Source organism: Pseudoflavonifractor sp. MCC625, assembly GCF_018784545.1.
GTDB lineage: Bacteria > Bacillota > Clostridia > Oscillospirales > Oscillospiraceae > Pseudoflavonifractor_A > Pseudoflavonifractor_A gallinarum.
The window spans coordinates 172,590-228,433 of the sequence record NZ_WQOJ01000048.1 but is presented as its reverse complement, the minus strand read 5'-3'; the positions used below and the strand labels follow the sequence as shown (position 1 = coordinate 228,433).

General features: G+C 62.0%; 57 protein-coding genes (2 of these 57 cut by a window edge). 30 read left to right on the top strand and 27 right to left on the bottom strand.

Annotated features, from left to right (window positions below; all coding sequences use genetic code 11):
• The 3 genes from GPK94_RS15455 to GPK94_RS15445 all read right to left on the bottom strand — a co-directional run.
• Nucleotides 1-466, bottom strand: partial view of a sigma-70 family RNA polymerase sigma factor gene (locus GPK94_RS15455; protein WP_180956824.1) — the 5' portion only. 32 nt of this gene lie to the left of the window's left edge; the window shows 466 of its 498 coding nt (coding positions 1-466); its start codon is at nt 464-466; its stop codon lies off the left edge, out of view.
• A gap of 534 nt (nt 467-1,000) precedes the next feature.
• On the bottom strand, nt 1,001-2,809 hold the full coding sequence (lepA, locus tag GPK94_RS15450) for a translation elongation factor 4 (protein WP_101692579.1): 1,809 nt from the start codon (nt 2,807-2,809) through the stop codon (nt 1,001-1,003).
• A 147-nt stretch (nt 2,810-2,956) separates the two neighbouring features.
• Nucleotides 2,957-3,658 carry a helix-turn-helix transcriptional regulator gene (locus tag GPK94_RS15445; protein ID WP_101692578.1) on the bottom strand — a complete coding sequence of 234 codons (702 nt, stop codon included), beginning with the start codon at nt 3,656-3,658 and terminating at the stop codon, nt 2,957-2,959.
• Between the two features lie 249 nt (nt 3,659-3,907).
• On the opposite strand from GPK94_RS15445, the gene pta reads away from it, so the two are divergent.
• The 6 genes from pta (at nt 3,908) to GPK94_RS15415 (ending at nt 9,714) form a co-directional block, all read left to right on the top strand.
• Complete coding sequence (pta, locus tag GPK94_RS15440) at nt 3,908-4,885, top strand: phosphate acetyltransferase (RefSeq protein WP_186963204.1); 978 nt, start codon at nt 3,908-3,910, stop codon at nt 4,883-4,885.
• A gap of 179 nt (nt 4,886-5,064) precedes the next feature.
• Nucleotides 5,065-6,393, top strand: a complete 1,329-nt coding sequence (locus GPK94_RS15435) for an aminotransferase class V-fold PLP-dependent enzyme (RefSeq protein WP_215656214.1) — start codon at nt 5,065-5,067, stop codon at nt 6,391-6,393.
• Nucleotides 6,394-6,443: 50 nt separating this feature from the next.
• On the top strand, nt 6,444-6,767 hold the full coding sequence (locus GPK94_RS15430) for a cyclic-di-AMP receptor (protein ID WP_101692575.1): 324 nt from the start codon (nt 6,444-6,446) through the stop codon (nt 6,765-6,767).
• 2 nt (nt 6,768-6,769) lie between these two features.
• Nucleotides 6,770-7,777 (top strand): DNA polymerase III subunit, encoded by a 1,008-nt coding sequence (locus GPK94_RS15425; protein ID WP_215656213.1) that lies wholly within the window; start codon nt 6,770-6,772, stop codon nt 7,775-7,777.
• Between the two features lie 14 nt (nt 7,778-7,791).
• Nucleotides 7,792-9,084, top strand: a complete 1,293-nt coding sequence (gene ricT, locus GPK94_RS16445; RefSeq protein WP_215656212.1) for a stage 0 sporulation family protein — start codon at nt 7,792-7,794, stop codon at nt 9,082-9,084.
• A gap of 72 nt (nt 9,085-9,156) precedes the next feature.
• Nucleotides 9,157-9,714, top strand: a complete 558-nt coding sequence (locus tag GPK94_RS15415; protein ID WP_101692573.1) for a sugar O-acetyltransferase — start codon at nt 9,157-9,159, stop codon at nt 9,712-9,714.
• A 519-nt stretch (nt 9,715-10,233) separates the two neighbouring features.
• Here GPK94_RS15415 and rnhA read toward each other — a convergent pair.
• From rnhA to dnaA, 10 genes are all read right to left on the bottom strand, one after another.
• The gene (rnhA, locus tag GPK94_RS15410; RefSeq protein ID WP_215656211.1) at nt 10,234-10,671 is read right to left on the bottom strand and encodes a ribonuclease HI; all 438 of its coding nucleotides are present in this window, start codon (nt 10,669-10,671) and stop codon (nt 10,234-10,236) included.
• A gap of 11 nt (nt 10,672-10,682) precedes the next feature.
• Nucleotides 10,683-11,081, bottom strand: a complete 399-nt coding sequence (locus tag GPK94_RS15405) for an SHOCT domain-containing protein (protein WP_193535687.1) — start codon at nt 11,079-11,081, stop codon at nt 10,683-10,685.
• Nucleotides 11,082-11,087: 6 nt separating this feature from the next.
• The gene (gene gyrA / locus GPK94_RS15400; RefSeq protein ID WP_215656256.1) at nt 11,088-13,607 is read right to left on the bottom strand and encodes a DNA gyrase subunit A; all 2,520 of its coding nucleotides are present in this window, start codon (nt 13,605-13,607) and stop codon (nt 11,088-11,090) included.
• A gap of 100 nt (nt 13,608-13,707) precedes the next feature.
• Complete coding sequence (gene gyrB / locus GPK94_RS15395; RefSeq protein WP_101692570.1) at nt 13,708-15,651, bottom strand: DNA topoisomerase (ATP-hydrolyzing) subunit B; 1,944 nt, start codon at nt 15,649-15,651, stop codon at nt 13,708-13,710.
• A 123-nt stretch (nt 15,652-15,774) separates the two neighbouring features.
• Entirely contained in the window at nt 15,775-16,041 is a 267-nt protein-coding gene (locus GPK94_RS15390; protein ID WP_101692569.1) for an extracellular matrix/biofilm biosynthesis regulator RemA family protein, read from the bottom strand.
• A 4-nt stretch (nt 16,042-16,045) separates the two neighbouring features.
• Entirely contained in the window at nt 16,046-16,369 is a 324-nt protein-coding gene (locus GPK94_RS15385; protein WP_101692568.1) for a Tat pathway signal protein, read from the bottom strand.
• Between the two features lie 26 nt (nt 16,370-16,395).
• Nucleotides 16,396-17,502, bottom strand: a complete 1,107-nt coding sequence (gene recF / locus GPK94_RS15380; protein WP_101692567.1) for a DNA replication/repair protein RecF — start codon at nt 17,500-17,502, stop codon at nt 16,396-16,398.
• Nucleotides 17,499-17,711 carry an RNA-binding S4 domain-containing protein gene (locus tag GPK94_RS15375; RefSeq protein ID WP_101692566.1) on the bottom strand — a complete coding sequence of 71 codons (213 nt, stop codon included), beginning with the start codon at nt 17,709-17,711 and terminating at the stop codon, nt 17,499-17,501. The genes recF and GPK94_RS15375 overlap by 4 nt, the downstream gene beginning before the upstream one ends.
• 58 nt (nt 17,712-17,769) lie before the next feature.
• Nucleotides 17,770-18,882 (bottom strand): DNA polymerase III subunit beta, encoded by a 1,113-nt coding sequence (dnaN, locus tag GPK94_RS15370; RefSeq protein ID WP_215656210.1) that lies wholly within the window; start codon nt 18,880-18,882, stop codon nt 17,770-17,772.
• Between the two features lie 321 nt (nt 18,883-19,203).
• Nucleotides 19,204-20,532, bottom strand: a complete 1,329-nt coding sequence (gene dnaA / locus GPK94_RS15365; RefSeq protein ID WP_101692564.1) for a chromosomal replication initiator protein DnaA — start codon at nt 20,530-20,532, stop codon at nt 19,204-19,206.
• A 394-nt stretch (nt 20,533-20,926) separates the two neighbouring features.
• On the opposite strand from dnaA, the gene rpmH reads away from it, so the two are divergent.
• The 6 genes from rpmH to GPK94_RS15335 all read left to right on the top strand — a co-directional run bounded on the left by rpmH (nt 20,927) and on the right by GPK94_RS15335 (nt 24,642).
• On the top strand, nt 20,927-21,061 hold the full coding sequence (rpmH, locus tag GPK94_RS15360; protein ID WP_087261554.1) for a 50S ribosomal protein L34: 135 nt from the start codon (nt 20,927-20,929) through the stop codon (nt 21,059-21,061).
• 144 nt (nt 21,062-21,205) lie between these two features.
• Entirely contained in the window at nt 21,206-21,553 is a 348-nt protein-coding gene (rnpA, locus tag GPK94_RS15355; protein ID WP_101692563.1) for a ribonuclease P protein component, read from the top strand.
• Nucleotides 21,550-21,768 (top strand): membrane protein insertion efficiency factor YidD, encoded by a 219-nt coding sequence (gene yidD, locus GPK94_RS15350; protein ID WP_101692562.1) that lies wholly within the window; start codon nt 21,550-21,552, stop codon nt 21,766-21,768. Before rnpA ends, yidD begins: the two co-directional genes overlap by 4 nt.
• A 69-nt stretch (nt 21,769-21,837) precedes the next feature.
• Entirely contained in the window at nt 21,838-23,271 is a 1,434-nt protein-coding gene (locus tag GPK94_RS15345) for a YidC/Oxa1 family membrane protein insertase (RefSeq protein WP_195278779.1), read from the top strand.
• Between the two features lie 3 nt (nt 23,272-23,274).
• Complete coding sequence (gene jag / locus GPK94_RS15340) at nt 23,275-24,048, top strand: RNA-binding cell elongation regulator Jag/EloR (protein WP_215656209.1); 774 nt, start codon at nt 23,275-23,277, stop codon at nt 24,046-24,048.
• 252 nt (nt 24,049-24,300) lie between these two features.
• On the top strand, nt 24,301-24,642 hold the full coding sequence (locus tag GPK94_RS15335; RefSeq protein ID WP_215656208.1) for a hypothetical protein: 342 nt from the start codon (nt 24,301-24,303) through the stop codon (nt 24,640-24,642).
• 64 nt (nt 24,643-24,706) lie between these two features.
• On the opposite strand, the gene spoIIID is transcribed toward GPK94_RS15335, so the two are convergent.
• Both spoIIID and GPK94_RS15325 read right to left on the bottom strand, forming a co-directional pair.
• Complete coding sequence (gene spoIIID / locus GPK94_RS15330) at nt 24,707-24,964, bottom strand: sporulation transcriptional regulator SpoIIID (protein ID WP_101692558.1); 258 nt, start codon at nt 24,962-24,964, stop codon at nt 24,707-24,709.
• Between the two features lie 105 nt (nt 24,965-25,069).
• The gene (locus GPK94_RS15325) at nt 25,070-25,777 is read right to left on the bottom strand and encodes a 4Fe-4S binding protein (RefSeq protein WP_195278782.1); all 708 of its coding nucleotides are present in this window, start codon (nt 25,775-25,777) and stop codon (nt 25,070-25,072) included.
• Between the two features lie 112 nt (nt 25,778-25,889).
• Between GPK94_RS15325 and GPK94_RS15320 the strand changes: the two genes are divergently transcribed.
• Entirely contained in the window at nt 25,890-26,555 is a 666-nt protein-coding gene (locus tag GPK94_RS15320; RefSeq protein ID WP_186963195.1) for a Crp/Fnr family transcriptional regulator, read from the top strand.
• Between the two features lie 450 nt (nt 26,556-27,005).
• On the opposite strand, the gene ychF is transcribed toward GPK94_RS15320, so the two are convergent.
• From ychF to GPK94_RS15295, 5 genes are all read right to left on the bottom strand, one after another.
• The gene (gene ychF / locus GPK94_RS15315; RefSeq protein ID WP_101692555.1) at nt 27,006-28,097 is read right to left on the bottom strand and encodes a redox-regulated ATPase YchF; all 1,092 of its coding nucleotides are present in this window, start codon (nt 28,095-28,097) and stop codon (nt 27,006-27,008) included.
• Nucleotides 28,098-28,227: 130 nt separating this feature from the next.
• Nucleotides 28,228-28,539, bottom strand: coding sequence for a hypothetical protein (locus tag GPK94_RS15310; RefSeq protein WP_193535720.1), 312 nt, complete (start codon nt 28,537-28,539; stop codon nt 28,228-28,230).
• A 172-nt stretch (nt 28,540-28,711) separates the two neighbouring features.
• On the bottom strand, nt 28,712-30,886 hold the full coding sequence (locus GPK94_RS15305) for an ABC transporter ATP-binding protein (RefSeq protein WP_215656207.1): 2,175 nt from the start codon (nt 30,884-30,886) through the stop codon (nt 28,712-28,714).
• The gene (locus GPK94_RS15300) at nt 30,886-32,661 is read right to left on the bottom strand and encodes an ABC transporter ATP-binding protein (RefSeq protein ID WP_186963193.1); all 1,776 of its coding nucleotides are present in this window, start codon (nt 32,659-32,661) and stop codon (nt 30,886-30,888) included. Before GPK94_RS15300 ends, GPK94_RS15305 begins: the two co-directional genes overlap by 1 nt.
• A 21-nt stretch (nt 32,662-32,682) precedes the next feature.
• Nucleotides 32,683-33,153 (bottom strand): MarR family winged helix-turn-helix transcriptional regulator, encoded by a 471-nt coding sequence (locus GPK94_RS15295; RefSeq protein ID WP_145996852.1) that lies wholly within the window; start codon nt 33,151-33,153, stop codon nt 32,683-32,685.
• A 267-nt stretch (nt 33,154-33,420) separates the two neighbouring features.
• Here GPK94_RS15295 and lexA point away from each other — a divergent pair, with 267 nt between their 5' ends.
• From lexA to GPK94_RS15260, 7 genes are read left to right on the top strand one after another with little or no spacing between them, the layout of a single operon-like run.
• A complete protein-coding gene (gene lexA / locus GPK94_RS15290) occupies nt 33,421-34,038 on the top strand; it encodes a transcriptional repressor LexA (protein WP_101692521.1) in 618 nt (205 codons plus the stop codon).
• A 3-nt stretch (nt 34,039-34,041) separates the two neighbouring features.
• On the top strand, nt 34,042-34,500 hold the full coding sequence (locus GPK94_RS15285) for a methylated-DNA--[protein]-cysteine S-methyltransferase (protein WP_215656206.1): 459 nt from the start codon (nt 34,042-34,044) through the stop codon (nt 34,498-34,500).
• Nucleotides 34,497-34,733 carry a permease of phosphate ABC transporter gene (locus GPK94_RS15280; RefSeq protein WP_215656205.1) on the top strand — a complete coding sequence of 79 codons (237 nt, stop codon included), beginning with the start codon at nt 34,497-34,499 and terminating at the stop codon, nt 34,731-34,733. The genes GPK94_RS15285 and GPK94_RS15280 overlap by 4 nt, the downstream gene beginning before the upstream one ends.
• Nucleotides 34,734-34,736: 3 nt before the next feature.
• The gene (locus GPK94_RS15275; RefSeq protein ID WP_101692518.1) at nt 34,737-35,495 is read left to right on the top strand and encodes an exodeoxyribonuclease III; all 759 of its coding nucleotides are present in this window, start codon (nt 34,737-34,739) and stop codon (nt 35,493-35,495) included.
• Nucleotides 35,492-36,298 carry a YlmH/Sll1252 family protein gene (locus GPK94_RS15270; RefSeq protein WP_215656204.1) on the top strand — a complete coding sequence of 269 codons (807 nt, stop codon included), beginning with the start codon at nt 35,492-35,494 and terminating at the stop codon, nt 36,296-36,298. The genes GPK94_RS15275 and GPK94_RS15270 overlap by 4 nt, the downstream gene beginning before the upstream one ends.
• Nucleotides 36,299-36,340: 42 nt before the next feature.
• Nucleotides 36,341-36,550: a DUF896 domain-containing protein gene (locus GPK94_RS15265; protein ID WP_186963250.1), complete on the top strand. Its 210-nt coding sequence runs from the start codon at nt 36,341-36,343 to the stop codon at nt 36,548-36,550.
• 12 nt (nt 36,551-36,562) lie between these two features.
• Entirely contained in the window at nt 36,563-37,801 is a 1,239-nt protein-coding gene (locus GPK94_RS15260; protein WP_215656203.1) for a uroporphyrinogen decarboxylase family protein, read from the top strand.
• A gap of 62 nt (nt 37,802-37,863) precedes the next feature.
• Here GPK94_RS15260 and GPK94_RS15255 read toward each other — a convergent pair whose 3' ends face one another.
• The 4 genes from GPK94_RS15255 to GPK94_RS15240 form a co-directional block, all read right to left on the bottom strand.
• On the bottom strand, nt 37,864-38,370 hold the full coding sequence (locus GPK94_RS15255; RefSeq protein WP_101692515.1) for a CarD family transcriptional regulator: 507 nt from the start codon (nt 38,368-38,370) through the stop codon (nt 37,864-37,866).
• 307 nt (nt 38,371-38,677) lie between these two features.
• Nucleotides 38,678-40,045 (bottom strand): trypsin-like peptidase domain-containing protein, encoded by a 1,368-nt coding sequence (locus tag GPK94_RS15250; protein WP_101692514.1) that lies wholly within the window; start codon nt 40,043-40,045, stop codon nt 38,678-38,680.
• 79 nt (nt 40,046-40,124) lie between these two features.
• Complete coding sequence (gene ytvI, locus GPK94_RS15245) at nt 40,125-41,303, bottom strand: sporulation integral membrane protein YtvI (RefSeq protein WP_180956820.1); 1,179 nt, start codon at nt 41,301-41,303, stop codon at nt 40,125-40,127.
• 90 nt (nt 41,304-41,393) lie between these two features.
• On the bottom strand, nt 41,394-42,569 hold the full coding sequence (locus tag GPK94_RS15240) for a stage II sporulation protein P (protein ID WP_215656202.1): 1,176 nt from the start codon (nt 42,567-42,569) through the stop codon (nt 41,394-41,396).
• 285 nt (nt 42,570-42,854) lie between these two features.
• Here GPK94_RS15240 and GPK94_RS15235 point away from each other — a divergent pair, with 285 nt between their 5' ends.
• From GPK94_RS15235 to GPK94_RS15200, 8 genes are all read left to right on the top strand, one after another.
• Nucleotides 42,855-43,697, top strand: coding sequence for a DegV family protein (locus GPK94_RS15235; protein ID WP_215656201.1), 843 nt, complete (start codon nt 42,855-42,857; stop codon nt 43,695-43,697).
• A 143-nt stretch (nt 43,698-43,840) separates the two neighbouring features.
• Nucleotides 43,841-44,425, top strand: a complete 585-nt coding sequence (locus GPK94_RS15230) for an HD domain-containing protein (RefSeq protein ID WP_101692510.1) — start codon at nt 43,841-43,843, stop codon at nt 44,423-44,425.
• Nucleotides 44,426-44,430: 5 nt separating this feature from the next.
• Nucleotides 44,431-45,816 carry an MATE family efflux transporter gene (locus GPK94_RS15225; protein WP_215656200.1) on the top strand — a complete coding sequence of 462 codons (1,386 nt, stop codon included), beginning with the start codon at nt 44,431-44,433 and terminating at the stop codon, nt 45,814-45,816.
• A 19-nt stretch (nt 45,817-45,835) separates the two neighbouring features.
• Nucleotides 45,836-46,339: a shikimate kinase gene (locus tag GPK94_RS15220; protein WP_215656199.1), complete on the top strand. Its 504-nt coding sequence runs from the start codon at nt 45,836-45,838 to the stop codon at nt 46,337-46,339.
• A gap of 17 nt (nt 46,340-46,356) precedes the next feature.
• On the top strand, nt 46,357-47,109 hold the full coding sequence (locus GPK94_RS15215) for a GntR family transcriptional regulator (protein ID WP_215656198.1): 753 nt from the start codon (nt 46,357-46,359) through the stop codon (nt 47,107-47,109).
• A 209-nt stretch (nt 47,110-47,318) separates the two neighbouring features.
• A complete protein-coding gene (locus tag GPK94_RS15210; protein WP_215656197.1) occupies nt 47,319-48,281 on the top strand; it encodes a methenyltetrahydromethanopterin cyclohydrolase in 963 nt (320 codons plus the stop codon).
• A 15-nt stretch (nt 48,282-48,296) separates the two neighbouring features.
• Nucleotides 48,297-48,986 (top strand): methenyltetrahydromethanopterin cyclohydrolase, encoded by a 690-nt coding sequence (locus GPK94_RS15205; protein WP_215656196.1) that lies wholly within the window; start codon nt 48,297-48,299, stop codon nt 48,984-48,986.
• 175 nt (nt 48,987-49,161) lie between these two features.
• A complete protein-coding gene (locus tag GPK94_RS15200; protein WP_215656195.1) occupies nt 49,162-51,027 on the top strand; it encodes a DEAD/DEAH box helicase in 1,866 nt (621 codons plus the stop codon).
• 143 nt (nt 51,028-51,170) lie between these two features.
• Here GPK94_RS15200 and GPK94_RS15195 read toward each other — a convergent pair whose 3' ends face one another.
• Nucleotides 51,171-52,256, bottom strand: a complete 1,086-nt coding sequence (locus GPK94_RS15195; RefSeq protein WP_215656194.1) for an S-layer homology domain-containing protein — start codon at nt 52,254-52,256, stop codon at nt 51,171-51,173.
• A 137-nt stretch (nt 52,257-52,393) separates the two neighbouring features.
• On the opposite strand from GPK94_RS15195, the gene GPK94_RS15190 reads away from it, so the two are divergent.
• The gene (locus tag GPK94_RS15190) at nt 52,394-52,681 is read left to right on the top strand and encodes a DUF1294 domain-containing protein (protein WP_101692500.1); all 288 of its coding nucleotides are present in this window, start codon (nt 52,394-52,396) and stop codon (nt 52,679-52,681) included.
• 56 nt (nt 52,682-52,737) lie between these two features.
• Here GPK94_RS15190 and GPK94_RS15185 read toward each other — a convergent pair whose 3' ends face one another.
• Entirely contained in the window at nt 52,738-53,676 is a 939-nt protein-coding gene (locus GPK94_RS15185) for an AEC family transporter (protein ID WP_215656193.1), read from the bottom strand.
• Between the two features lie 156 nt (nt 53,677-53,832).
• On the opposite strand from GPK94_RS15185, the gene GPK94_RS15180 reads away from it, so the two are divergent.
• Nucleotides 53,833-55,599, top strand: coding sequence for an ABC transporter ATP-binding protein (locus GPK94_RS15180; RefSeq protein ID WP_101692498.1), 1,767 nt, complete (start codon nt 53,833-53,835; stop codon nt 55,597-55,599).
• 96 nt (nt 55,600-55,695) lie between these two features.
• Here GPK94_RS15180 and GPK94_RS15175 read toward each other — a convergent pair whose 3' ends face one another.
• On the bottom strand, nt 55,696-55,844 hold the 3' portion of the coding sequence (locus GPK94_RS15175) for a GNAT family N-acetyltransferase (RefSeq protein WP_215656192.1). It continues 475 nt past the right edge of the window; 149 of the gene's 624 nt are visible here — the last part of the coding sequence; the start codon falls outside the window, past its right edge — the gene reads right to left on this strand; the stop codon is at nt 55,696-55,698.

Genomic DNA, 55,844 nt, shown 5'->3' with positions numbered 1-55,844 from the left:
GCAGCCGGGAGCGGCCCCGGCTGAGCTGGGTGGATACGGTCGCCGGGTGTTCCCCCAGCATCTGTGCGATCTCCTTGGCGGTATAGCCCTCGTAGTAATAGAGATAAATGACGGCCCGGTATTTGGGCGGAAGGAGCTCCACCGCCGCCAAAAGGCTTCCCTCCTCGGCCTGGGGACAGGCCATCCCGTCGGCCTCCTGGAGATCGGCCCTGGTCCTGTGCCAGTGACTCTTCAGCATATCCTTACAGGCATTTGCCGCCGTGCGGATGATCCATGCCTTCTCATGCTCCGGCGAGTCAAAGGCCCGTGGCTTCTCCAGCAGCTTGAGAAAGACCGTCTGACAGATGTCTTTCGCGTCCTCCCGGCTCTTGAGATAGGTATAGCTCAGCCGCAAGACCAGATCGGAATAGGTCTCCACCAGCCGCTCCGCCTCCTGGCGGCTCAACGTCGGTCTCGTATGCCTCACATCCTTTTCTTCCGTTTCAAAAGCGCTTTCACCTGGAATACGATTCAGGACCGGGAAATCTTTCACGAGGGGGAATCTTTTCTTTTTATTGCCGCGCGGGCCGCCTGTTCGGCGGGAACCCCTCTTTCTTTTCGAAAAGAAAGAGGGGAGAACGAAAACGCCGGAGGGGGACCGAGGACGATTCCCCCTCCGTATCCGGGAAAGCCTTTTGCCGCTGACGGAAGGTTTTGGTCTGGCATTTTAGGTAACACTCAACTTCGACCCCCGTCGGGATAGATCTGCTCAAAACACCACCAGGCTCACCAGGTACCTCATAGGCAACCGCCATTGCCTTTGGCCCACCGGACTTTTGCAATCGCAGAGACTTGAGCCCAGCCCGTTGGGGCGTACTTGGAGAGGGTGCCGGGGGATACCTCCCCCGGCCCGTTCTTTCCCACCGCCGGGAAGGCGGCCCGCGCGGAAAGTGCAAAATACACCCCCACAGGGGATGGCATGAAAAAAGAGAGCCGCCCTGATGGGCGGCTCCCAATCTTCTTATTCCTCGTCCAGCTTGAGCACAGCCATAAAGGCCTCGGTGGGCAGCTGCACCGACCCCAGAGAGCGCATCTTCTTCTTGCCCTCTTTCTGCTTTTCCAGCAGCTTTTTCTTTCGGGTGATGTCGCCGCCGTAGCACTTGGCCAGCACGTCCTTGCGCATGGCCCGGACAGTCTCACGGGCGATGACCTTGCCGCCGATGGCAGCCTGGACCGGCACCTCAAAGAGCTGACGGGGGATGTTGTCCTTGAGCTTCTCGCAGATGCGGCGGGCACGCTTGTAGGCCTTCTCCTTATGCGCGATAAAGGAGAGGGCGTCCACCTGCTCGCCATTGAGGAGCATATCCACCTTGACCAGCTCGCTGGGCCGGTAGCCCTCTACCTCATAGTCCAGAGAGGCATAGCCCTTGGTGTTGGCCTTCAGGGCGTCAAAGAAATCATAGATGATCTCGTTGAGGGGCATGGAGTAGTGGAGCTCCACCAGATTGGTGTCCAGATACTGCATGTCCTTGAACTCCGCCCGGCGCTCCTGGCACATGGGCATGATATTTCCCACGTAGTCGGGGGGCGCGATGATGGAAACCTTGGCAAAGGGCTCCCGCGCCTCCTCAATGTGGGCGGGGTCCGGGTAGTTGTGGGGATTGTCCACCTGTACCACGGTGCCGTCGGTCTTAGTGATCTCGTAGATGACCGAGGGCAGGGTGGTCACCAGATCCAGGTCGAACTCCCGCTCCAGCCGCTCCTGGATGATCTCCATATGGAGCATGCCCAAAAAGCCGCAGCGGAAACCGAAGCCCAGGGCGGCGGAGGATTCCGGCTCAAAGGAGAGGGATGCGTCGTTGAGCTGGAGCTTTTCCAGCGCGTCCCGCAGATCGGGGTACTTGGAGCCGTCCTCGGTATACACGCCGCAGTACACCATGGCCTGGGCGGGCCGGTAGCCGGGCAGGGGCTCGGCGGCGGGATGCTCCACGCCGGTGATGGTGTCGCCCACCCGGGTGTCCTTCACGTTCTTGATGGAGGCGGTGAAATAGCCCACTTCGCCGGCCGACAGGCTGTCGGTGGGCTCCAGCCCCAGGGGACGCAGGCAGCCGCACTCGATGACCTCGTAGGAGGCACCAGAGGCCATCATCTTGACCTTCATCCCGGTGCGGATGGTGCCCTCCATGACCCGGAAATAGACGATGACTCCCCGATAGGCGTCATACTGGCTGTCAAAGATCAGGGCCTTGAGGGGGGCATCCGGATCGCCCTTGGGGGCGGGGATGTTGTGGACGATGTCCTCCAGCACTGCGTCAATGTTGAGTCCCACCTTGGCCGAGATCTCGGGTGCGTCCATGGCGGGCAGGCCGATGACGTCCTCGATCTCGTGCTTGACCTTCTGAGGGTCGGCGGCGGGCAGATCGATCTTGTTCACCACCGGGCGGATCTCCAGGTCGTGCTCCAGGGCCAGATAGGTGTTGGCCAGGGTCTGGGCCTCGATGCCCTGGGCGGCGTCCACCACCAGGATGGCGCCCTCACAGGCCGCCAGCGAGCGGGAGACCTCATAGTTGAAGTCCACGTGGCCGGGGGTATCGATGAGATTGAGCTCATACTCCTCCCCGTCCTGGGCCTTGTAATTGAGCTTGACCGCCCGGGCCTTGATGGTGATGCCACGCTCCCGCTCCAGATCCATGTTATCCAGCAGCTGGCTCTCCATCTCCCGCTGGGAGACGGCGTCACACTTCTCGATGAGCCGGTCGGAGAGGGTGGATTTCCCGTGGTCGATATGGGCGATGATACTGAAATTGCGGATCTTGCTCTGGTCGCGCATATACAGAAACCTCCGTCTAAATGTCCGCGCGGGGCCTGTGGGCTCCGGCGGCGTGTATCCCGCCACGGCCGGATATTCCGCCGTTTTGGAGAGAAAACACCGGCCTTCCGGACACGTTCCGGAGGCCGATGCGGTATTTTATGCCCCTTATTTTATCGTTTTCCGCTCCTGGACGCAAGCGGTAATCCGCCCGCCCGTATTGTGGATGATCTGGAGCAGAGACTGGTAGGTGCCCGGATAGTTCTCCATCAGGGCGTCGTGGTTCATGCTGGGGAACTCGCCCTTCTCCCTGCGGTGCTCCTCCAGGGACTCCACATAGGCACACTGGGCGTAGATGAGATCGCTCTGGGCCACGCCCGCGGTAAAGGACAGCGGAGGCACGGCAAAAAAGTCCTCATTCTGGGTGCCGGGGGCCCGGTAGAGATGGCGGAAGAGGGTATAAATGGCGGTGGAGAGATACTCCGCCGCGGCCTTGACCGCCCCCTTGCAGCCCGTCTTACCCAGCAGGTCAAAGAGGACGCTGATGGAGTTGACCAGTAGCTTCTTGTTCAGGGTGGCCACGATGCTCCCGTGGAGCACATTGTCCTTCTCGGTAGAATAGTCATACAGCTCGTCGGGCGAGACGATGGTGGCACCGTTTTTGGTCAGGGTGCGGCCCAGCAGAAAATCCGCCGACACGTTGTAGTAGTCACAGGCCCGCGTTACAAAGGCAAGTCCCGGCTCCCGCACGCCGTTCTCATAGTGGGACAGCAGGGCCTGGCTGATCCCCAGATCCTTGGCCGCGGCGCGCTGGGAGATCCCCTTCTCCTGACGCAGCAGGGAAAGGCAGCGGGAAAAATCCGAATGCATAGTCGATACCCCTCTCAAAATCGCAAAAAAGTAACCAAAAAAGAGGATCTTCCACTCCTGCACAGCAGGTTTTACCGGAGAAATCCAAAAAACAGCGTGTATAGTATAGCGTAGTAAATACAAAAAGTAAAGGGGTATTTTCTTGGATTTTTTCGTTTTTGTCCATTGTGAAGATTCCTGAAAATGGTGTATAATAGGTAACACCATATTTAAACCCCTATGAACCAACTTTATGGAGGCGTTACGACAATGTTTGGCAAGCTAATCGCAAAGCTGAAAGCAAACCCCAAGAAGATCGTCTTTACCGAGGGTACCGATCCCCGCATCCTGGAGGCCAGCGCCCGTCTGCTGGCCGGTACCTGGCTGACCCCCGTGCTGGTGGGCAACCCCGATGAGGTCCGCGCCGCCGCCGAGGAGGCCGGCTTCAACATCCGCGGCGCCGAGATCGTGGATCCCGAGACCTATCCCCGCATGGAGGAGATGGTCCAGAAGATGGTGGAGCTGCGCAAGGGCAAGATGACCGAGGAGCAGGTCCGCGGCTACCTGAAGAAGGGCAACTACTTCGGCACCATGCTGGTGAAGATGGGCGAGGCCGACGCTCTGCTGGGCGGCGCCACCTACTCCACCGCCGACACTGTGCGTCCCGCCCTGCAGCTCATCAAGACCAAGCCGGGCAACAAGATCGTCTCCTCCTGCTTCATCATGGTCCGTCCCTCCGCTACCGGCGGCAACGAGGTCCTGGTGATGGGCGACTGCGCCATCAACATCAAGCCCACCGAGGATGATCTGGTGGAGATCGCCCTGGAGGCCGCTCAGTGCGGCAAGATCTTCGGCGTGGATCCTCAGGTCGCCATGCTGTCCTACTCCACCCTGGGCTCCGGCGCCGGCGAGGACGTGGACAAGGTCCGCAACGCCACTGCCAAGATCCGCGCTGCCGCTCCCGATCTGCCCGTGGAAGGCGAGATCCAGTTCGACGCCGCCGTGTCCCCCAACGTGGCCCGCACCAAGTGCAAGGACTCCAAGGTGGCCGGTCACGCCAACACCTTCATCTTCCCCGACATCAACGCCGGCAACATCGGCTACAAGATTGCCCAGCGTCTGGGCAGCTTCGACGCCTACGGCCCCATCCTGCTGGGCCTGAATGCCCCCATCAACGACCTCTCCCGCGGCTGCAACGCCCAGGAGGTCTACTCCATGGCCATCATCACCGCCGCTCTGGCCGACTAATTTTTACCCTTTGGGAGCACTCCGTTTGGAGTGCTCCCTTTTTCTCTTTTCAATGGAACATTAGTTTTACACTTTTCCCCCAAGTTTTCCACATGCAAATGTGGAAAACTTTCTTTTCTTTTGGGAAGGGCTGTGCTATAACCATATCAAATGCCATTTTTCTCACAGGAGGTCCCCCCATGAACCAGACGCCCCTCTGCGATGCCCTGCGCCGCTTTGCCGGACAGCGCCCCCTGCGAATGCACATGCCCGGCCACAAGGGCCACTTTCTCCCCCTGCCGGAGCTCTCCCCCGCCGCGGCCCTGGATGTGACTGAGCTACCCCCCACCGGCAACCTCTTTGAGTCCGGCGGTCCCATCGAGGCCGCCGAGGACCTCTGGGCCCGCGCCTTTGGCAGCGCCCACTGTCTCTTTCTCACCGGCGGCTCCACACAGGGCGTCCTCTCCGCCTTTACCCTGGCCTGCCGCCCGGGGGACCAGGTCCTGGTGGACCGGGGCTGTCACCGCTCGGCCTTCAACGCCATGGCCCTGCTGGATCTCCACCCCCACTATCTCTTCCGCCCCTGGCTCCGGGAGGGCGAGGTCACCGGCCCCATCTCCCCCCGGGACCTGGAGGAGGCTCTGGAGGCCCACCCCGCTGTCCGGGCCGTGTGCGTCACCTCTCCCACCTACTACGGGGTGTGCTCCGATCTGCCCGCCCTGGCCCGGGTCTGCCATGCCCACGGTGCGCTGCTCCTGGTAGACGGGGCCCACGGGGCCCATCTGCCCTTTCTGGAGGACCGGAGCCTGGCCGCGGCCGACGTGGCGGTGGTCTCGGCCCATAAGACCCTGCCCGCCCCCGGGCAGTCCGCCCTTCTCTTCTCTTCCCGCTTCTCCCTGGACGAGCTGCGCCGGGCGGCCTCCCTCTACGGCAGCTCCTCCCCCTCCTACCCCATGATGGCCGCCCTGGACGCCGCCCGGGCCTGGATGGAGGAGGAGGGCCGCACCGCTCTCCGGCGCACCGCCGAGCAGGTAGCCCGCCTGCGCCGCCGCTTCCCCGCCCTCACCCCGGAGCAGGCCCCCTTGGACCCCACCCGGCTGGTCCTCCGCTGCGCCGACGGCTTTGCCGCCGAGAAGGCCCTGCAAGACCTGGGGGTCTACCCTGAGATGGCCGATGCCCGTCATGTGGTCTTCATCTGTACCGCCGCCGACACGGAGGCGGATTTTGCCCGGCTGGAGGAGGCCCTCTCCGCCGTGTGGGCCCATCAGCCTCCCCTCTCTGAACTCCCGCCCCTGCCCCCGGCCCCGGCGCCGGAGCAGGCCCTCTCCCCCCGGCAGGCCCGCTTCTCCTCCACCCGGTCCCTCCCGGTCGGCGCGGCCCTGGGTGAGATCGCCGCCTCCCAGGTGGCACCCTATCCCCCGGGCGTCCCCGTTCTCGCCCCGGGAGAGCGTGTAACGAAAAAAACTATCGCATATTTATCGCAAATAGGTTATAATATGGAGAAAGACATGGAAGTGGTTCTCCCCTGACGGTGTGTGGCCCGGGGCCCCCTGTCTTTTATTCCGAGGAGGGATTACTTATGAAACTGATCCTTGCAATCATCAACCATGACGACGCCAATGCGGTCACCCAGTCTCTGACCAAGCACGGGTTCTCTTCCACCAAGCTGGCCACCACCGGCGGCTTCCTGATGGCAGGCAACGTGACCATCCTGGTGGGCGTGGACGAGGAGAAGGTCCAGTCCGTCATTGACATCATCAAGGAGCAGTCCCATAGCCGCAAGCAGATGATCCCCACCACCTCTGAGATGAGCTACGGCTACTATCCCAGCATGCCGGTGGAGGTCGTGGTGGGCGGCGCCACCATCTTCGTGGTGGACATCGAGCGGTTCGAGCGCGTGTAAGGATGGATCTCCACGCGCTGGCGGGCAACGGTCCCCTCAAGCGGCAGCTGGACCTCCAGACTGCCCGGCGGGGCCTCTCCCACGCCTACATTCTCAGCGGTCCGGCGGGTTCGGGCAAGCGCACCCTGGCCGCTCTGCTCTCGGCCGCGCTGGTGTGCTCCGGTCCCGCGGAGCAGGCCCCCTGCCTGCACTGCTCGGGCTGCCGCAAGGCCATGGGCGGCATCCATCCGGACATTGTGCGCGCCGGGGCCGATGGCGACATCAACGTGGCCCAGATCCGCGCCCTGCGCACCGACGCCTATATCCGGCCCAATGAGGCCGCGCGCAAGGTCTATCTGCTGGAGCGCGCCCATACCATGAATCCCAGCGCCCAGAACGCCATGCTCAAGCTGCTGGAGGAGGGACCGCCCTACGCGGCTTTTCTGCTGCTCACCGAAAACGCGGCCGCCCTGCTCCCCACCGTGCGCTCCCGGTGTGAGACCCTGACCCTCTCCCCCGTCTCTCTGCCAGAGGCGGAGGCCTTTTTATATGCCCGCTATCCCCAGCGCAGCCGGGAGGAGCTCTCGGCCGCCGCCCGGCGGTGTGAGGGCCTGCTGGGACGGGCTGTGGCCGAGCTGGAGGGAACGGCCGCCGTGGACTCCCGCCTGCGGGACACTGCCCTGCTGCTGGCCCAGCGTCTCTCCGCCGGGGACGAGCTGGCCCTGGCCGAGCTGTGCATTTCCCTGGAAAAGTGGGAACGGGACGATCTGGCCGCCCTCATGGGGGAGACTGTGCTCCTCCTGCGGGACGCGCTGGTCCAGCGTGCCGGGGCCGGACAGGAGGAAGACCCCCAGCGCCGCGCCGCCGCGGCCTCCCTGGCGTCTGCCCTCTCCCCCCGGGCTATGCTGGAGGCCATTCGGGTCCTGGAGGAGCTGCGCACCGCCTGCGGCTTTTACGTCGGCGCAGGTCATCTGGCCGGGTGGCTCTGCGCCCGCCTGGCCTCCATCCAAACGGCGCAAATTACCAGATAGATGAGGTTCCAACTATGACGGAAATCATTGGCGTCCGCTTTAAAAGCGGGGGCAAACAATACTATTTCGATCCAAAGGGCACCCAGGTCCAGGCCGGACAGGGGGTCATCATCGAGACCTCCCGGGGCGTGGAATACGGCGAGTGCGTTCAGGCCAACACCATGGTGGAGGACTCCGCCGTGGTGCAGCCTCTGCGTCCCCTGGTCCGCATCGCCACCCCCAAGGATCTGGAGACTGTACGGCGCAACCATGAAAAGGAGGAGCGGGCCTTCCGCATCTGCCAGGAGAAGATTGCCGACCACGGGCTGGACATGAAGCTGGTGGACGTGGAATACAACTTTGACGGCAACAAGATCCTCTTTTTCTTCACCAGCGAGTGCCGGGTGGACTTCCGGGCCCTGGTAAAGGATCTGGCCAGCGTGTTCCACACCCGCATCGAGCTGCGCCAGATCGGCGTGCGGGACGAGGCCAAGATGCTGGGCGGTCTGGGCATCTGCGGGCGGCCCTTCTGCTGCTGCGGCTTCCTGGACGATTTTCAGCCCGTCTCCATCAAGATGGCCAAGACTCAGAGCCTCTCCCTCAACCCCACCAAGATCTCGGGCACCTGCGGCCGGCTCATGTGCTGCCTGAAGTACGAGCAGGACGCCTATGAGGACGCCGTCAAGCGCATGCCCAAGAACGAGTCCTTTGTGGAGACCCCCGACGGCGTGGGTACGGTCTCGCAGGTCAACCTCCTGCGGGAGACCGTGAAGGTCCGCCTAGATGACGAGCCGGAAAATCCCCGCTGCTATCACAACTGTGAGATCTGCGTGGTCCGCAACGGTAAGGGCAAGCGGCCCGAGGGCTATGTGGCCCCGCCCCCCGAGGAGTTGGCCAAGCTCCGCAAGGTGACCGCTCCCCCCGAGAGTGAGGAGGACCGTCTCTCTGCCGCCCTGGCCAATCTGACCCTGGCAGAGGAGCCCAAGCCCGCTGCCCCGGCTCCGGAAGAGGGCAGTGAGGGCGAGAAGCGTTCCCGCCGCCGCCGCTCCCGGAGCAAAAAGCCCGCACAGGCGGCCAAGCCCCAGGGCGAAGAAGCGCCTGCCAAGGAGGCCCGCGGGGACAAGCCCCGAACGGAGCGGCCCGCCCGGCCCCCCAAGCCAAAGAGTGAGCGGCCCGCACCGGCCAAGGAGGCCAAGGAGCACGCCGAGTCTGTACCCGCTCAGGAGGGCGGTGAGGGACAGGAGAGCATCAAGAAGCCCCGCCGCCGGTACCGCCGTCCCCGTGGAAACCGCCCCAAGGGTGAGGGCGGCGCCCCCAAAGCCGAATGATCCTTCCCGCTGCGCTCCGCCCTCCCGGTGGAGCGCAGCGTTTCTCTTAACTTCAACGGAGGAGGAACTCCCATGACGGAACAGGAAAAAATGGCCTCCGGCCTGCTCTACGATGCTACAGACCCCGCTCTCGAAGCACAGCGCAGCCGCTGTAAGGAGCTGTGCCACCAGGCAAACCAGATCCCCCCGCTCCAGCAGCAGGCCAGAAATGCCCTCCTGCGCACCATTCTGGGCCGCACCGGCACACACTTTACCATCGAACCCTCCTTCTGGTGTGACTACGGCTATCACATCACCCTGGGGGAGCACTTCTATGCCAACCACAATCTGGTCATTCTGGACTGCGCCCCGGTGACCTTTGGGGATAACGTCTTCATCGCCCCCAACTGCGGCTTCTATACCGCCGGACATCCCATGGACCCCGCCACCCGAAACGCCGGCCTGGAGTGGGCCAAGCCCATCACCGTGGGCGATAACGTGTGGATCGGCGGTGGAGTCACCGTGCTCCCCGGCGTCACCATCGGCAGCAACAGCGTCATCGGCGCTGGAAGCGTGGTGGTCCATGACATCCCGGAGGGTGTCGTGGCCGTGGGCAACCCCTGCCGCCCTATCAAACCGGTGGAAGGGTAAGATACCAAGAAAAAGAGAGAGGATCGTCCAAAAAGACGATCCTCTCTCTTTTTCTTCACTTTGGAGAGCGCACCCTCCCGGCGGGAGCACCGCTTTCTTTTCCGTAAGAAAGCGGCGGGAAGAACGGGCCGGGGGATAGTTCCCCCGGCGCCCCCTCAAAGTACGCCCCAACGGGCTGGGCTCAAGTCTCTGCGATTGCACAAGTCCGGTGAGCCAAAGGCAGAACCTTTCCGCCTGTCAGGTACTTGGTGAGCCTGGTGGTAACCTGACTGCTCTCTCCCGACGACAGTCGAAGTTGAGCGTTACCTAAAGTGCCAGACCAAAACCTCTCTTCAGCGGCGGAAAGCTTCCCCCGATATGGGTACGCACCTCTGCTGACGCTGGTCTCCCTTTTCCGCCGGGGATGCACTGAAGGGGAGGTCCGGAGGGGGGATCATTCCTGTTCCCCCTCCGGCGTTTTCTTTCCCCCCTCTTTCTTTTCGAAAAGAAAGAGGGGTTCCCGCCGAATAGGCGCGCCTCCTACCGGAACTTCCGGCTCTCGGCCACCGCCAGCTCATCGCAGCGGTTGTTGAAGGGATTTTCGGCATGGCCCTTCACCCAGTGGAGATGGACTGTATGATAGTCGCACAGGTCCAGCAGCACCGCCCACAGGTCGGAATTGAGGGCGGGCTTCTTGTCGGACTTTACCCATCCCCGGGCACGCCAGCCCTTGGCCCAGCCCTTTTCCAGGGCGTCCAGCACATATTTCGAGTCGGAATAGAGATCCACCTCACAGGGCTCTTTCAGCGCCTGGAGGGCCGTGATGACTCCGGTGAGCTCCATGCGGTTGTTGGTGGTCTGGGCCTCACCGCCGGAGAGCTCCTTCCTGTGGGGGCCATACTGGAGGATGGCCCCCCACCCGCCCGGTCCGGGATTTCCGGAACAGGCTCCGTCCGTATAGATGGTCACTCGCTTCATGAAAACTCCTCTTACAGATCCCGGAGGACCTCCTGCCGCTTCTGCTCATACTCCTCCGGGGTGATGAGCCCCTCGTCCCGGAGGGACTGGAGCTTGCGCAGGCGCTCCTCCGCCTGCTCCGGCTGTTCCGGGGCGGGCGGAGCGGAAGGCTCCACGGGGGCGGCCTGAGGTGCGGCGGGCTTTGCAGCGGCCGGAGCAGTGGGCGCATTCCGTCCCACCCGGCGGCTCTTGATGAGGGCCCGGTAGAGGTCCACCAGGGCAATGGCCCCGGCGGCCACCACCCACACCACGCCGAACATTCCCAGCTTAGGCACGCCGTAGATGGCGCCCAGTACGGCCAGCACCGCCATGATGAGCCCTTCCACCAGGGCCTGCTTGGCCCCCCGGCTCATGGTCTTCTTTTCACGCATATCCGATTACTCCTCCGTCTCCTGGGGAGCGGCCTCCGGAGCGCTCTCGCCCTCCTCACCGGCAGGCGGGAGAACGGTCTCCTCCTCCTCTTCCCGCTCGGTACGGGCGATGGAGATGACCTTCACGCCCTCGCTCAGATTCATGACCTTCACGCCCTGGGCGGTACGGGAATAGACGTTGATGCCCACGGCATGGGTGCGGATGATGGTGCCGTCGTCCGAGATGATGAGGATGTCGTCATTCTCGTTGACCACCTTCATGGCGGCGATGGGGCCGGTCTTGTCGGTGACCTGATAGCCCTTCAGGCCGTAGCCGCCGCGGTTCTGGGGTCCGTCGGCGCGGATATACTCGTCCATCTCGGTGCGCTTGCCGAAGCCGTTCTCGGTGATCATGAGCACCTGGTGATCCCGCTTGGCCCGGGCAGCCGCCACCACATAGTCTCCGTCCCGCAGCTTGATGCCGCGCACGCCGTAGGCGTCCCGGCCCATGCAGCGCACGTCGGTCTCCTTGAAGCAGATGGCCATACCCTCGTGGGTGACAATGAGCACTGCCTGCTCCCCGTCGGTCTCCCGCACGGCGATGAGCTCGTCTCCCTCGTCCAGGGTGATGCAGCGGATGCCCGCCTTGCGGGCGGTGTTGATGGAGGAGAGCTGAAGCCGCTTGACCGTACCGTTGCGGGTCACCATGACCAGATAGCGGTCCTCCGGGAACTCCCGCAGGTGAATCATGGCGGTGACCTTCTCGTCGCTCTCCACGGGCAGGACATTGACGATGTTGGTGCCCTTGGCGGTGCGGCCCGCCTCCGGGATCTGATAGCCCTTCTTCCGGTGGACCCGGCCCTTGTTGGTGAAGAAGAGGATGAAATCGTGGGTGGAGGCGGTGAACACGGTCTCCACCATGTCCTCCTCCTTGAGGGTCTGGGCCGAGATGCCCTTGCCCCCCCGGCGCTGCGCCCGGTAGGTGGAGGCGGGCAGACGCTTGATGTAACCGGCGGAGGTGAGGGTGAAGACGCACTCCTCCTCCTCGATCAGGTCCTCGATGTCGATGTCGTCCTCCACGAAGCCGATCTCGGTCTTGCGCTCGTCGCCATACTTGTTGCGGATCTCAGTGAGCTCCTCCTTGAGGACGCCCCGGAGCATCTGCTCGTTGGAGAGCAGGTCGTTGTAGTAGGCGATTTTCTTCATGAGCTCGGCGTACTCGTTCTCCAGCTTCTCCTTCTCCAGGCCCTGGAGCCGCTTGAGCTGCATGTCCAGGATGGCCTGGGACTGGACCTCATCCAGGCCAAAGCGCTCCATCAGGCGCTCTTTTGCGTTGTCATAGCTCTCCCGGATGATGCGGATGACCTCGTCGATGTTGTCCTGGGCAATGAGCAGACCCTTGAGGAGATGGGCCCGCTCCTCCGCCTTGCGGCGGTCAAAGATGGTGCGCCGGGTGATGACCTCCTCCTGGAAGGCGATGTACTCGTCCAGGATCTGGCGCAGGGTGAGGATCTTGGGCTGCTTCTGGTTGTTGACCAGAGCCAGCATGACGATGGCAAAGGTGGTCTGCATCTGGGTCTGGGCAAAGAGCCGGTTGAGCACCACCTGGGGATTGGCGTCCTTCTTGAGCTCGATGACGATGCGCATGCCCTTTTTGCCGTCCGACTCATCCCGCAGGCCGGAGATTCCCTCCAGGCGCTTGTCGTGGACCTGGTCGGCGATATTCTCCACCAGGCGGGATTTGTTCACCTGATAGGGCAGCTCAGTCACGATGATGCGGGTGCGGTTGTTGCCGAACTCCTCCATCTCGGTGCGGGCGCGCACCCGGATGTGACCCTTACCGGTGGCGTAGGCCGCCCGGATGCCGCTGCGGCCCATGATGATGCCCTTGGTGGGGAAGTCGGGGCCCTTGATGTGCTCCATAAGGTCGTCCAGCTCGGCTTCAGGGTTGTCCAGTACGCAGATAGTGGCGTCGATGACCTCACGCAGGTTGTGGGGCGGGATGTTGGTGGTCATGCCCACGGCGATGCCGGAGGAACCGTTCACCAGAAGGTTGGGGAAGCGGGAGGGGATGACCCGGGGCTCCTTCAGGGACTCATCAAAGTTGGGGTCCCAGTCCACGGTCTCCTTCTCGATGTCCCGCAGCATCTCATTTGCGATCTTTGCCATGCGGGCCTCGGTATAACGGTAGGCGGCCGGGGGATCGCCGTCCACCGAGCCGAAGTTTCCGTGGCCGTCCACCAGCGGATAGCGCATGGAGAAGTCCTGGGCCAGACGGACCAGGGCGTCATAGACGCTCTGGTCGCCGTGGGGGTGGTACTTACCCAGCACGTCACCCACGCAGGTGGCCGACTTCTTGAAGGCCTTGTCGCTGGTCAGGCCGCTCTCATACATGGAGTAGAGAATGCGCCGGTGGACGGGCTTGAGGCCGTCCCGCACGTCGGGCAGGGCCCGGCCCACGATGACCGACATGGCGTACTCGATGTACGCCTCCTGCATCTCATGCTCCAGATTGATCTCCACGATCTTCTGATCGGGAAAGGTGATATCTTTGGTCTGATAATCGTTATTGCTCGCCAAAAAGCTCAACTCCGTTCAAGAGATAGATGGTTCCGGCGGGGCTTTCCACCCCCCGCCGGGCTGGGCATCAGTAGTCCAGGTTCATGGCCTTGCTGGCATTGCGCTCGATATACTCCCGGCGGGGCTCCACCTTCTCGCCCATGAGGAGGGTGAAGATCTCGTCGGCCTTGACGGCGTCTGCCATAGTGATGCGCTTGAGGGTACGGGTCTGGGGGTTCATCGTGGTCTCCCACAGCTCATGGGGGTCCATCTCGCCCAGGCCCTTGAAGCGGCTGATCTCCACCTTCACGTTGGGATTGCCGCCCCGCATCTCAGCGGAGATGGCATCTCGCTCCTCATCGGAGAAGGCCACGCGGGTGGTCTTGCCCCGCACCAGCTTGTACAGGGGGGGCACAGCGGCGTACACATAGCCCTTGTCGATGAGGGGGCGCATGAAGCGGAAAAAGAAGGTCAGCAGCAGCGTGCGGATGTGGGCGCCGTCCACGTCGGCATCGGCCATGATGACCACCTTGTGGTAGCGGAGCTTCTCAGCGTCAAAGTCCTCCCCGATGCCGGCGCCCAGGGCGGTGATGACGGGGGTGAGCTTGTCGTTTCCGTAGACCTTGTCGGCCCGGGCCTTCTCCACGTTGAGCATCTTGCCCCACAGGGGAAGGATGGCCTGGAAGCGGGAGTCCCGGCCCTGCTTGGCGCTGCCGCCGGCCGAGTCACCCTCGACGATGTAGATCTCAGTGAGAGAGGCGTCCCGCTCATAGCAGTCGGCCAGCTTGCCGGGGAGGGTAGCCCCGTCCAGCGCGTTCTTCCGGCGGATGTTCTCCCGGGCGCGGCGGGCCGCCTCCCGGGCCCGGTTGGCGGTCATGGCCTTCTCCAGGATGATCTTGCCCACGGCGGGGTTCTCCTCCAGGTACTCGGCCAGACGGTCGGAGACGATGGAGTCCACCAGGGTACGGATCTCGCTGTTGCCCAGCTTAGCCTTGGTCTGGCCCTCAAACTGGGCGTTGGTGAGCTTGACCGAGATGACGCAGGTGATGCCCTCGCGGCAGTCCTCGCCGGAGACCTTGTCGTCGTTTTTCAGGATGCCTTTCTGCAGGCCATAGTTGTTGAGCACCCGGGTCAGAGCGGTCTTGAAGCCGGTCTCGTGCATGCCGCCCTCCGGGGTGTGGACGTTGTTGGCGAAGGAGACGATGTTCTCGTTGTAGCCGTCGTTGTACTGGAAGGCCACCTCGGCCATGGCGTCGTCCTTCTGGCCGGCAATGTAGATCACATCGCCGTGGAGGGGGGTCTTGTTCCGGTTGATGTAGGTTACAAACTCCCGGATACCGCCGGCGTAGTGCATGGTGTCTTCCTGCTCCTGCCCGGGACGCTCGTCCGCGGTGCGGATGCGCACGCCGGCGTTGAGGAAGGCCTCCTCCCGCATGCGGGTGTGGAGGATATCGTAGTCGTACACCGTGTCCTCGAACATCTCAGGGTCGGGCTTGAAGGTGACCACTGTGCCGTGGCGGTCGGTCTCCCCCACTACGGTCATGTCCTGGGTCACATGGCCCCGGGAGAACTTCATCTCATAGATCTTGCCGTCCTTGTGGACCTGGACCTCCAACCACTCCGAGAGGGCGTTGACCACGCTGGCACCCACGCCGTGCAGGCCGCCCGAGACCTTGTAGCCGCCGCCGCCGAACTTGCCGCCGGCGTGCAGGATGGTGAACACCACCTCCAGGGCGGGCTTGCCGGTCTGGGGCTGGACATCCACGGGGATACCGCGGCCGTTGTCGGTGACGCGGATCACGTCCCCCTCCTGGATGGTGACCGAGATATCGTCACAGTAGCCGGCCAGGGCCTCGTCGATGGCGTTGTCCACGATCTCGTACACCAGATGGTGCAGGCCGGAGGAGGAGGTGGAGCCGATATACATGCCCGGGCGCTTGCGCACCGCCTCCAGACCCTCCAGGACCTGGATCTCGGAGCCGGTGTACTCGTGGTCCACCTGGGTCGAATTCAGTTCCAGTTCTTCAGACATAATGTAAAACCTCCAGTTTGGGATGGGAAATAACAAAACACGGGAAGCGCTTCCGGGAGAGCTCCCCGGAATCGCGCTTCCGGATAAAAGGGGCGCGCCGCCCCGTTGGGGGCAGAACGGACCTCAGGTATCAAAGGTATTGCTCTCGGCCCGGCGCAGCAGTGTGGCCGGCGAGAGCTGGGAGATGTAGACGGTCCGCCTGCCGTCCCGTCCCACGCAGAGCACGAAGGACTTGGGCAGATCCTCGGACACGTTGACCACCCGTCCCTCCTTCTCGGCCCGGGTGAGGAAACTGCGGGTGCGGTGAGAAGCGGTGGTGTTGTCCAGATCAAAGATCCCCACCACGTCCCGGAAGGGGACCACCACGGACTGGCCCAGATGCAGATACACGGCGCTATTCCTCCTCTACAATTCGGGGACTCCAGCGGCGGCGGAAGATCCGCCAGCCCAGCGCCATGCCCAGCAGGGCAAAGAGGGCGGGCACGCCGGGAAACAGAATGATCTGGGTCAGAGGGGAGACCTGCTGGCTCTGCCAGAGGCGCCAGCGCCCTGCCCCGATGGCCCAGGCGATCCCCAGCAGCCCCAGGGGCGGAAGGAGGCGTAAGAGCCGCAGCAGACGCCATCCCCGTCCCGTCTCCCGCATGGTGAGGCGGCAGACGGTATATTCCAGCGCCGCCCCCAGCAGCAGGGGCAGCAGCGTAAAGAGCACTAGGATCATATTGCGTTCCTCTCTCCCGGCGGGGGCTAGTCGGCCAGCGCGCCGGCGCGGATGTGGAAGGTCCTCCCCTCCCCCAGGCCGTCCAGAGCCTCCTCCTCACAGCAGGTGATGAAGACCTGTCCGCCCCGGATGCGCCGGAGCACGAAGTCCCGCCGGCGCTGGTCCAGCTCGGAGAGCACATCGTCCAGCAGCAGCACTGGCCACTCCCCCATGTCCTCCTGGTGGAGCTCCCGCTCGGCCAGCTTGAGGGAGAGGGCCGCAGTGCGGGTCTGCCCCTGGGAGGCAAACTGCTTGGCACTGCGCCCGTCGATGGAGACCAGCAAGTCGTCCTTGTGGGGCCCGGAGAGACAGGTGCGGCTCTCCAGCTCGGCCCGGCGGTGGCTCTCCTGGTGCTCCAGCAGTCTGGGATAGATCTCCCGGGTGGGGATCAGGGGATCTTCCACCGTCTTGACCGTCTCATAGGAGAGGGTCATCTTCTCCCGCTCCCCCGAGAATTCCGCGTGGATGGGGGCGGCAAACTGGGCCAGCTTGCGGATAAAGTGGGCCCGGTAATGGATCAGGATCGCCCCGCAGCGGGCCATGCGGTCATTGAACTCGGGCAGCAGGTCCAGGAGGGAGGGCTTCTCCTCCCAGTCCCGGAGGATGCGCCGCTTGTGCTCGTGGAGACGGTTATACTCGGCCAGGGCGGCGGCATACCGGGGGCGCAGCTGGCAGAGAGACTGGTCCAGAAAACGCCTGCGCTCGGCGCTTCCGGCCCGGATGAGCATCAGGTCCTCCGGACAGAAGAGCACGGTGTGCAGCCGCTCGGATAGTTCCCCCGCCGTCTTGAGCCGCACGCCGTTGGAGGTCATCCGCCGGCGCCGGCCCCGGGTCAGCTGTACCTCCACCTTGAAGTCCCGCCCCCGGCTCTCCAGCTGGGCGCAGATGCGGGCGGAGGGAACGTCGAAGCCGATGAGCTCCCCCTCGCTCCTGGCCCGGTGAGAGGGCGCCCCGGAGAGGTAGCGCACCGCCTCCAGCAGATTGGTCTTGCCCTGGGCGTTCTCCCCGTAGATCACGTTGACGCCCGGGGCGAAGTCGGCGGAAAAGGAGCGGTAATTGCGAAACCCCTCCAGCTCCAGGGTGCGGACCATCATCGCACGGTCAGCCGGTCGTTCCGCAGCTCCACGGTGTCACCGGGGCGCAGCTTCTTGCCCCGCATGGTGCAGACCTCGCCGTTGACCCGCACCAGGCTGTCCTGGATCAGGTTCTTGGCCTCTCCCCCGGTGGACACGGCCCCGGCAAACTTGAGAAAGGCCTCCAGTTTGATGAATTCAGTGGTAATGGCTACTTCCTTTTCTTGCATGTGTGCTTCCTTTCTCCTGCACGGGACTGCATAATTATGCGCCCCGTGCGGCTCTCCCTTATTCCCCGGCCTTCAGGCGGACGGGCAGGACCATATACAGAAAGTTTTCTTCTCCCTCGGCGGGCAGGATCACGCAGGGGGACACGCTGGTGGTCAGCTCCAGCCGGACCCGGTCGGCGGGGGCCGCTTTCAGTGCGTCCATGAGATAGCGGTTGTTGAAGCCGATCTCCAGACCGCCGCCGTCCCCGTCGATGGGGCACTGGTCGGCTGCGTCTCCAATGGCCGTTTTTGTGCTGATTTTCAGCATATTTTGCTCAAAAACGCAGCGAAGCGGGCTTTTTAGTTTATCACTGATGATGAGGGAGACACGGTCGATGGAGGAGAGGAGGGCACGGGTGTCTCCCTCTACCTTGATGGAATTGTTGCGGGGGATGGCCTGGCGGTAGGCCAGGAATTCGCCCTCCAACCGGCGGGAGACCAGCATGGTCTCCCCCACTTTGAACATCACATGGCGGGCACCCTGGGTAATCGAGGCAGTTTCTTCCACATCGGAGCAGATTTTTTCCACCTCGGAGAGGGCGGCACCGGGCACAACAAAGGAAAATTCTTCCGCTCCTTCCTTTTTTTTGATACTCTCGTGCCGCAGGGCTAACCGGTAGCCGTCCACCGATACGATCGTGAGGCCGTCTTGGCTCACTTCAAAGAGGGAGCCGGTGTGGATGGGGCGGCTCTCGTTGTCGCTGACGGCGAAGAGGGTCTGGGAAATCATGGATTTTAGCTTATTTTGCCCAATTTCTAGGGAGTTTTGGTACTCAACAGTGGGAAGTTCTGGAAATTCCTCCGGGTCGGTGCCCAGAATGTTGAATTCGCTCATGCCGCATTTGATGTTGACCATATAGTGTTCGGCGGTAAATTCCACGATGTCGTCGGGGAGCTTACGAATGATCTCTCCAAAAAGACGCGCCCCCAGGACGAGGGTACCCTTGGCGCGGATTTCGGCGGGTACGGTGGTGCGGATACCGGTTTCCAGATTGTAGCCGGTGAGTCTGAGTTCCTGATCGGCTTCTAACAGGATACCTTCCAGAGCTGGAATGGAGCTCTTTGGAGACACAGCACGTGACGTTGTGCTGATGGCTGCCTGAAGAAGGGCTTTTTCGCAGGAGAATTTCATTGAGATGGGACCTCCGTTTCGGTGCTCCTGGCCTCCGATGGGGAGAAAAGGAGAGGGTAATAAGTTCGTAGTAATAGCAGTAGGGGAAAATTATGTGGAAAAGTGGATGTTTTGCTTGCGGCGCTAAGATTTGCCCGTCCACAGGGGGTGTGGATAAAAAAGGGTGCTTTCCACACCCTTTTCGGGCGGCCGCAGGTTTTCCACAGGGAATTGTCCACAAGCCCACAATTTGCGGTGGAGATGTGGAAAAGTGGAAAATTACCGCGGCGGCGGGCCGCCGCTCCCTCCACACAGTGGGTCTGCGGGGTGGAAAAGGCGGCTTTAATTGTCGTAGCGGGCGTTGATATTGGAGTTGAGATCTTTGATGATCTCGGCCACTTCGGGGTTGGTCTTCATGAGTTTTTCCACCCGGTCGATGGAGTGCATGACGGTGGTGTGGTCCCGGCCCTCAAATTCCTTACCGATCTCCTTGAGGGAGAGATTGGTCATGCGGCGGATCTGGTACATGGCGATCTGCCGGGCGAGAGCGGTATCCTTGGTGCGGCCCTGTCCCCGGAGGGCGTCGTTTTCGATGTTATAGAACTTACACACCTCTTCGATGATGACATCGGGAGAGGGGAGAAAATCGGCCTTGTCCTTGCACATGTCCCGGACGGCGCGGATGACGGTGTCCACGTCCACGCTCTCCCCCATCAGTTCCTGGAAGGCCAGGATCTTGTTGACGGTGCCCTCGATCTGGCGTACATTGGAGGTGATGTTGTCCGCGATATACTGAAGGACGGGCTCGGGCAGGTTCATGCCCCGGCGGATGGCCTTGTTTTTGATGATGGCCACCCGGGTCTCGTAGTCGGGGGGCTGGATGTCCACGGGCAGGCCCCACTCGAACCGGGTGCGCAGCCGGTCGTCCAGGCGCAGCATCTCCTTAGGGGGACGGTCTGCGGTAAAGACGATCTGGCGTCCGGCCTCATAGAGGGTGTTGAAGGTGTGGAACATCTCCTCCTGGGTGGACTCTCGTCCGGCGATGAACTGTACGTCGTCCATGAGGAAGACGTCGGCAGAGCGGTATTTCTCCCGGAATTCCTCGTTGCGGCCTTCCCGGATGGCCTGGACCAGCTCGTTGGTGAAGGTGTCCCCCTTCAGGTAGATGACCCGGAAGTCCGGGTGGTTCTGGTGGATCCGGTGGGCGATGGCGTAGAGCAGGTGGGTCTTGCCCAGGCCGGATTCCCCGTAGATGAAGAGGGGGTTATAGCTGTGGGCGGGGTTTTCGGCCACGGCCAGGGCAGCGGCGTGGGCGAATTTGTTGGAAGAGCCCACGACAAAGCGCTCAAAGGTATAGTCCTCGGTGCCGGGCATGAAGGAGCCGTCGTCCACCGGCTTGGCGGTCTCAGTGAACTCCTGCAGTTCCCCCTCGCCCAGGACCACCACGTCAAATTCGGAGGAAAAGAGCTCGTGGAGGGCCTTTTTGATGGAGGGAAGATAGCGGGAGAGGATGATGTCCCGCTTGAAATTGGAGGGTGTGTGGAGGACGAAGCGGTTGGCGTCCAGGGAGACGGCCTTGGCGTCGTCGAACCAGGTGTTGATGGTGGTGGCGGTCATGTCCGCCTCCATGAGGGAGAGTATTTTAGCCCAGACGTCCGCTGGAGAATTCATGAGTAAGACCACCCCTTGGGGGAGAAATGGGAGGGCCCGGAGGCCGGAAGGGTCCATTTCCCCAATTCTATATGTTGACATTTTATTATACCAGACAAACCGCAGCAAGGCAACGAGTTTTCCACATATACCTTTAAAATAATAAATAGGGTTGTGGAAAACTGGATCAGCGGGTACAAGATATAGCGTGGATGTGGAAAAGTGGAAAAAATGAAGCCCAAAAAGACAGAAAAATGGTGTTGACAGGGCATTTCTTCATACGCTATAATACAGATTGCACCATGTCCTTATCTGGTGTAAAGCATTTTTCCTTTTGACGACCGCGGCCGGAATCCGGCCGTTGTGGCGGGCAGGTGGAAAACCTGCCAGAATAAGTACAGGAGGTGTACCGGAAATGGTTCGTACCTATCAGCCCAAGAAGCGCCAGCGCTCCAAAGTGCACGGCTTCCGTAAGCGCATGGCCACCGCGAATGGCCGCAAGGTGCTGGCTCGTCGCCGCGCCAAGGGCCGCGCCCGTCTGTCCCACTAAGCTGGAACAGCTCGCGCTCCGGGAAACAAACGGCATAGCGTCATAACAAGGGGCGGGGGAGTTTCATCCCACCGCCCCTGCGTAGCATCATGGGGAAAAGAGGCTGGTCCTCCCTTCCCCGGGAAAGAAAAAAGGGGAAGCGCCGTGAAAGATACCGTCTCGCTCAAATTGAACCACGAATTCCGCCGGCTCTACAGTAAGGGAAAGTCGGCGGTCTCGCCCTGTGTGGCGGTATACTGCCGCCGGAACAAGCTGGGGAAGAACCGGCTGGGCCTGACCGTGGGGACCAAGGTGGGCAAGGCGGTGGTCCGCAACCGGACCCGCCGCCGCATCCGGGAGGCCTACCGGCTCCATGAGGGGCAGTTCCAGGTGGGCTATGACATCGTGGTGGTGGCGCGGGTGCGTGCCTCCTTCGCCCGTTATCGGGAGATCGAGCGGCAGCTTCTCAAGACCATGGACAAGCTGGGACTGGTCCGGAGGGAGAGCGTATGAAGGGTCTCCTTTTGGCCCTGATCCGCTTTTACCGCGCCAACATCTCCCCGCTGCGTCCCCCCTGCTGCCGGTTTATCCCCACCTGCTCGGCCTATGCCCTGGAGGCGGTGGAGAAGTATGGCGCGTGCAGGGGGGGCTGGCTTGCCCTGCGCCGGATTTTGAAATGTCATCCCTTTCACCGGCAGAAGAGCATCCAGTATGACCCCGTTCCCTGAGCCGTTTGTCTTCCAAATGTATCCCAGCGCCCCCATCCCGCGCGTGACTATCACTTTGGAGGCTGACACATGAAAATTCTCCTCTCCCCCTTTGTATGGGTGCTTAACACGTTTTATCAGATGACGGGCAGCTACGGCCTGGCCCTCATCCTCTTTGCGCTGGTGGTGAAGATCATCCTTTTCCCCTTCCAGCTCAAGGGCAAGAAGAGCATGATCCAGATGAACATGCTCTCCGGTCAGATGCAGAAGCTGCAAAAGCAGTACGGCAAGGACCGGGAACGCTACAACGCAGAGGTACAAAAGCTCTATGAGCGGGAAAAGGTCAACCCCATGGGCGGCTGCCTGTGGTCCTTTATCCCCCTGTTCATCCTGCTGCCCCTCTACTCCATCATCCGCGAGCCTCTGGTTTACCTGATGAACGTGGATGTGAACAACCTGAGCGCTATCGCCGATGTGCTCAACTGGGGCCAGGTGGCCTTTGACCAGAACTGGATCAAGACCGCCGGCGAGGCCTTCAATAACGGCGGTTATCATCAGCTGTACCTGTCCTCCCTCATTACCCCGGAAAACATGGCGGCGGTCCAGGCCGTGGCCGGGGAGGGCGCCAATATCTTCCCCATCAACTTTGACTTCCTGGGCATCTTCAACCTGGCTCTGGTGCCCCAGCTCAAGTTCTGGACCATCAGCGGGGGCTTTGCCCTGTTCCTGCTGCCCGTGATCTCCGCGGTGTCGGGCTTCATCTTCTCCCTGATCTCCCAGAAGACCAACGCGGTGAACAAGCAGTCGGCCGACGCCCAGAACAACCCCACCATGAAGACCATGCTCATCACCATGCCTCTGATCTCCCTGTGGATCGGCTTCTCCATGCCCGCGGCCCTGTGTCTCTACTGGATCATCCAGAACCTGCTCTCCATGGTGCAGGAGTTCATTTGCGGCAAGATGCTCAAGAAGGACTACGAGGAGGCCGCCGCCAAGGCAGCCGAGCGGGAGCGCCTGGAGAAGGAAGAGGAAAAGGAGCGCAAGCGCCTGGCCGCGGAGGAGCGGGCCCGCCGCATCGAGGAGGCCAAGCACGCCAAGGGCAAGAAGAAGAAGGAAATCCTGGAGTCCATGGAAAAGGACAACAAGGATACCGCCGTCATCTCGGTCAGCGGCATCGGACTGCGCTCCTATGCCCGTGGCCGGGCCTATGACCCCAACCGCTTCAGCCCCGACGGCCCCACCCCCTACCACGATCCCGACCGGGACTGGGACAACGCCAAGCAGGCCCAGGACACCCAGGAGGAGAAGAAGTCCCTCTTCGGCCGCAAAAAGAAGGCCGAGGAGCCGGTACAGACTCCCGTGGTGGAAGAAGAGAAACCTGTGACGCCTGTGGAGGAGCCCAAGATTTCCACACCGGAGACTCCCGCGGTGGAAAATGAGTCCGCAGACGATGTGGCCGAGGCGCCCTATGCCCCGGAGTCCGAGGAGGAGACTTCCCCGGAAGACGACAGCAAGGAGGGATAAGCCGTGCTGAAATGGATTGAGAGCACCGGCAAGACGGAGGAGGCCGCCGTAGAGGCGGCTCTGGCCAAGCTGGGCCTGGACCGGGACGATGTCTCGGTGGAGGTCCTGGAGCGGGCTAAGTCCGGTTTTCTGGGCATCGGCAGCTGCCCTGCCAAGGTGAAAGTGACCTATGAGGCCCCGGACGAGGTAGAGGAGGCCCCCGTGGTTTCCGCTCCTCCCGTGGAAGAGGTGGTCCCGGCCGCTGCCCCGGTACAGCCTGAGTCTGTGGTTGAGCCTGTCCCCGCTGCGGAGCCTGCTGCCGACCTGAGCGGCGATGAGGCGGCCGAGCGGATCCACAGCTTCCTCACCGGCCTGCTGGCCCATATGGGTGCGGAGGCCACGCCCCGCATCGAGCTGGACGAGCGCGGCAACTACCAGGTAGAGCTGGTGGGCCACAACCTGGGGGCCCTCATCGGCCGCCGGGGTGAGACCCTGGACGCCATCCAGCAGCTCACCGTCTATGCCGTCAACCGCGGCCTGAACAAGCGGGTGCGTATCCATCTGGATGCCGAGCACTATCGTGCCAAGCGGGAGGAATCTCTGGAGCGTCTGGCCAACAAGGTGGCCGGTAAGGTGGTCAAGTACCGCCGCAACGTCACGCTGGAGCCCATGAACGCCTATGAGCGCCATGTGATCCACACTGCGCTTCAGGACTACCCCGACATCACCACCTACTCGGTGGGCACTGAGCCCAACCGCCGTACCGTGGTGGCTTACAGCCGGGGCGAGCACCGGTAAGTAAATTTGCAGCAAGAGGCGGGACCCGTTTCGGGTCCCGCCTTTTCCACAGGTAAGCAGAAAAAAGTGGACAATACCTGGAAAATCCCTCTTGCAAGAATCGAACGTATGTTGTATAATCTTGTCGAACAAAAGTTCTTTTTACCAAAGGGGAACAAAGTGCCCCGCTGCCGCGTCCAAAAGGAAAAGGCCCCCGCCCGGGACAGACGGAGGACCGGGGCAGCGCGCAAGGGCCACGCAGGAGGGATCGGTATGGAGACAACCTATCTGAGTATGGATGCCCGCTATGTGACGGTCTTTCGCGGGGTAGAGGAGCAGGCCAGCGGCGGGGATCGGGTATGCTTTACCCGGCGGTCCCGCACCTCCTCCTGCGCCCCGTCTCCTGCCGGGAAGGTGGTGGACCTGGCGGCCTACCGCCGTCAGCTGGAGTGCGCATCAGAGCCCGAGGAGGCCCCTTCCCTGCCCACCCCCATGCGGGAGGAAATACCGGCCCGCAGCCGCCCGTGGAGTGAGCGGGTAGGCCTGGTGCTGGATCTGTGCGCCACCGGGGCCATCCTGTGTCTGACGGTGGGCGTGCTGCTGTGCTGCCTGTAAAAGAGAAGACCATACGGAATAAGAGAACGCCGCCGGCAGATGCCGGCGGCGTTCTTTCTGGTGTTCATACTTGGTGGGCGTGGCGGTACTTCTCCCGGGTGGCAATTCCTCCCCGGATGTGCCGCTGGGCCTTGTTCTCGTCCAGCACGCGCTTGACCTGGTGGTAGAGCGGCCGGTTAAACCCGGGCAGACGTTCGCTCAGGTCCTTGTGTACCGTGGATTTGCTGATGCCAAACTTCTGGGCGGCGGCACGGACAGTGGCCTTATGCTCGATGATGTACAAGGCCAGCTGTACGGCCCGCTCTTCCATGTTTCCCTTCACATAGCAACAACTCCTCTGCGCTTGCAGATGCACAGCTAACTATATGTGAAAGGAGCGGGGAGTATGTGGAAAACCAGGAAGCGTTTTTGGAAACGTGCGGAGAGATCAGGGCAGGATCTCGCCCTGAGTGGAGATGGTCACCACCTGCCAGGGGAGGAATTTGCCGCTGCGCTGGAGGGCCTGCTTGACCGCCAGCTCGATCCCGCCGCAGCAGGGGACCTCCATGCGCACCACGGTGACGCTCTGGATATCGTTGTTGGCCAGAATTTCGGTGAGCTTTTCGCTGTAATCCACGCTGTCCAGCTTGGGACAGCCCACCAGGGTGATTTTTCCACGGATGAAGTCCCGGTGGAAATTGGCGTAGGCGTAGGCAGTGCAGTCGGCGGCTACCAGGAGCTTGGCCCCGTCCAGCCAGGGGGCCCGGGTGGGGACCAGCTTGATCTGGACCGGCCACTGCATGAGCTCACTCTCCTGCTGGGCGGGAGCAGGCGCGGCCGTCCGAGCCGGACGGGAGAGGGACCGGGCGGCGCTGCCGGGACAGCCGCAGGGCAGGGGTGCAGACTGGGCGGCCTTGGCGGCCGCCTGCCGGGCCAGAACAGCGGCCTGGTCGTAGGGGGCGGCTTCCCGCTCCACAAAGGTGATGGCGTTGACGGGACAGGCGGGCAGGCAGTCCCCCAGACCGTCGCAGTAGTCGTCCCGCAGCAGGCGGGCCTTGCCGTTTACCATGCCGATGGCCCCCTCGTGGCAGGCCTTGGCGCAGGCTCCGCAGCCGTTGCAGGCCTCTTCGTCGATGTGAATGATCTTGCGGACCATAGTGATTTCCTCCCTCAGCAATGGGCGGCTTCGCCGCCTTTTTCTTGACTTTGTGCTCTGAGTATACTATGGTAAGAGAAAAAAAGCGGTTGGAAATCCAACGGAGGTAATCATGGAATCATTGGCAGCATCCCTTCTCCCCTGTCCCCTCTTCCGGGGCGTGTCCGCCGGGGAGCTCTCGGCTATGTGGAACTGTCTCCAGGCCCGGTCGGCACACTATGAAAAGGGGTGTATGATCTGGGAGGAGGGCCGCGCCGTACGGGAGGTGGGCGTGGTGCGCTCCGGAGCGGTACACATCCTGCGGGACGACTTCTGGGGCAACCGAAGCATCCAGGGCCAGGCCGGGCCCGGCGACCTTTTCGGAGAGGCTTACGCCTGCGGGGAGGAGCCCCTGGGGGTCAGCGTCCAGGCGGTGGAGGAGAGCGAGATCGTCTTCCTGGATGTGGAGCGGATTCTGACGGTGTGTCCTTCCTCCTGTCCCTTCCACGCCCGGCTGATTCACAATCTGGTGGGCGTGCTGGCCCAGAAAAACCGTCTGCTCAGCAGCAAGATCGATCAGGTCTCCCAGCGCACCACCCGCAGCAAGGTCCTCGCCTATTTGTCCTGGCAGGCCCAGCGGGCGGGAACGGCCCGCTTTGCCATTCCCTTTGACCGGCAGGGGCTGGCCGACTACCTGGCCGTGGACCGCAGTGCCCTCTCCGCTGAGCTGGGGAAAATGCGTCGGGAGGGGATCCTGGACTTTCACAAGAACCTCTTTGAGTTGAAGGAAGAGCCGTAATTACGCCTGCCCGGCAGGGGAAGCGCGCCTGTTCGGCGGGAACCCCTCTTTCTTTTCCAAAAGAAAGAGGGGGGAAAGAAAACGCGGAGGGGGAACGAGGACGCTTCCCCCTCCGGACCTCCCCCTCAGTGCACCCGCGACTTCGACTGCCGTCGGGAAAGAGCACCCAGTTTACTACGAGGCTCACCAGGTACCTCATAGGCAAACACTATTGCCTTTGACCCTCCGCACTTATGCAATTGCTGAGACTTGAGCCCAGCCCATCGGGGCGTACTTGAGGGGGGCCGGGGGAACCATCCCCCGGCCCGTTCTTTTCCACCGCTTTCTTACGGAAAAGAAAGTGGTGCCCCCGCCGGGCAGGCGATGCCCGCCGAACAGGCGGACTTCCCATTATAAAAACCCCCGGGGCACGGAAAATCTCCGTACCCCGGGGGTTACTTGTTTTTACACTTACACGTTGAAGCGGAAGAGAACGATGTCGCCGTCGTGCATGACATACTCCTTGCCCTCGGAGCGGACCAGGCCCTTCTCCTTAGCGGCGTTCATGGAGCCGTTGGCCTTCAGGTCCTCAAAGGCCACCACCTCGGCGCGGATGAAGCCACGTTCGAAATCGGTGTGGATCTTACCGGCGGCCTGGGGGGCCTTGGTGCCGTTGGTGATGGTCCAGGCGCGGCACTCGTCCTCACCGGCGGTGAGGAAGGAGATGAGGCCCAGCAGGGTGTAGCTGGCCTTGATGAGGCGGTCCAGACCGGACTCCTGGATGCCCAGATCCTCCAGGAACATGGCCTTCTCTTCCCCGTCCAGCTCGGCGATCTCGGCCTCCAGCTTGGCGCACACGGGGATAACCTGGGCCCCCTCCTTAGCGGCGATCTCCTCCACCTGCTTGTAGTAGGAGACGTTCTGGTAGTCGGCAAAGCCATCCTCATCCAGGTTGGCGGCGTAGATGATGGGCTTGAGAGAGAGCAGCTCGCTAGTGGCGATGATGGCCCGGTCCTCCTCGTCACACTGGAAGGAGCGGGCAGAGTTGCCGTCGTTCATCCAGTCCCGCAGGGCGGTGAAGAGCTCCACCTCGTGGAGGAACTTCTTATCGCTCTTGGCGGCCTTCTGGGCCTTGTCGATGCGCCGCTCCACCATCTCCACGTCGGCCATGATGAGCTCGATGTCGATGATGCCGATGTCGCGGACGGGATCGGTGGAACCCTCCACGTGGATGACGTTCTCGTCGTCAAAGCAGCGCACCACATGGACAATGGCGTTGGTCTCCCGGATGTTGGCCAGGAACTTGTTGCCCAGGCCCTCGCCCCGGGAGGCGCCCTTCACGAGGCCAGCGATGTCCACGAACTCGATGACGGCGGGGGTAGTCTTTTTGGGCTTGTAGAAGTCCGAGAGCCAGTCCAGCCGCGCGTCGGGCACGGCCACCACGCCCACGTTGGGGTCGATGGTGCAGAAGGGGTAGTTGGCGCTCTCCGCGCCGGCGTTGGTGATGGCGTTGAAGAGGGTCGATTTGCCCACGTTGGGGAGACCCACGATGCCGAGCTTCATATCAAAGACGTCCTTTCGGTGTGAAAATACGAAATTAGCCTATCTATTATACTGGATACCGGGGCAAAACACAAGGCTGCGTGCAAAAAAGCCCCCGGCTCTCTCAGAGAGCCGGGGGCCGCCAAACCCCTTACAGCAGGCACCACACCACCGTGTAAATCACAAAATACAGGATGGGCGGCAGGAGGATTAACAGAGAGGAGACAAAGGGCAGACTGGAAATATCCCGTTTAGGGGGTGGGGCTTCGGAAGCGACGGTGGGACTTCTGGTGTAATAGCTCAGGTTGCTCATGGTGCCATCCGTACCCACACAGCATAGGATCTCCACCAGCAGGATGATGGCCACAAAGATCTGCATGGGCCAGTGCTTCACGGTGCCGTAAATGGCGAAGAGTGCAAAGAGGACATAGTAGACGATATATCCGATGGTCCGCTTACTCACAGGGGCCACCTCCTTCAACCGACCTATACATACCACATAAATGGATGATATCTGCGGTGAAACATACCATCAATGCATGGGAAGCCCCTCCTTTTGTCAAATTTTATCATGGAGGCTTGCTCCTGTAAATAAAAATCCGGCCCCCGTACCGGGGGCCGGAAAAAAGATCGGCTCAGGAGAGCTGGAACTGTCCAGTGTAGAGCTGGTAGTAGCGTCCCTTCTGCTCCAGAAGCTCCTCGTGAGAGCCCTTCTCCTCGATCTCGCCGTGCTCGATGACCACGATGCAGTCGGAATTGCGCACGGTGGAGAGGCGGTGGGCAATGACGAAGACGGTGCGGCCCTCCATCAGGGCGTCCATACCCTGGGCGATGAGGGCCTCGGTCCGGGTATCGATGGAGGAGGTGGCCTCGTCCAGGATCATGACCGGGGGATCGGCCACCGCCGCCCGGGCAATGGCCAGCAGCTGCCGCTGGCCCTGGCTCAGGTTGCCGCCGTCGCCGGTGACGAAAGTGTTGTACCCGTCGGGCAGGCGGCGGATGAAGGAGTGGGCATTGGCAATCTTGGCGGCCTCAATGCACTCCTCATCGGTGGCGTCCAGCCGGCCATAGCGGATGTTGTCCATGATGGTGCCGGTGAAGAGGTGGGTATCCTGGAGCACCGCGCCCAGGGCGTGGCGGAGATCGTCCTTCCGGATGGACTGGACGTTGATGCCGTCAAAGGTGATCATGCCGCCCTCGATCTCATAGAAGCGGTTGATGAGGTTGGTGATGGTAGTCTTGCCCGCGCCGGTGGAGCCCACGAAGGCGATCTTCTGGCCCGGATTGGCGTAGACATTGATCTTTTTCAGGATGCGCTTTCCGGGCACATAGGAGAAATCCACATCGGTGAAGCGGACCGCGCCCTTGAGCTCGGTGAGGTAGTAGTCCTCGCCGGGCACATTGCGCACCGTGCCCCGGATGAGGTGGAGGGTGGTCTTACCGTTGGGATCGGCGTATTTCCAGGCCCAGCCGTGTGCAGAGAGCAGGGACAGGTCGGCGATGGGAGTCAGGGCCCCGTCGGCCTCCACCCGCACCCAGAGGCTCTCCTCCGAATCCTGATGGGGGGGCAGGAGCTTGAGCCCCTCCCCTGCCCGGACGGCCTGCCCCAGCTCGATGAGGTTCCCCTCTTCCCGGAGGACGGGAACCAGGGACATGGCGGCGGTGCGGGGCGTCTTCCAGGCCCAGGTGTGGGGACGGCCGGAGCCGGTGTGAGCAGAGAGAGTGCCGTTGGCGTCCTTCTCGGCCGGGACCAGGGTGACCACGCCCTGGTCCTCCTCGGGCTGGGCGTCCATGGCGTCAAAGATGCGCTCGGCGCCCGCCAGGGCGGAGAGAATGGTGGTCAGCTGCTGGGAGATCTGGCTCAGAGGCTGGCCCACCTGACGGCAGTAGCCCAGATACAGGGTAAAGGAGCCCAGCTTGAACCCGGCCAGCAGGGAGAGCACGCCGCCGAAAGCGGCGGTCAGGGCATAGCCCACGTTCATAATGTTCATGGAGATGGGCATGACTGCGGTGGAATAGAAGCTGGCGTTGGTAGCCGCATCCCGGTAGGTCTCATTGAGGCCCTGGAACTGCTCCTTGGCCTGCTCCTCATGGGTAAAGGCCTTGACCACCTTGAGGCCCTCGATCATCTCCTGGATGTTGCCGTTGACATCACCCAGGGCATCCTGCTGCTTCTTGTAATACCGGCGGCTGCGTCCGCCGAAGACCTTGAAGACCAGGAAGGTGGAGCCCAGAGTCAGAACAGATACCAGGAAGAGCAGAGGGCTCACCACCAGCATGACCACCACGATGCCCACGAACATGATAGCGCTGGAGACCAGGGAGACCAGGCTCTGCTCCAGAGCCATCTGGACATAGTCGGCGTCGTTGGTGAAGCGGCTCATGAGCTCGCCGTGGGTGTGCTTGTCGAAGTAGGACAGCGGAAGGGTCTGGAGGTGGTCAAAGAGGTCTTTGCGCAGGCGGTTGGTGCCCCGCTGGGCCAGCTGGACCATGATGGCCGACTGGGCGTAGACCGCCACCACGCCCACCAGATAGATGCCAACCAGCTTGAGGATATCCACAAGGAGGTCCATGGGGCCGGTATAGCCGCCGTAGGCGATGTTGTTGATGATGATGAGGTTGATGAAGGTGGAGCCGCCAATGTTGGTGCCTACCGAGAGCAGCAGGCACACCAGCACCAGAAAAAGAGGCCACTTCCGCTTGGTAAGGTAGCCCAGCAGGCGGGAGACCGTCCGCTTCAGGTCCTTGGGCTTTTCAAAGCCGCCGTGGGCTCCCGGGCCCCGCCGGGGCGCGCCGTGTGTATTGGCCATTACTCCTTCACTCCTTCCTGCTGAGACTGATAGATCTCCTGATAGATCTGGTTCGTGGCCATGAGCTCCTCATGGGTGCCGATGCCGTTGATCCGGCCGTCATCCAGGACCAGGATCCGGTCGGCATACTGCACCGAGGAGATGCGCTGGGCAATGATGATCACGGTGGTGCCCGCCAGGTTTTCCTTAAAGGAGGCACGGATGAGACCCTCGGTGGCCGAGTCCACGGCGGAGGTGGAGTCGTCCAGGATCAGGATGGAGGGATGGCGCAGCATGGCCCGGGCAATACACAGCCGCTGCTTCTGACCGCCCGAGACGTTGGTGCCGCCCTGGTCCAGCATGGTGTCAAAGCCGTCGGGCAGGTTCATGACAAAGTCGTAGGCCTGGGCGTTCTTGGCGGCCTGGATCATCTCCTCCTCGGTGGCGTCGGGACGGCCCCACAGGAGGTTCTCCCGGATGGTACCCGAGAAGAGCACGTTTTTCTGGAGCACCATGCCGATGCGGGCGCGCAGCTCATCCAGGGGATATTCACGTACATCCACGCCGTCCACCAGCACCGCGCCCTCGGTCACATCGTAGAACCGGGGGATCAGGTTGACCAGAGAGGACTTGCCGGTACCGGTGCCGCCCACGATGGCCAGGAACTCACCCGGCTTTACCTGGAAGTTCAGGTCCTCCAGTACGTCGTCGCCCGAGCCCTGAGCCTGATACTTGAAGGAGACGTTGCGGAACTCCACCTCGCCCCGGGGAGCCTCCAGATAGAGGTCCCGCTCTTCCGCCTTGGGCACATAGCCCGCAGGCAGAGGCCGCCGGGCGCCGTCCCGGATGGAGGGGCGGGTCTCCAGCACCTCGTCGATGCGCCGGGCGCAGGCGATGGCGCGGGAGAGCTGGAGCAGACTCATGGAGAGCATCATGACGCTCATCAGGATCTGGAAGATGTAGGTGATAAAGGAGCTCAGATCGCCGATGAGCATGGTGCCGCCCATGACCTGGCCGCCGCCGATGTAGAGCACGGCGGTGGTGGCCGCGTTCATGCTCAGAGTCATGATGGGCAGGATGAGGACCACGGTCATATCCACTTTCATGGTGGCGGCCGTCAGCTCGTCATTGGATTTCTTGAACTTGGCCTTCTCATGGACCTGCCGCACGAAGGCCTTCACCACCCGGATGGCCACCAGGTTCTCCTGGGTGGTGTTGTTGAGGGCGTCGATGCGCCGCTGCATGCGGTCAAAGAGCTTGCTGCACGTGCGCATGAGCAGGCCGATGGCCAGCGCCATCAGCGGAATGATGACCGCCATGACCAGGGTAAGCTGGGCATTGATGGTGATAGCCACCGCGAGAGCGGCCACCAGCATCACCACGGCCCGCACCAGCATCCGCAGGGCCATAGCCACCATCATCTGAATGGCGTTGACGTCGTTGGTGGTGCGGGTGATGAGGGAGGCCGAGGAGAAGCGGTCAATGTCGGCAAAGGAAAATTCCTGGATCTGATTGAAGAGGCCACGGCGCAGATTGGCGCCAAAACCCTGGGCGCTGATTGCGGCGAATTTGGCGCAGAACATGCCGCAGGTCATGCTGAACATGGCCAGGATCAGCATACCCAGGCCGGTCTGAAGAATGTAGGCCAGATCCTGATTGACAATGCCTACATCCACGATGGCGGCCATGAGCCGGGGGAGAGCCAGTTCGCAGGCCACCTCCAGGATCGCCATCAGCGGGGTGAGTATGGCGTATTTCTTGTACTCACCCAGGTATGGAAGCAGTTTTCGAAACATACCTTCTTGTTCCATCCTTTCCTAACAGAAGTCATCCGGGCCTTGAAAATCACTGCCGCGGAGGTTGCGGAGCATCCGGCGGTGGTAGCTGTTGAGCTGCTCCTGTTCTTCGGGGGAGAACCCGTCGAACATCTGCTCATCCACCTGCCCCAGGATCGTAAAGCACTGCTCAACGGCCCGGCTCCCCTTTGGGGTGATCGCGATCCGCTTGCACCGCTGGTCGGAGGGGTCTCCCCTCTTTTCCACATATCCGCTCCGCTCCAGGGATTTGAGGGACATGGCCACGGTGGCCGGCGTGACGTGCAGGGCATCGGCCAATTCTTTCTGAGAGGCCAGCTTCCCCTGCTCGCTCCAGTGGCGGATCAGAAAGAGCATGGGAGGAGAACCCAGATCCTCCAGACCGCCGGCGTTGAGCTGTGCCTGAGCCCGTTTCTGATGGGCCCGGTGCAGGGCGTGAAACAGGATACCAGGCATTTTACAGTTGGGTTTCAATCGAGATCACCTCCCGTCCGGTGAAAGAGTCCCAGATCATCAGCATACTAATGATTAGGGGGCTTACTTATTTTACGGAGGCAAAATCGATTTGTCAACCAAAAAATTGTAAAAATTTTATGACAACCAAAGGGCTGCCAAAACCGAGACGCTTAGAACGCACGTTTGCGTTTTGGGTGGGGGTATGATAAAATAGCACCAGATAAGGATTTAGGTTCTCCCCGCATCGGTGCGGGGAGCAGTCGAATAGAACAGGAGGGACCTGCCATGAAGGCGCTTTCCCCCAAGCAACAGCAGATTTATGAATTTATCATCGCCTTCCAGGCCGAGCACGGGTATCCCCCATCGGTGCGGGAGATCGGCGAAGAAGTGGGACTCAAGTCCCCCTCCACCGTCCACTTCCACCTGAAGGGACTGGAAGGGGCGGGACTCATCACGAAGGCCGAGGGCAAGACCCGGGCCATCACCGTGGTAGGTGCGCCCGCCCATCCGGTCCTGGAGGAGCTGGATCCCCGGCCCGACCGGGTGCCCGTGGTGGGCAATGTGGCGGCCGGCGCGCCCATTCTGGCCGAGGAGTGCGTGGAGGACTATCTCACCTTTGATACCGGCGGCCGCGCCGGGGAGTATTTTGCCCTGCGGGTGCGGGGAGAATCCATGCTCCGTGCGGGCATCCTCCCCGGGGACCTGGTGGTGGTCCACCGGCAGCAGGAGTGCCGCAGCGGCGAGATCGTAGTGGCCCTCTTTGAGGATGAGGCCACGGTCAAGACCCTCCGCCGGAAGGATGGAAAGACCTGGCTCATGCCGGAGAACCCGGACTACGAGCCCATTGATGGCACCTTTGCCCAGATCCTGGGGAAAGTAGTGGCCGTGGTGCGGCGGTATTAAGCCATGGAATTCCTGGTGTTTGATACGCCGTTGGGGCAGATGGCCCTGGCGGAGGAGGAAGGCGCGCTGACTCGCCTCTTCCTCCCCGGAGAGGGGATCCCACGCCTGGTCAGCCGGGAGACGCCCCTGCTCTCGAAGGGCCGTGACGAGATTCTGGCCTATCTGTGGGGGGAGCGGCACTCCTTTGACCTGCCCCTGGACCCCATGGGAACCCCCTTTCAGCAGGCCGTCTGGGCCGAGCTGAGGCGCATCCCCTACGGCGAGACCCGCTCCTATGCCCAGGTGGCCGCCGGGATCGGAAAGCCCAAGGCGGTGCGGGCCGTTGGGCAGGCCAATCACCGCAATCCCCTGCCCATTTTTATCCCCTGCCACCGAGTAATCGGTGCATCGGGGAAGCTCACCGGCTACGGCGGGGGGCTGGACCTGAAAGAAAAACTACTGGAACTGGAGGGAGCACGATGAAACGTCTGCTGGAAGCCGGAAATGCCTGTATTGCCGAGATGGACTGGAGAGACATGGCCCTGGTCAAGTTCTGCCTGTGCGCCATGGGAATGCTGCTGGGCCTGGCCGTTCCCAAGCGGGGGCGCAAGTGGGCCGCGCTGGGGGCGGCGGTCCTCTTTGTGGCCACCTATATTCCCCTGGTGCTGCGTTTTCTGCCCCACCTGGGCCGTGCCCTGAGCGGGCGGGAGGACTGATCTTTGAAACTGATTTCCTGGAACGTCAACGGACTGCGCGCCTGCCTGGGCAAGGGCTTTCTGGACTTTTTCCACCAGGCGGACGCGGATGTGGTCTGCCTGCAGGAGACCAAGCTCCAGCCCCATCAGATCGAGCTGGAGCTGCCCGGCTACCATCAGTACTGGAACTCGGCGGAGAAAAAGGGCTATTCCGGTACCGCCGTGTTTACCCGGAAGGAGCCGCTTTCTGTCACCTACGGCATCGGCATGCCGGAGCACGACACGGAGGGGCGGGTCATCACCGCCGAGTATGAGGACTTCTTCCTGGTGTGCTGCTATACCCCCAACGCCCAGCGGGAGCTGACCCGCCTTGCCTACCGCATGGAGTGGGAGGACGCCTTCCGCGCCTATCTGAAGGGATTGGACGGGCAAAAGCCGGTCATCCTCTGCGGGGACCTGAATGTGGCCCATCAGGACATCGACCTGAAAAACTTCAAATCCAACCGGGGCAACGCCGGTTTTACCGATGAGGAGCGGGGTAAGATGACCGAGCTGCTCTCCGCCGGCTTCACCGATACCTTCCGCTGGCTCTATCCCGAGGTGACGGGGGCCTACTCCTGGTGGTCCTATATGTACCACGCCCGGGAAAAGAACGCGGGTTGGAGAATCGACTATTTTATCGTCTCCGACCGCCTGCGGGAGCGGATCGCCGACAGCCGCATCCTGCCCGAGGTGATGGGCAGCGACCACTGCCCCGTGGAGCTGGAGCTGAGAGAGCCATGACCAAAACCGAACAACTGGACAAGCTGGCCCGGGACGGGGAGGAGCGGCTCCTCCTGGCCCGGGCCCTGGACAAGCTGGAGACCGCCCGGCGCAAGAACATCCCGGCGGCCACCGGCTTTTTATCCCCAGCGGAGCGGGTCAGTGTGGAAAACCTGATCGCGGCCAACGGCCATCCCCCTCACCTGTTCTTCGGCGGGTACCCGGGGGCGGAGCGGACCATCTGTCTCTTCCTCCCCGACTGGCAGGAGCCGGAGGATGCCCTGACCCTGGCCATGGCGGATGAGGGGCCGGTGAAGGCCTTGCGCTGTACCTATAACGCCGACGGAGGGATTACCCACCGGGACATCCTGGGGGCCATCCTGGGCCAGGGGATCACCCGGGAGAAGGTGGGCGACCTGTTGGTGGGACCGGAGAGCTGTGATGTGCTGGTGCTGGAAGAGCTGGCGGACTACCTGCTCCTCCATCTGGACAGCGCCGGACGGACCCGCCTCAAGACGGGACCCATTTCCCTCTCCCAGATTTCTCCGCCGGAGGTGCGCATCAAGACCATCCGGGACACGGTGGCCACCCCCCGGCTGGACGCCCTGGTGGCCTGCGCCTTTTCCACCTCCCGGAGCAAGGCGGCGGACTTTATCTCCGCGGGGCGGGTACAGCTCAACCACCGGGAGTGCACCAAGGCCGACAAGGCGGTGGAAGAAGGGGACGTGCTCTCCTGCCGGGGACTGGGCAAGGCCGCCGTCCGGGAGCTGGGCGGCCGTTCCAAAAAAGGCCGGATCATGGTGGTGCTGGAGCGCTATCTGTAATCCCCTCCCCCCAACCCAACGAAGAAAGGAACATCCCTTATGATTACACAAGCGCAGATCGACCGGATCAATGAGCTGGCCCGTAAGGCGAAGACGCCGGAGGGCCTCACCCCCGCGGAGGTGGAGGAGCGGGACATCCTCCGCCGGGCCTATATCGCCTCGGTGCGGGCCAACCTGGTGGGCCAGCTGGAGAATACCTATATCGTAGAGCCCGATGGCACCAAGCACCGGGTCACACACAAGGACGACTGAGAGGAGCACCCCATGGTATTGACAACGGAAAATAACCTGGAACAGCGCATCGCCCGGGTGGATGCGGCCGTCGCCCTGCGGGAGGGCGACCGGGTCCCCATGGCCCCTAAGATTGGCATGGCCTACGCCCAGACCGCCGGCATTGACCGGTATGAGGCGCTCAACGACGCCCGTCTTCTCCGGCCTGGTGTGGAGAAATTTTTGCAGACCTATCCCTGCGACCTGTTCTGGGCCGGCTCGGGCTACCCCATCCCCATGATGGAGACCCTAGGGACTACCGCCATCCGCTGGCCGGGCGCCACCTGCGGCGTGCCCCTGAACCAGGGTTTCCAGATCGTAGACGGCACCTATATGGAGGAGGACGAGTACGACGAGTTCCTCCGGGACCCCTCTCACTTCTGCATGACCAAGGTCTTTCCCCGCAAGCACAAGAAGCTGGCGGGGCTGGCCAAGCTGAACTTCCACGAGGTGGTGGAGTTCGGTCACTATGCATCCATGGCGGCCTTTGCCGATCCGGAGGTCCGGCAGGCCCTTCTGACCCTCATGTTCGCCGGAGAGCAGGCGGTGGAGTGGCAGCGGAACTCCGCCCTCCTGCGGGAGACCGCCCTGGCCTGTCAGACCCCTCTGGGTGCGCTGGCGGGGCAGAACGCCCCCTATGACATGCTGGCCGACAACATCCGGGGCTTTTTGAATGTGCCCATGGACCTCTATGAGATCCCGGAGAAGGTGACGGCGGCCATCGACATCATGACGGAGTACGCCCTGCAGAACGTGCGCCGCCTGAAGAACACCGGCTCCAAGTACTGCTTTATGCCCCTCCACGGCGGCACGGACGACTTCATGAGTTTGGAGGATTACCGCACCTTCTACTGGCCCTCCCTGCGGCGGGTGATGGAGGAGATCATCGACTGCGGCATGATCCCCTATGTGTTCTGCGAGGGCAAGTATGACACCCGCCTGGAAGTCCTGCGGGAGGTCCCCCGGGGCAAGGTCATCTACATGTTCGAGCAGGTGGACATCGCCCGGGCCAAGGCAGTGCTGGGCGACACCGCCTGCATCTGCGGCAACCTCCCCACCTCCCTCCTGCTCTACGGCAAGCCCCACGAGGTGGTGGACGAGACCCGGCGCCTGCTGGACACCTGCGCCTCCGGCGGCGGCTTCCTGATGGACTGCTCCATCGTGCTGGACCACTACAAAGAGGAGAATCTGGAGGCGTGGTTTGATACCACCCTCCAGTATGGGCGCTATTGAGCCCGGAACAAAAAAGCCCCGCTCTCGTTTTCGAGAGCGGGGCTTTCTGCATGTGCGGCGGATCAGGAGGCGCTGGCCAGCACCTCGCGGATATAGGACGGGACCTCTTCCCGTTCCAAATCCAGGGCGACGCACAGCTCACCGTAGAGCTGATCTTCAGCCAGACGGAGATAGCGCTCATCCAGCTTGCCGGGCTTACGCCCGTTGTCGGTGGCCGAGCGGTTTTTCTCATGAATGCTCTTGATGAGGCGGAGGAGCTCCACACAGTCGGAGGTCTGATAGGCATCCTGATAATAGCGGGACAGAGCGGGGAGACTGGTGATGCGGATGGCCTCAGTCTCGATGGAGGGAATGCTGCGCACCAGTTCCTCGGCCTGTCCCCGGGTCAGCACAGGGCGCAGCGCGACCTTGGTGTCCACAGGGATGATGATGGTCTCGGTGGTATAGAGCGGCTTGAGCGTGTAATAGAGCCGCTCAGGGGCCTCTCCATTGCCGGGCCTTGTGGCGATCTCCCGGACACGGCAGACGCCGTTCCGGCCGTACACAAGCAACGATCCAACGGGATACATGAGTTGGCCTCCTCTTCTATTAATATCATATAGTATACCACAGAATGGAGATACTTTTCTATATTAAATGAAGAAAAAATAAAAATATAAAAACTTTTTATTTTTATAATGACGGAAAATAAGTCATATACAGCATAATATACACAAAAATAAGATAGAAATAAAAATAGAACAGATCATAAAAAAGAAAACTTTTTCTGCGGAAAAGCATGCGGCACAGGGGACACCGCAGAATAGAACAGGCGGCCCGGTCTGCTGCTTTGACCGGACCGCCTGACTTGAGAAAGAGGGGAAATATCCAGTTGGATCAATAGCCGAAACCGAAGGGCCAATTGTAGTAGCCGTTGTTCTGCTGGGACTGCTGTTGCTGCTGAGAGGCCTCCAGCTTCTCCTGGCTGAGCTCTTCCTGCAGGTCGCTCAGGGCGTTCTGCCGCTCCTGGTTGTCCTCATCCAGGACCACGGAGAGGTCCTGCTTCTCCCCGTCGCGGTAAATGGTGAAGGTGACGGTATCGCCGGCCTTTTTATCCCGCACGGCGTCCTTCAGCGCGGTGCTGGAATCCACCTCCGTGCCGTCCACAGCGCAGATGATGTCACCCTTCTGGATGCCGGCCTTCTCAGCGCAGGAGCCCTCGAGGACGGCCTCCACCGAAGCACCGGCGGGCACGCCGTACTTGGTGGCGTAGTCGGGCACATCGGTCATCAGGATGCCCACATTGGGCTTTCCGGTGACATAGCCGTGCTCAATGATGTCGGTGATCATGCTGCGCACGTCATTGATGGGGATCGCAAAGCCCAGACCCTCGATGCTGGCCTCCGAGGAGTCGCCGTTGCTGGAGAGCTTAGCGGAGGTGATGCCCACCACTTCTCCGTAGGCGTTGAAGAGGGGGCCGCCGGAGTTACCGGAGTTGATGGCGGTGTTGGTCTGGAGCATATTCATGGTCTGCCCCTCGCTGGTGGTGACCGAGCGGTCCTTGGCCGAGACCAGGCCGTCGGTGAGGGACCAGGTCAGCTCACCCAGGGGGTTGCCGATGGTGTAGACCGGCTCACCCACCACCAGGGAGTCGGAATCGCCCAGGGTGAGCGCGTGGAGGCCGGTGGCCTCGATCTTGAGCACGGCCACATCGTTCTCGGCCTCGCCGCCCACCAGCTTGGCGTCATAGGTCTGGCCGTCCACAAAGGCGACCTTGATGGAGGTGGCGTCCTTGATGACGTGGTAGTTGGTGACGATATAGCCGTCCGAGGAGATCACGAAGCCGGAACCGGCGGCGGCGCCCTGCACCACATAGCCGTAGACATTGGTGTTGACCTCAGTGGTGATACCCACACAGGCATCCACATTGGCGGCATAGAGCTGGGCGGGGGTCATGGCCTCGCCCGACTTGACGCTGGTGGTATCTACATTGACGGTGGGGTGATTCCCGCCCTCATAGAGGACGGTATTGTTGGAAGAGCGGGAGATGTACCAGGCGCTTCCGCCGCCCACCAGACCGCCGACCAGGGCGCAGCACAGGCCGAGGGCCACGACTTTGCCGGCCATGCCGCCTTTCTTGCGGGGCGGCTTGGGGGGCTGGGAGCCGGTATCCCAGGGGTCGCTGTGTACGTGGAACTGGGTGGTCTCTATGGGATTGGTATCCGGTCCATCGGACTGGGGACGAAATTCCTGATTGTCAAACATAACACTCGCTCCTTTTGAGGGTTCTCTCTTGAACTGCTCTTAGGATACCCACAAAATATGTCCAAAGCGTGAAGAAACTTTACACGTTTTTTGAATTCGTATCCCCGCCTGGACGGTGCTTCAAAAAGGCGGAGAGATCAGCGGCTGCCAGGCGGATGTCCTCCAGCACGGGGTTAAAAATCCCCAGCCGGCAGATGTTGAGTACCACCATACAGACCACCGGGCCCAGGATCATCCCCAGCACGCCGGCCAGCTGCATGCCCACATAGATGCTGATCAGGGAGACCACGGGGGGAAGCCCGGTCTGATCGCCCACCACCTTGGGCTCTCCTACCCGGCGGAAGAGCGCGATCAGGCCCCAGATTACCATGAGCTCAATGGACTCCCGGAGATTCCCCAGGGCCAGGTCCACCACCGCCCAGGGCACCATGACGGTGCCCGCGCCGATGATGGGGATAAAGTCCATAATGGCCAGAAGAAAGGCCAGCAGCAGCGTATAGGGCTGTCCAATGATGGTAAAGCCCGCCAGCAGGATGAAAAAGACCCCCACCGAGAGGATGAACTCGGCCTTCACATAGCCGCCGAAGGCGGAGAGGGCGGCCTGCCGCACCTCCTGCAAAAAGTGGCGGGAACGGCCGGTAAAGCGCTTGGAGACCAGATAGCGGATGTGGGGATAGTCGGCCGTCAGGTAATAGGAGCCCATCAAAAAGACCACGGTGCCCACTGCAAAGGAGGGGACCTGCTTGGCGATCCGGGTGGCATAGGCCGCCGAGCTGCCCAGGGCGGTGGTCACAGCTCCCTGGAGCCAGGTAAAGAGGCTCTCCAGATAGGCATCGCTGGCGGTACGGATATCGGCCGGAATCAGGGACATAAAGCGGGAGAAGGCGTGATCCAGAGAGGAGAGCGCCTCCTGAAGCGCGGTGGAGATGGAGCTCCAGTCCTCATAGAGGGAGATAATCTCCTGGGCGATGTTCCAGATAAAGGCCACCAGTACTCCCCCCGCCACCGCCAGGATCAGAAGAATGAGTACCAGGGAGAGAAATTTACGGGAGATCCCCAGCCGCCGCTGGATTCCCCGCACCAGGGGATTGAGGAGCCAGGCCACCACAAAGGCCAGTACAAAGGGCATAAAGAGGGACAGCAGGGCCGGCCCTGCCAGGGCCAGCGCGGCCAGTACAAGCAGGGTGAGCAATAGCCGGATGCCAAGGCGCATCCAGAGCCGGCCCCGCTCCCGCCAGGAGAGTTCCTGATCTTCCATGGAAAGACCTCCCATTTCTGTTGGTGTATATGAGAGCAGTATAGCATGGATTCGGCGAAGAAAGGGGAGGAATCTGTAAATTTTTTTGCGTCAGCTGCCGGAGGGAGTGAGATTCAGAAAGACCTGGCCTGCGGCCCGGGCAAAGCAGCGGGCGCCATTGAGGGCCTCTTGCAAGGTATTGCCATGGGTACCCACCTCCACCAACAGGGAGCCGGGAGTCAGATTTTGGTTGTAGACCGAGCTGCGCAGGGTCATGGGACGGGCCAGCGTGGGATAGAGGGTGTCCATGCTCCGCTGGATGCGGGCGGCAAGGGCCAGATTTTCCATCCAGTTGGGGTGAGTGGAGCCGCTGCCCAGCACCAGCATGACCTGAGCGGTCTTGACGCCGTCCACCTTGGTCACGGCCTTGTACACCGTGTTGTCGCTTCCCACCAGAGCGTCCCGGTGGACGTCCAGCACCAGCTGGATGGAGGGATACTGGGCGAGATAGTTCTGGATGGCGGCCCCCGAGCGGGAATAGGCCCCATTGTAGGCGGGATAGTCATAGACGCCCTTGTCGTGGAGCACGGAAAGGCCCATTTCGGTAAAGACCCGCTCCATCTCATTTCCCACCCGGATCATATTGTAGTTTTCGTCCAGGGTACGGGAATTCTGGTCACTGGGGGTGTAGACGTCGCTGCCGTCCGGAGTGTAGGCCTCGGTGGCATGGGTATGTATGATGAGGATTTGGGGACCCTCCTGGGGAAGCTGGGCTTTGATGGGGGCGGAGGCGGCCGCAGCCAGATCAACGGACAGGTTGGTCCGGTTATAGAGATACAGGCCGTCGGCGTAGGCATATCCGTCGGTGCTGGTGGGGACCAGGGTGCGCTCCACAATGTCCCCGGGTGCGGCGGTGACTGCGGGTGGCTCTTCCTCCTCCAGGGGGGGTGTGGCAGAGGGCGCGGGCGCGGCGGAAGGGGTGGGCTGAGCGGCCAGGGGATCGGTGTCGTCGATCCCCGCGCCCTGGCGCAGCAGCGCCGACTGATCCACCACCAGACGCTGCCAGAAGTCCAGCTCGTCCATCGTGGTTCCAGTCTCCACATTCCCCAGCTCGGCCTGGAGGGCGGCGGAGACAAAGAGCGGACTGGAGGTGAGGGCGTCCAGACTCCCGGCGGCCAGCCCCCAGCCTGTCCCGGCCAGGAGGGCCCATACCGCCAGGGTGGCCAGAAAGAAGGCGGCGCAGCGCCGGAACAGGCGGGACCACAGAATGCGGCTGTGTGTACGCATGAGATATCATCCTTTCTCTTCGGTGGGGGGACGAAATGGTTGGTCAAGCATATGCGCCCGGGCAGAGGGATATGCCTGTCCGGGAAAAAGCTTCCGGATGCCCTGCGCCTTGACATTTGGACGCTTTCCGATATAATAAGGCGGACCAGTTTGCCCCGTTTACCGGCTTACCCGGGCGCGATGGGCAAGAAAACAGGCATTTTTCCAGGGGACAGCCCTCTGCGGAGGGGGATACCCGGTATGGTTCCCCGGCTTTGATCGTGTGTTTGAAAGGAAGTTTGGAAGATGATACGGATTTTGACGGACAGTACCAGCGACCTCTCCCCTGCCCGCGCGGCGGAGCTGGGGGTGGAGATTCTCCCCCTCACGGTCCTCTTTGGCGAAGAGGCCTTCCAGGACGGCGTGGAGATCACAAAAGAGGAATTTTATGCCCGGCTGGAGCAGGTGGACACCCTGCCCACCACCGCCCAGATCCCCCCCGAGACCTTTATCCAGACCTTTGAGCGGCTGACCGAAAACGGGGATCAGGTGCTGGCCATTCTGATCTCCAGCGCCATGTCGGGCACCTACCAGTCTGCCATGATCGCCCGGGGCATCGTGGACGAGAGCAACATCGCCGTGGTGGACGCCCAGACCGTCACCTTCGGCATGGGCCTTCTGGTGGAGGCCGCCTGTCTGCTCCGGGACAAGGGGCTCTCCCTGTCCGAGCTGAAGGGACAGGTGGAGGAGCTGGCCGGACGGGTGCGGCTCCTGGCCGTAGTGGACACCCTCAAGTACCTGAAGATGGGCGGGCGGATCTCGGGCGCCACCGCTGTGGTGGGCGGCCTGCTGGGCATCAGTCCCATCATCACCATTGAGGACGGCCTGGTCATCTCGGTGGGCAAATGCCGGGGCAGAAAGGCGGGCTTCCAGTTCATCCGTAAGTGGATGGAGGAGAAGGAGCCCATTGACACCACGCTGCCGGTGGCCTTCGGCCACTCCAATGCGCCCCAGGCCATGGCCGACTGCATGGCCTATTTTGCCGCGGAGACCCAGGGGATGACTGTGCTCCCCAGTGACATCGGCGCCGTGGTGGGCACCCACGCCGGCCCCGGCGCCACCGGCATTGCCTATTTTGTCCGGAAGTAAGAGAGAAACACAGCGGATGGCCTTCCCGCCCTGGGAAGGCCATCCGCTTTTGTCCGCAAATGACAGATGGGGAAAACTGTGCTATAATATCTTTCATATGGCCGCTTTATGGCCCATCTTTGCGTCCCAAAGGAGGAACCAATATGAGTGCACGGGAGGAATTCATCGAACTCTTCACCACACATATCCACCGGGAGGGCAGCGAGGCCCTGCTGGATTATCTTCAGAATAAGAGCGACTTTTTCACCTCCCCTGCGTCGGCCAAATTCCACGGGGCCTATGTGGGCGGCCTGTGTGACCACAGCGTGAACGTGTATCACTGCCTGCGGGAGTATCTGGAGCGGGAGCGGGTCAAGGAGCTCTACGGTCTGGAGTACGGGGAGGAGAGCATCGCCATCGCCGCCCTGCTCCACGACGTGTGCAAGATCGGCTGCTATAAGACGGGCACCCGAAACGTCAAGGGACCCGACGGCAAGTGGCAGGCGGTCCCCACCTTCTTCTACGAGGATAACCTGCCCTATGGACACGGGGAGAAGTCGGTCTATATTCTCAGCGGCTTTATGCGTCTCACCCGGGAGGAGGCCATGGCCATCCGCTGGCACATGGGATTTTCGGGCGGAGAGGATGCCCGGCTGGTGGGGCAGGCCCTCCAGCAGTACCCCCTGGCCTTTGCCCTGAGCGTGGCCGATATGGAGGCCACGTATTTCCTGGAAAATGAGGAGGCGTAATTCCTGTGGCAAAGCGTGAAAACGATCTGGGCAGAGATCCCATCGGCCCGCTGCTGGTGCGTCTGGCCGTGCCGGCAGTGACGGCCCAGCTGGTCAACGCCCTGTACAACATCGTGGACCGGATGTACATCGGCCACATTGAGGGGGTGGGTGACCTGGCCCTCACAGGACTGGGCATCTGCTTCCCGGTTATCATGTTCGTCTCGGCCATCTCCGCACTGGTGGGTATGGGCGGCGGCTCCCGGGCGGTGGTACGCATGGGAGAGGGCAAGATGGAGGAGGCAAACGCCATCCTGGGCAGCTGTACCGCCCTGCTGGTCCTGCTCTCCATCCTGGTAACGGTGGGCTTCCAGGTGGTGCGGGAACCCATGCTCCTCCTCTTCGGAGCCACGGAGAATACCCTGAGCTACGCCTCGGACTACCTCACCATCTACCTGTGGGGCACCATTTTTGTGGAGATCTCCCTGGGATTGAACTTTTTCATCACCTCCCAGGGATTTTCCACCGTCTCCATGGCCACGGTCCTCATCGGAGCGGTCACCAACATCGTACTGGACCCCATTTTTATCTTTGGATTCGGGATGGGTGTACAGGGCGCGGCCCTGGCCACTATTACCGCCCAGGCCGTCTCGGCGGTGTGGGTGCTGCGCTTCCTCAGCGGAAAGCGGACCCGGCTGCGCTTCCAGCGCCGCTACTTCCGCCTGGATGGCCGGGTGCTGGCCCCGGTGCTGGCGGTGGGGGTCTCCCCTTTCATCATGCAGTCCACCGAGAGTCTGGTGAACATCTCCTTCAACTCCTCCCTCAAGGCCTTCGGCGGGGACCCTGCCGTGGGCGCCATGACCATCTGCTCCAGCATCATGCAGATTTTCAGCATGCTCTTCCAGGGGCTCTCCCAGGGGGCCCAGCCCATTGTGGGCTTTAACTACGGCGCGGGACAGATCGACCGGGTGAAAAAGACCTTCCGCCTGCTCTTCTTCTCCTCGCTGGCCTTCAGCACGGCGGCCTGGGGCGCCATCGAGCTCTTCCCCCAGGTCTTTGTATCCATCTTCAACGACGAGCCAGAGCTGGTGAGCATCGCGGTGTGGACTCTGCGGGTGTATGCCGCCGGTATGTTCATGCTGGGCATCCAGTTCTCCTGCCAGCAGACCTTTGTGGCTCTGGGAGAGGCCAAGGTCTCCCTCTTCCTGGCTCTGCTGCGCAAAATCATCCTGCTCATTCCCCTGATCTTTATCCTGCCCAACTTCTTTACGGATAAGGTGCTGGGCGTCTTTGTGGCGGAACCCGCCGCCGACGTGCTGGCTGCCACCACCACGGGTCTCATCTTCCTGTGGCGCTTCCCCCGCATCCTGCGCCGCCGGGCCCAGGAGACCCACGGACCCAAGACGGTATAAAAAAGGAGGATTTCCTGCCATGAACAACATCACGCTGATCGGTATGCCCGGCTCGGGGAAGAGCACCGTGGGGGTGCTGCTGGCCAAGACCCTGGGCTTTGATTTCCTGGACACCGACCTGCTCATTCAAAAGCGGGAGGGCGCGCTGCTCCAGGAGGTGCTTGACGCCCACGGCACAGAGGAATTTCTGGATCTGGAGGCCGATGCCATCTGCTCGGTGGACTGTGAGCGCACCGTCATCGCCCCGGGTGGGAGTGTCATCTGCCGGGCCCGGGGGATCGAGCACCTGAAGAGCTTAGGCAAGGTGATCTATCTGCGCATCCCCTGCGAGGTGCTGGAGGAGCGCATCCACAACATGGGCTCCCGGGGGATCGCATTCCAGCCGGGGGAGACACTGCGGGACATCTACGAGTACCGCGCCCCGCTGTATGAGAAATACGCCGACATCATTGTGGACGGTGATAAAGGTTCCCTGGAGGAGACCCTGGCCGCGGTGCTTCAGGCCCTGATCGGCTGCGCGTGAGCGAAAGGAGGAGCCATATGGAAGAGCGTACACGGAAGGGACTGCACATTTCGCCGGTGGACAGTGCGGAATTGTCCTATAAGACCAAGTTGGCGCTCATTGACTTCATCCGCAGCTACGAAACAGACCAGCCCTTCAAGCTGCCCAGTGAAGATCAGCTGGCCCAGCGTCTGGGCGTGAGCCGCAATGCGCTGCGGGATGTATTGGCCTCGCTGGAGGAGATGGGGCTGGTCACCCGTCAGCGCAGCAAGGGGACCCTGGCCAATCCCAAAGTGGCCCGGGAGTGCCGGATGGATACCGACCCGGGTCTGATCCGGATGATCACCCGAATGGGGTGTCAGCCCCGGTATGAGGTGACTTCCCTGCGCTTTGTGGAGGACAAGGACTCCGGGCTGGAGCAGAACTCCGACTCCTATCTGGAGGTGGGAAAGCTCTTTTATGCCGACGACACCCCGGTGGCCTTTGCCAATGACCATGTAGAGGGCAAGATCGCCGCCGGACACCGGGAGCAGTTTGAGGTTCTGCGGGAGGAAAACTGCTTTTTCTTCCTCAAGGAGTGCTGCGGTGTGTCGGTGGCATACAGCATGTCCACCTTCGACGTAATGCAGGCGGACGAGGCCCTGCAGGAGCTCTTCCATGTGGGACCGGAAGAGCTCTTCCTGGTGATGGACGACATTGTCTACTCCCGGGATCTGGAGATCGTGTGCCATGCGGTATCCTATTACCGCAAGGGGTATCTGCCCCTCAAGGTGCTGCGCAAGGGCTGGTAAATCAAATTGGAATCAGGAAGACCGCGTTCCCTGGAAGCAGGGGGCGCGGTCCTTTTTTGACATGGAATAGACAAACTATACAAATTCAATTTTAAAATAAGATAATTTGCTATTGATAACAACGGAAAGGTGTGGTACTATCTCGATAGTAGAATAATACTACTAATAGAAGAACCAAAAGGACCCCGGATTAAAAAGGAGGTTTTCATTTGGATTTTTCCATCAATCAACGGGCCCTGGCCATGGTGGAGGAGGGGATCCTTCCCCACCAGGAACAGCTCCAGGTGCGGGCCTACACCCTGGCCAACGGCGCCACGGTCATCGACATGGGCGTGGAGGAAAAGGCGGGCTGGCGTGCGGGCAAGCTCTTTACCGAGAGCTGCCTGGGCGGTCTGGGCCGGCTGGACTTTACCACCATGTGGATCGGGGAGCATCTGGTCCCCGCCGCCACCATTACGGTGGACCGCCCCGCGGTGGCCGAGCTCTCCTGCCACGACGCCATCTATGTGATGAACTACCATGGAGTGCGCACCACTTTCTCCGGCCCCTTCCGGGCCATTGGGGGCATGGACGCCTATGCCCGCGCCACGCCCTACCGGGACCCCTGTACCGCCCGGGCGGTAGCCCATCTCCAGACCACAGAACTGCCTGGAGAGGAGATGACCACCCAGCTGGCCGGGGAGATCGGCATTGATCCCTCGGGCCTCTATCTGCTGGCCGCCCGGACCGGGACCCTGGCTGGAGCGGTACAGGTCTGTGCCCGCAACGTGGAGCAGACCTTCCCCACCCTGCTGGACCGGGGCTTTAATACGGACTGTGTGGTGCAGGCCTCGGGGAGCGCCCCCATCTTCGGCGCGGTGGCCGACGAGTATGTGGCCTACGGCCGGGTCAACGACTGCCTGATCTACGGGCAGGAGACCAATCTCTGGGTGGACTGCACCGATGAGGAGATTGAGCGCATCCTCCCTGATCTGACCTTTGACAAGAACCAGGACATCTACGGCGTCTCCTTTGAGGAGCTCTTTGCCCGCAGCGGGCACAACTGGGCCCATGTCCCCCGGGACTGGGACGCCCCCTGCAAGATCAATTTCCACAATCTCCGCACGGGACATGCCTTCTCCTCCGGCCGTCTGGGTTATGACACGCTGGAGCGGAGCTTTCTCGGAATCTGATGTGAGGTGACGAATATGACCAGCTTGGAGTGTGCCAGCGCCGCCTTTGCCGCGCTGTGTGAGAACAGCCCCGCCAACCACTGCCGCCTGGAGGGCAGCGTTCTGGACGCCGGGAAGGAGGTCCCCGGCGGATGGAGTTCGGCCCGGACTCTGACCGAGGGACTGTATGGCGGGAAAGCCATCGTAAACGTGTCCCAGCAGAGGTTGGGCGAGGAGCAGGTCCCCACCGTGGAGATCCTGTGCGACGACCCGGTGCTGGCCTCGGAGAGCTTTACCTCCCGTGAGGGGCTGGTGGGCCTGCAGGAGGCGGACGGCGCCTGGGCACTGGCCTATGGGGAGAGCGCCGGCGGAGCGCGGGGCAATGTGGTGCTGGCTGCTCCGGCCAGCCTGTGCGCCGTGGTGGTGGAAGCCGCCGCGGCAGTGCCCCGGGCGGTATCCTATCTCCTGGAGCAGGGCGTGCCCCAGGAGGAGATCCTGTGGGGCTGGAGCTGCTGCCCGGTGGTGCTCCCCTCTCTGGACGGGGAGGCGGTCCGTGCCGCCCACCGCGCCGCCATCGCCGCCCACGGGGTGTGCAGCATCTGGGTCCGGAGCGCGCGCGCCGACCTGGAGACACTGGCCCGGAATTGGGGGGATTTCCGCCTGCGCCTGCACTGCCTGGAGGACGGAAAGACCTACGGCGCTTCGTCCGGAACCGGGGCCGTTTAAACGTATATCCAGGGCCCGCATTCGGGGAAATCCACTTGTATTTCCAAAGAAATATGATATACTGAATCATAGACTTTCCACATCTGCGCCCGCTGGTCTTGTCCGGCGGGCGCAGGTGCGTACCGGGGCAGCACAGCGCTCTGGAGAGAATAAATTGCAAAGGATTTCGAGACACATGACATTCCGTGAACTCGGCCTCATCGAGCCCATCCTGGGGGCCCTGGCCGAACTGGGGTATGAGCGCCCCTCCCCCATCCAGGAAAAGGCCATCCCGCCGGCCCTCACCGGGCGGGACGTACTGGGCTGCGCCCAGACCGGCACCGGCAAGACCTGCGCCTTTGCCACCCCTATCCTCCAGCGGCTCAGCGCCCAGCCTGTCCAGGGCCGGCCCATCCGTGCCCTGATCCTCACCCCCACCCGGGAGCTGGCGCTCCAGATCCAGGAGAGCTTTGAGGCCTACGGCAAGCATCTGAAGCTGCGCTCCACCGTGATCTTCGGCGGCGTTGGCCAAGCTCCCCAGGTGGAGCGGCTGCGCAAGGGTGTGGACATCCTGGTGGCCACACCCGGCCGTCTGGCCGATCTCTACCAGCAGAAGCTGCTGGACTTCTCCGGCCTGGAGATCTTTGTCCTAGATGAGGCCGACCGGATGCTGGATATGGGCTTTATCCACGATGTGAAGAAGATCCTCAAGTGGCTTCCCCCGCGCAAACAGACCCTCTTCTTCTCGGCCACCATGCCCGCTGAGATCACCGAGCTGGTGGACTCCCTCCTTCACGACCCGGCCCGGGTAGCGGTGGACCCGGTCTCCTCCCCGGTGGAGGTCATCGACCAGAAGCTCTACTATGTGGACCGGGGCAATAAGACCAAACTCCTCTCCTCCCTGCTCATGGCGGGCAATGTGAAGAACGCCCTGGTCTTTACCCGTACCAAGCATGGGGCCAACAAAGTGGCCGGAGATCTCCAGAAGAGCGGCATCACCGCCGCCGCCATCCACGGCAACAAGAGCCAGACTGCCCGGCAGCAGGCCCTCTCCGACTTCAAGAGCGGCCGGGTCAAGGTGCTGGTGGCCACCGACATCGCTGCCCGGGGCCTGGACATCGAGGAGCTCTCCCACGTGTTCAACTACAACCTCCCCGATGTGCCCGAGACCTATGTCCACCGCATCGGCCGTACCGGCCGGGCCGGTCACGGCGGCACCGCCGTCTCCTTCTGCGACATCAATGAGAAGGATGAGCTCAAGGGCATCGAAAAGCTCATGGGCCGCTCCATCCCGGTAGTGGAGGATCACCCCTGGCCCATGGAGGTCTTTGAGCCTCTGCCCCGGGACAAGAAGGGGCGCCCGGTGAATCCGGAGGATGCCGAGGCCCGGGCGGCCGCCAAGGAGCGCCGCCGTGCCCGGGACGCGGCCAACAAGGCCGCCGCCGAAGAGCGCAAGGCCAAGGCCGCCCAGAAGGCCCAGGCGGCAGAGCCCGCTCCTGCCCCCAAAAAGAAGGGAGAGCGTCCCGCCCCGACGGTTTCGGAGGAGCAGACTCCGGCCCGGAAGAAGCGTGCCCGCGGCTACCGTGCCAGCGCTACTCTGGAGGAGGCGCTCACCGCCACCGCGCCCGCCCGTCCTGTCCGGGAGAGCGGGAATCGCCGGGAGGAGGAGTTCCACCATACCGATCCCCTGGCCGGAGATGTCATTATGGACGCCACCGCCCGTCTGCTGGCCCCCCGGCCCCGGATGTTCCAGAGCAAGGAGCAGCCCCGCAAGGAGCGTCCAGCCCGCCGGAGCAAGTCCCCCCGCCCCGCGGGAGAGGAGAACGGGCAGGAGAAGCGTCCGTCCCACTCTCCCAAGGAGGAGAAGCAGGCCCGCCCCGCCCAGAAGAAGAGCATGCCGGCCAAGGCCCTGGATGTGCTGGGCGGCGGGAAAAAGAAGCGCAATGGCCGCGGCAAGGGCCCCGGCCGTCCCCGTGAGGTGGAGCTGCGCACCGATGGGGTGAAGGACTCCACCGAGCTCTCCTCCAGCCTCATGAAGCCCTACTATCTGAGCGACGACTAAAAAAGGCCTGCCGCAAGGGGATAGCGTTTTCGATCTCTCAATTGAAAATAGGTATATGAAAACCGTTGCCGGGAACTGATATTACACAGTTCCCGGCAACGGTTTTTTAAAACGCTATTTCATAACAAGCCCTAAGCGGACTTTTACAGCGCCAGATCCAGCGTGTAAGCGGTGTGGAGCAGGGCGGGATAGGCGTCCTCCGACCCGGCCGGGGCGGCCAGGGTGAGCTCTACATAGGAATTGGAGTTTTCCACGGAAAACACGGTGTACACAGTCGTTCCCTCCTGATAACGATAGAATACAGCGGGCAGACCCCGGAAGAGGATGACGTCGGGCTGCTCCAGCAGCTCCACACCGCCCAGGGCGTCCCGCAGCGCGGTGAGCCGGGAGACCGAGAAGTCAGCCAGCGTGGCGGCATTCTGGCCGGATTTGGCAAAGGAGAGGGCCTTCAGCGTGCCATTCTGGTCGGTGAAGGTGAGACCGGCAGCTCCGTCCTGCTGGACCTCTTCCCAGTTCCCCGCGCCGAAGGTGAGGCGGAAGGCGCCGTCGGTATTTTCCACGGTGGTCCCGTCGACGGGGGTGTCCAGGGCGGAGGTCACCCGGCTCTCCGGCAGGGCCAGACGGTTGAGGATAGCAGCGGCGCTGGAGCGGTCAATGGGGGCATCCGGGGAGAAGGTGCCATCCCCCGTTCCGGCCAGTACCCCGGCGTTATAGAGGAGATAAATGGCCCCGGCGTGGGCGGTGGAGGAGGTCACATCGGGGATGGAGGCCACCCGGTTGATCCGGGGGAGCTCCTCCACCGGCAAGGCGTAGGCAAAGATACCTGCCATATCCGAGCGTGTGATGGGCGCACTGTAATCGGAGAACTCCTTGCGCAGGATGAGGCCGTTTTCCTCGGCGTAGTCCACCGCATTCTCATACCAGGGAGAGCCGCCGGGGGTAAAGCTCTGCCCGGTGTAGGCGGAATGGACCTGGGCGGCCATGGTGATGGCCTCGGCAGCGGAGAGCTGGCCCTGGGGATCAAAGCGGCCGTCCCCCTTGCCCTTCATCAGGCCCAGTTTCACGGCCTGCTCCACGTCGGCGGCATACCAGGCCCCGGCGGATACGTCGGAAAAGCCCGGATAGGTCCCGTCCGGGACAAAGGCGTCCATCCCGGCGGCCAGCGCGGGGACGGCGAGGGTGAGCGCCAGGCCCAGAGGGGCCAGACGGCGGAACAGGGTGTGAGCCATGATAAAACGCCTCCTAGAGAGTGTGTCAGAATGTGTTCTGCCCCATTAGACGGCGGGGCGGGGAAAAAGTTCCCCCCAATACGGAATTGACCGGGGAGAAAAAAGCGGGTATACTGTCGGCCAAAGGAGGAATGCCTATGTGGCGCGCAGTACTGGCCGCCCTGGTGTTAGTCAATCTGGTGGAATTTGCCCTGATGGGCTGGGATAAACGGCGGGCCCGGCGGGGCGAGTGGCGGGTGCGGGAGCGGACCTTTTTCCTCCTGGCCCTTCTGGGGGGCGCCCTGGGCGGGATCGTGGGGATGCAGGTCTTCCGGCACAAGACCAAGCACTGGTACTTTCGTTACGGACTCCCTGCCATCCTGATACTCCAGGGAGGACTGGCCCTCTGGCTGGCACTGGGACGCCCCCTCCCCGGCGGCGGGTAAAAAAGCGGGTCTGCTGATGCAGACCCGCTTTTTTTATGTGGTTCTGGGGCTGGGCTTTAGAGACCGGCGATCCGCTCCGCCACGACCGCCACGACCGGAAGGGTAATGATGGAGAGGAGGGTGGAGAGGGTGACAATCTGAGCCGCGCTCTCGGTGTCACGGTCAAACTGCTCGGCAAACATGGCCGTGACGCCGGCCGTGGGCACACCGGACAGGATCACCACGGCCACAAAGCTGATGGGGTTGAGGTGGAAGGGCAGCAGGATCAGGGCCGTCAGGACGGGAGCCACCACCAGCTTGATGACGGCGCCCAGGTAGAGCCGGGTGTTGCGGAAGGTGGCGGGCAGGTCGGCGGCCGCCATCTGAGCGCCGATGACCAGCATGGCCAGAGGGGTGTTCAGATCGGCCAGATAGCCGATGGTATTGCCCACCGGGGAGGGCAGGCGGATCTCCGCGAAGAAGAGGGGCAGCGCAATGAGAATGCCCAGAATGGGCGGGCTGAGCAGGACCTTTTTCACCGAGAAGCGGCTGGGGCCGCCCATAAGATAGACGCCGTAGGTCCACACCAGCAGGTTGAAGGCCACAAAGACCGGCATGGAGTACACCAGGCTTCCGTCCCCCAGGATGGCGGACATGAGGGGGAAGCCCATAAAGCCGGTGTTGCCAAAGATGACAGCAAAACGGAGGGTGTCCCGGCGGTCCAAGTCCTGCCGGCGGAAAAAGCACTGGCAGAGCAGCGTCAGGACCAGATAACTGAGGATGACCAGACCAAAGGAAAAGACCATATCGTGCAGCAGCGCCGGGTCATATTCCACCTGGAGGGAGTCAATGATGATACAGGGCGTCACTACATACAGCAAAAGGAATGAGAGCTGGGGCAGCGCCTCGGGGGTAAGCTTTCCCAGTTTGGCCAGCAGATAGCCAACGCTCATCAGCAGAAAAAGCGTCCCCACCTGTCCAATAACGATCAACAGATTTTGAAAAAAGCTGCTCAAGCAGATCTCCTCCTATGAGATACCTAAAAATTCACGCAAATTTTATTATACTGTTTTGGACCAGCATTTGTAAATAAAAAGTCCACTCAAAATTGACAAAATATCCCCCCTTGTCCTATACTGATTTCGATTTAATTGAGAATGAGGAGGAATATCATGTCACCCAAAGCATTCCGGGAACGGGGGTATCTGAGCCTGTTCGCGTCCTATTACAGGCCCCATATGGCCCTCTTCCTGCTGGATATGATCTGTGCCCTGGGCATTGCCGCGGTGGATCTGTCCTTCCCCCAGGTATCCCGCTGGGCCATGCAGACCCTGCTGCCCGACCGGCTGTTCGCCACCTTTTTTGCCGTTATGGCCATCCTCATCCTGGCCTATGTGCTCAAGGCCGGGCTAAGCTTTATCGTCACCTATTGGGGCCACCTGATGGGCGTGCGTATTGAGGCCGACATCCGCCGGGACCTCTTTGCCCATATGCAGACCCTCTCCTTTTCCTTCTATGACAAGAACCGCACCGGCCACCTGATGAGCCGGGTCACCGGCGATCTCTTTGAGATCGCCGAGCTGGCCCACCACGGCCCCGAGGATATGTTCATCTCGGCCGTGACCCTGCTGGGGGCCTTTGTGGTTATGCTGAACATGCAGTGGAAGCTGGCGTTGGCCGTCTTTGTGGTGGTGCCGGTCTTCCTGCTGTTCTCCGTGTTCCAGCGCAAGCGGATGATGCGCTCCTCCACCCAGGTCAAGCAGAAGCTGGCAGGCATCAACGGCGAGGTGGAGTCCTGTATCTCGGGTATGCGCACCGCCAAGGCCTTTGCCAATGAGGACACTGAGCGGGCCAAGTTTGAGGCGGCCAACGACCGCTACCGCAACGCAAAGCGGGGCTATTACCGCACGATGGCCATCTATTTCTCCGGAATGGAGTTTGCCATGGGCATCCTGCCGGTGCTGGTCATCGCCTACGGCGGCATCCTCATCATGCAGGGGGAGATGGATTTCATTACACTGACCACCTTCTCCCTCTATGTGACCACCTTCATCAGCCCCATCCGCAAGCTGTCTGCCTTTATGGAGATGCTCATGCAGGGCACCGCCGGATTCAAGCGCTTTGTGGACCTCATGCGGCTGGAGCCTGAGATCCAGGATGCCCCCGACGCGGTGGAGCTGGGTGCCTCCGCCCCGGTGGCGGGCGACATCCGGGTGGAGGACGTCACCTTCCGCTACGAGAGCACCTCCCCCGCCGTGCTGGAGGGAGTCTCCCTCCACGTCCATCCCGGGGAGACCGTGGCGGTGGTGGGCCCCTCCGGCGGCGGAAAGTCCACCCTGTGCCAGCTCATCCCCCGCTTCTATGACGTGACTGAGGGGCGCATCCTCCTGGACGGCCGGGACGTGCGCGAGCTTCAGCAGCGCTCCCTGCGGGAGAACATCGGCATCGTACAACAGGATGTGTTCCTCTTTGCGGGGACCATCTACGACAATATCCGCTACGGACGGCCCGACGCCACCGAGGAGGAGGTCATCGAGGCCGCCCGCCGGGCTGAAATCTATGAGGACATTCTGGAGATGCCCGACGGCCTCAACACCTATGTGGGTGAGCGTGGCGTCATGCTCTCGGGCGGACAGAAGCAGCGTATCTCCATCGCCCGCATCTTCCTGAAAAATCCCCCCATCTTGATTCTGGATGAGGCCACGTCCGCCCTGGACAGTGTCACGGAGCACCGCATCCAGTCGGCCTTTGACGAGCTGGCCAAGGGGCGCACCACCCTCATCATCGCCCACCGCCTCTCCACCATCCGCAGCGCCAACCGTATTCTGGTCATCGACGGCTGCGGCATCGCCGAGGAGGGCACCCATGAGGAGCTGCTGGCCCGGGGTGGCCGGTATGCCGCCCTCTATGAGGCCCAGCGGGCGGTGGCGGCCGAGTAAACCGGCCGCTTCCCTGGGGTAAAATCCATAGAAAAACGGCCGGAGCCGCACGGATTTTCCGTGCGGCTCCGGCATTTTCTCTGTCATCGGGACGGGTTACAGAGAGTGCGCATACAGAAACATCCGGAGAGAATGGGGGAAGGCGGGGCGGAAGTCCAAAACGCGCTCTGCCTGGCGTACAAAGCCAAAATGCTCATAAAAACCAAAATTGCAGCTGGTATCGGTGAAGAGATAGAGGGCCTTCC

Bases quoted from the DNA above. Each gene is read 5' to 3' on its own strand.
- lepA (WP_101692579.1), bottom strand. From the start codon at position 2,809: ATGCGCGACCAGAGCAAGATCCGCAATTTCAGTATCATCGCCCATATC.
- GPK94_RS15445 (WP_101692578.1), bottom strand. From the start codon at position 3,658: ATGCATTCGGATTTTTCCCGCTGCCTTTCCCTGCTGCGTCAGGAGAAG.
- pta (WP_186963204.1), top strand. From the start codon at position 3,908: ATGTTTGGCAAGCTAATCGCAAAGCTGAAAGCAAACCCCAAGAAGATC.
- GPK94_RS15435 (WP_215656214.1), top strand. From the start codon at position 5,065: ATGAACCAGACGCCCCTCTGCGATGCCCTGCGCCGCTTTGCCGGACAG.
- GPK94_RS15430 (WP_101692575.1), top strand. From the start codon at position 6,444: ATGAAACTGATCCTTGCAATCATCAACCATGACGACGCCAATGCGGTC.
- GPK94_RS15425 (WP_215656213.1), top strand. From the start codon at position 6,770: ATGGATCTCCACGCGCTGGCGGGCAACGGTCCCCTCAAGCGGCAGCTG.
- ricT (WP_215656212.1), top strand. From the start codon at position 7,792: ATGACGGAAATCATTGGCGTCCGCTTTAAAAGCGGGGGCAAACAATAC.
- GPK94_RS15415 (WP_101692573.1), top strand. From the start codon at position 9,157: ATGACGGAACAGGAAAAAATGGCCTCCGGCCTGCTCTACGATGCTACA.
- rnhA (WP_215656211.1), bottom strand. From the start codon at position 10,671: ATGAAGCGAGTGACCATCTATACGGACGGAGCCTGTTCCGGAAATCCC.
- GPK94_RS15405 (WP_193535687.1), bottom strand. From the start codon at position 11,081: ATGCGTGAAAAGAAGACCATGAGCCGGGGGGCCAAGCAGGCCCTGGTG.
- gyrB (WP_101692570.1), bottom strand. From the start codon at position 15,651: ATGTCTGAAGAACTGGAACTGAATTCGACCCAGGTGGACCACGAGTAC.
- GPK94_RS15385 (WP_101692568.1), bottom strand. From the start codon at position 16,369: ATGATCCTAGTGCTCTTTACGCTGCTGCCCCTGCTGCTGGGGGCGGCG.
- recF (WP_101692567.1), bottom strand. From the start codon at position 17,502: ATGATGGTCCGCACCCTGGAGCTGGAGGGGTTTCGCAATTACCGCTCC.
- GPK94_RS15375 (WP_101692566.1), bottom strand. From the start codon at position 17,711: ATGCAAGAAAAGGAAGTAGCCATTACCACTGAATTCATCAAACTGGAG.
- dnaN (WP_215656210.1), bottom strand. From the start codon at position 18,882: ATGAAATTCTCCTGCGAAAAAGCCCTTCTTCAGGCAGCCATCAGCACA.
- dnaA (WP_101692564.1), bottom strand. From the start codon at position 20,532: ATGAATTCTCCAGCGGACGTCTGGGCTAAAATACTCTCCCTCATGGAG.
- rpmH (WP_087261554.1), top strand. From the start codon at position 20,927: ATGGTTCGTACCTATCAGCCCAAGAAGCGCCAGCGCTCCAAAGTGCAC.
- yidD (WP_101692562.1), top strand. From the start codon at position 21,550: ATGAAGGGTCTCCTTTTGGCCCTGATCCGCTTTTACCGCGCCAACATC.
- GPK94_RS15345 (WP_195278779.1), top strand. From the start codon at position 21,838: ATGAAAATTCTCCTCTCCCCCTTTGTATGGGTGCTTAACACGTTTTAT.
- GPK94_RS15335 (WP_215656208.1), top strand. From the start codon at position 24,301: ATGGAGACAACCTATCTGAGTATGGATGCCCGCTATGTGACGGTCTTT.
- GPK94_RS15325 (WP_195278782.1), bottom strand. From the start codon at position 25,777: ATGGTCCGCAAGATCATTCACATCGACGAAGAGGCCTGCAACGGCTGC.
- GPK94_RS15320 (WP_186963195.1), top strand. From the start codon at position 25,890: ATGGAATCATTGGCAGCATCCCTTCTCCCCTGTCCCCTCTTCCGGGGC.
- ychF (WP_101692555.1), bottom strand. From the start codon at position 28,097: ATGAAGCTCGGCATCGTGGGTCTCCCCAACGTGGGCAAATCGACCCTC.
- GPK94_RS15305 (WP_215656207.1), bottom strand. From the start codon at position 30,886: ATGGCCAATACACACGGCGCGCCCCGGCGGGGCCCGGGAGCCCACGGC.
- GPK94_RS15300 (WP_186963193.1), bottom strand. From the start codon at position 32,661: ATGTTTCGAAAACTGCTTCCATACCTGGGTGAGTACAAGAAATACGCC.
- lexA (WP_101692521.1), top strand. From the start codon at position 33,421: ATGAAGGCGCTTTCCCCCAAGCAACAGCAGATTTATGAATTTATCATC.
- GPK94_RS15285 (WP_215656206.1), top strand. From the start codon at position 34,042: ATGGAATTCCTGGTGTTTGATACGCCGTTGGGGCAGATGGCCCTGGCG.
- GPK94_RS15280 (WP_215656205.1), top strand. From the start codon at position 34,497: ATGAAACGTCTGCTGGAAGCCGGAAATGCCTGTATTGCCGAGATGGAC.
- GPK94_RS15270 (WP_215656204.1), top strand. From the start codon at position 35,492: ATGACCAAAACCGAACAACTGGACAAGCTGGCCCGGGACGGGGAGGAG.
- GPK94_RS15260 (WP_215656203.1), top strand. From the start codon at position 36,563: ATGGTATTGACAACGGAAAATAACCTGGAACAGCGCATCGCCCGGGTG.
- GPK94_RS15255 (WP_101692515.1), bottom strand. From the start codon at position 38,370: ATGTATCCCGTTGGATCGTTGCTTGTGTACGGCCGGAACGGCGTCTGC.
- GPK94_RS15250 (WP_101692514.1), bottom strand. From the start codon at position 40,045: ATGTTTGACAATCAGGAATTTCGTCCCCAGTCCGATGGACCGGATACC.
- ytvI (WP_180956820.1), bottom strand. From the start codon at position 41,303: ATGGAAGATCAGGAACTCTCCTGGCGGGAGCGGGGCCGGCTCTGGATG.
- GPK94_RS15240 (WP_215656202.1), bottom strand. From the start codon at position 42,569: ATGCGTACACACAGCCGCATTCTGTGGTCCCGCCTGTTCCGGCGCTGC.
- GPK94_RS15235 (WP_215656201.1), top strand. From the start codon at position 42,855: ATGATACGGATTTTGACGGACAGTACCAGCGACCTCTCCCCTGCCCGC.
- GPK94_RS15230 (WP_101692510.1), top strand. From the start codon at position 43,841: ATGAGTGCACGGGAGGAATTCATCGAACTCTTCACCACACATATCCAC.
- GPK94_RS15220 (WP_215656199.1), top strand. From the start codon at position 45,836: ATGAACAACATCACGCTGATCGGTATGCCCGGCTCGGGGAAGAGCACC.
- GPK94_RS15215 (WP_215656198.1), top strand. From the start codon at position 46,357: ATGGAAGAGCGTACACGGAAGGGACTGCACATTTCGCCGGTGGACAGT.
- GPK94_RS15205 (WP_215656196.1), top strand. From the start codon at position 48,297: ATGACCAGCTTGGAGTGTGCCAGCGCCGCCTTTGCCGCGCTGTGTGAG.
- GPK94_RS15200 (WP_215656195.1), top strand. From the start codon at position 49,162: ATGACATTCCGTGAACTCGGCCTCATCGAGCCCATCCTGGGGGCCCTG.
- GPK94_RS15195 (WP_215656194.1), bottom strand. From the start codon at position 52,256: ATGGCTCACACCCTGTTCCGCCGTCTGGCCCCTCTGGGCCTGGCGCTC.
- GPK94_RS15190 (WP_101692500.1), top strand. From the start codon at position 52,394: ATGTGGCGCGCAGTACTGGCCGCCCTGGTGTTAGTCAATCTGGTGGAA.
- GPK94_RS15180 (WP_101692498.1), top strand. From the start codon at position 53,833: ATGTCACCCAAAGCATTCCGGGAACGGGGGTATCTGAGCCTGTTCGCG.